Below are 42,453 nucleotides of genomic sequence, written 5' to 3' on the forward strand. Positions count from 1 at the left end.
GTCCGCGGTCACCGCCGACGCGGTCGGCGCCGCCGTGGTCATCGCCGCCGTGGTCGCCGTCGTCCCGGTCGCCGTCGTCGCGGCGGCGGCGACTCACGGCTGGAACTCGGCTCGTTGCGCGTCGACGCTCCGGTGGATGGCGGCCACCAGGTCGGCCGGATCCGGCGTCTTCTGGACCAGCTCCACACCGAGCCTCGCGACGCGGTCGCGGGACGCCGCCGCCGCGACGGCGGTGTACGCGACCGCTCCGACGCCCGGGTGCTGCTCGCGCAGCAGCGCCAAGGTCGCGTACCCATCGACACCCGGCATGATGAGGTCGACCACGACGACGTCGGGCGCGTGGTCGGCCACGGCCTGCAGCGCCTCGGTGCCGTCACCGGCGGTCGCGACGACCTCGATCCCGGGACGCAGGTTGAGGCGCGTGCGCATGATCAGACGGAAGTCGGGATCGTCGTCGACGAGGACCACCCGGAGGGGGGTGGAGTCGACAGCCCCCGGGGTGTCGTCGATCGTCGGATGCACGCGGACCTCCGGCCGGACGGACCGGGGTCGAGCGTAGCGGCGCGGGCACGCTGACCCGGATCCGGTCGACCGTCAGGACCTCCCGCGCGCCGCCAGGAACCGGTCCCGTGCCTCAGCGTGGTCGACCACCGGCGGGGGGTAGTCAGCCGAGCTGAACAGCTGGTCATCGCCCTCCCACGGGGCGTGGACGAGCCGGTCGTCGAGGCCCGCGAGCTCGGGCACGTAGCGCCGGATGTACCGACCGGTCGGGTCGTGGCGCCGCGACTGGGTCACGGGGTTGAGGACCCGGTTGGGGCGTGAGTCGGTCCCGGTCCCGGCGACCCACTGCCACTGCGCGAAGTTGTTGGCCAGGTCCCCGTCGACGAGGTGGTCCATGAAGTGCCACGCACCGGCGCGCCAGTCGATGTGGAGGTGCTTGGTGAGGAACGAGGCCGTCAGCATCCTGGCGCGGTTGTGCATCCAGCCCTCTCGCTGGAGCTGTCGCATGCCGGCGTCCACGACGGGGTAGCCGGTGCGGCCCTCACGCCACGCGTCGAGGTCGTCCTCATCATCGCGCCACCGGTCCCCCTGGCTGCGCAGGTCCTCGTCCGGCAGGTCGGGGTTGGCGGCGAGGAGCTGGAGGTTGAAGTCACGCCAACACAGCTGCCGGAGGAAGGCCTCGCGTCCCGACCGGTGCTCATCGCTCCGCGCGGCGACCTCGTTCGGTGACAGGCACCCGAGGTGCAGGTGCGGTGAGAGCTTCGAGGTGCGGTCGTGCCCGAGCTCGTCGCGACCCTCCTCGTAACCCTGGACCGGGTCCTCGAACCACCACGCCGCCCGCTCACGTGCGACCGATCCACCGGTCCGCAGCCGGTCCGGTGCCTCCTGGCCGTCCACGAGGTCGGTCCAGGACGGGATCGTGCCGGTCGGGATGGAGGTCGGCGTGGGGACCCGCTCCGGCGCGGGGACCAGAGCGCGGCGGGGGTGGACCGACCACCGCCGCCAGTACGGCGAGAACACCCGGAAGTGGTCGCCACCGGACGGCTCGATCGCGCCCGGCTCGACCACGGCCACCCCGGGGTGAGCGGTGACGCGGACGCCGAGCTCCGCACCGAGGGCTTCGAGGGCACGCTCACGTCGACGGGCGTGCCGGGAGAAGTCCGCGGTCAGGTGCAGGTCGTCCGCCGCGACCTCGGTCGCCACCATCCGCACCTGCTCGACGAGGTCGCCACTGCGCACGACCAGGCCACCGCCGCGGGCGATGAGCGACGAGCGCAGGTCGCGGAGCGCCTCGAGCAGCGCGGCCACCCGGTTCGGCGCGGCGTACCGGCTGTCGAGGATCGCGCCGTCGAGGACGAACAGCGGCACCACCCGGTCCGCGTCGCGGCACGCCGCGTGCAGGGCGGGGTGGTCGTGGACGCGCAGGTCACGGGTGAACAGCACGATGGCGGTGCGCACGGGGTCTCCGGCGGGGTGGCGTCCCCGAGCTTCGTCGGACCGGACGCCGTGGATGGTCGTTCCTCCCCGGCTCACGGCCACCGCCCCGTGTCGGGGAGCGCCGGTAGCGTGCCCGCGATGGTCGACCACGCCCGCCCCGTCGAGCCGGACGATGCGCTCGAGCGGTTCAGCCCGCCGGTCCGGGAGTGGTTCCGGACCTCCTTCGCCGCGCCCACCGAGGCGCAGGCGCGCGGGTGGCCCGCGATCGCCGACCGCGACCACACGCTCATCCTCGCCCCGACGGGGTCCGGGAAGACCCTGACCGCGTTCCTCGCCGCGATCGATCGGCTCGTGTCGGACCCGGTGCCGCCGAAGGAACAGCGGCTACGGGTGATCTACCTCTCGCCGCTCCGCGCCCTCGCCGTCGACGTCGACCGCAACCTGCGCGCCCCCCTCGAGGGCATCCGTCTCGCGGCCGAGCGCACGGGACACGCCGTGCACCGACCCGAGGTCGGTGTCCGCACCGGCGACACGCCCGCTCGAGATCGCGAACGGATGAAGCGCAACCCGCCGGACGTGCTCATCACCACCCCGGAGTCCCTCTACCTGCTGCTGACCTCGCAGGCACGCGAGACCCTGCGCCACGTCGAGACCGTCATCGTCGACGAGATCCACGCGATGGCGGCCACCAAACGCGGCAGCCACCTCGTGCTCAGCCTCGAACGGCTCGAGCACGAGGTCCGCTTCGGCGGGCTCGAGGACGGCGACGCGCCTCGCCGAGCGCCACAACGGGTCGCGCTGTCGGCAACCCAGCGCCCGCTCGAGGAGATCGCACGGTTCCTCGGGGGCAGCGAACCCACCGACGACGGCGGCGTCCGACCGCGCCCGGTCACGATCATCGACGCCGGGACCGCCAAGAAGCTCGAGCTCGAGGTCGTGGTGCCGGTCGAGGACCTCGCCGAGCTGGGGGTCGCCTCGGGCTCGGGGCGCGGATCGGATGAGCTGCCAGCGGACGACGGCGGGCTCCGATCCGGCCCCGCGGCGGCGGGACCGTCACGGCGCAGCATCTGGCCGGCGATGCACCCGCGCCTGCTCGATCTGATCCTCGAGCACCGCTCCACGCTGATCTTCGTCAACGCCCGCCGGTTGGCCGAGCGGCTGGCCGCCAAGCTCAACGAACTCCACGCCGCGCGGCTGCGCGAGGAGGCCCTGCGTGCGTCCGGGCTCGAGAGTGACGAGCTCGAGGCCGCGCTCGCCGAACCCGACCCGGCGTGGTCGCGCGGCCCGACCGACGCCTCGGCACCACCCGAGCTGGTGATGAGCCACCACGGGTCGCTGTCGCGTGAGCGGCGGCTCCACATCGAGGATCAGCTGAAGTCCGGGCAGCTGCGCGGGCTGGTCGCGACCTCGTCGCTGGAGCTCGGCATCGACATGGGGGCGGTCGACCTCGTCGTCCAGGTGTCCTCCCCGGGTGCGGTGTCGCGCGGGCTCCAGCGGATCGGTCGGTCGGGGCACCAGGTCGGGGCGCCGTCACGGGGTGCGCTGTTCCCGAAGTTCCGTGGTGACCTGGTCGAGACGGCCGTGGTGGTCCGTCGCATGCACGACGGTCTGATCGAGTCGACCCGGTACCCGCGCAACCCTCTGGACGTGCTCGCCCAGCACGTGGTCGCGATGGCGGCGACCGACGAGTGGGCCGTCGACGACCTGCTGGCGCTCGTCCGTCGGGCGGCACCGTTCACCGAGCTGTCGGAGGACGTCTTCCACGGCGTGCTCGACCTGCTCGACGGGCGCTACCCATCGGAGGAGTTCAGCGAGCTGCGGCCGCGGATCGTGTGGGACCGTGTCGCCGGCACCGTCCGCGGGCGAGCTGGCGCGCAGCGGCTCGCCGTGACCAACCCGGGGACGATCCCCGACCGCGGGCTGTTCGGGGTCTTCCTGCCCGACGGTGCGCGCGTGGGCGAGCTCGACGAGGAGATGGTCCACGAGTCCCGGCCCGGCGAGACCTTCGTGCTGGGCGCCTCGACCTGGCGCATCGAGGACATCACCCACGAGCGGGTGGTGGTCACCCCCGCCCCGGGCCAGCCCGGCAAGCTGCCCTTCTGGCACGGCGACGGACCGGGACGCCCGTTCGAGCTCGGCGCGGCGATCGGGGTGTTCCACCGGGAGGTCCGTGCCGGCGCGGAAGCGGACCGGGACGCCGAGGTCGCCCGCCTGCGCGCCGACCACGACCTCGATGCCTGGGCCGCCGACAACCTCGTCAGCTACCTCGAGGAGCAGATCGAGGCCACGGGGGTGCTGCCCGACGATCGGACCGTGGTGGTCGAACGCTTCCGTGACGAGCTCGGCGACTGGCGCGTGTGCATCCTGTCCCCGTTCGGGGCGCAGGTGCACGCGCCGTGGGCGATGGCCATCGAGCGTCAGCTGACCGACGCCGGGTTCGATCCCGAGATCCTCTGGACCGACGACGGCATCGTCCTGCGCCTGCAGGAGTCGTTCGACGCGGTCTTCGAGGGCGGATCCTCCGACGCCCCCTCGGTGATGGACCAGCTGCTGATCGACCCCGACGAGGTCGAGCGCCTGGTCGTCGATCAGCTCGCCGGCACGGCGCTGTTCACCACGACCTTCCGCGAGGCGGCGGGCCGGGCGCTGCTGCTCCCCAAGCGCCGGCCGGGCCAGCGCACCGCCCTGTGGATGCAGCGTCAACGGGCGGCCGACCTGCTCGGCGTCGCCTCGCGCTACCCGACCTTCCCGATCCTGCTCGAGGCGACCCGCGAGGTCCTCCAGGACGTCTTCGACCTGCCGGCCCTCCGCGACCTGCTGGGCCAGCTGCGGTCGCGGCGCATCCGGATCGCCACCGTCGACACCACGTCCGCGTCACCGTTCGCCCAGTCGCTGCTGTTCGGCTGGGTCGGTCAGTACATGTACGAGTACGACTCACCGCTCGCCGAGCGCCGAGCCGCGGCCCTCGCCCTCGACCGCGACCTGCTCCGTGAGCTGCTCGGCGGCGACGAACTGCGTGACCTGCTCGATGTCGACGTCCTCGAGGCGCTCGAGCGTGAGCTGCAACGTCTCGCCCCACCGGCGTCGGTCGCCGAGCTGCTGACCGGCGAGGACGCCGACGACGCCGCGGCACGGCGCGCAGCGGTCGACCGCCGGGCCCGAGACGTCGACGAGCTGCACGACGTCCTCCGGGCCGTCGGCGACCTGACCCGGGGCGAGATCGCCGACCGTGCCACCTCCGATCCCGACCCGTGGATCGACCAGCTGCTCACCGAACGGCGAGCCATCGAGGTCCGGGTCGGCGGCGGCGAACGCATCGCCGCCGCCGAGGACGCCGCGCGGCTGCGCGACGCCATCGGTGTCGCGCTCCCTCCCGGTCTCCCGCAGGTGTTCACCGAGCCCGTCGAGGACCCGCTGGCCGACCTCGTCGGCCGCTACGCCCGGACGCACGGCCCGTTCACCGTCCAGGCCTGCGCGGCTCGCCTGCACGTGCCGGGCGAGCGCGTCGAGGCGACCCTGCGCCACCTCGAACGGATCGACCGGGTCCTGCCGGGCGAGTTCCGTCCCGGCGCGTCCGGGCGGGAGTGGATCGACAGCGAGGTGCTCCGACGCCTGAAGCGCCGTTCGCTCGCGGCCCTACGACGCGAGGTCGAACCGGTCGAACCGGCCGTGCTGGGGCGCTTCCTGCCGGCGTGGCACGGCGTCCGAGGCGCTGAGGGCGCGGGGCGTCGACGAGGCGTCGATGCGCTCGTCGACGTGGTCGCCCAGCTCCAGGGCGCTCCGATCCCGGCCTCCGTGCTCGAGAACGACGTGCTCCCGGCCCGCCTCGACGGCTACCGGCCCGGCGACCTCGACGAGCTGATCGCCGCCGGCGAGGTGGTCTGGCTCGGTGTCGAACCGGTGGGCACGCGCGACGGGCGGGTGGTCCTGTGCTTCCGCGACCAGTTCCCCCTGCTGGTGCCGCTGCTCGGCGGCGGCGACACCGTGGCCGGTGGCCGACCCCCGGGCGACCGGACCGTGCACGATCGGTTGGTCGACCACCTCGGGACCCGTGGCGCGTCGTTCTGGCCCGACCTGCTCACGGCGGTGGCTCGGGGCGCCGGTGACTCCGGTGCTCCGGACGCGCAGGAGGTCCTCGACGCGCTATGGGACCTGGTCTGGGAGGGGCAGGTCACCAACGACACCTACCAACCGGTCCGCGACCTCGTCGGTGGCGGCCGGACGCGCCGCGCGGGCGGGGCCCGCACCGCACGACCGAGACCGGGCCGACCCACGCGTGGTGGCGGTCCTCCCGCCGCCCGCGGACGTTGGTCGCTGACCCGCGACCTGCACGGTCCGCCGCCGAGCGCGGGGGACGTCACGACGACCAGCACCGAACAGCTCCACGGGCTCGCCGAGCAGCTGCTCGAACGACACGGTGTGCTGACCCGCGAGGCCATGCGCGCCGAGTCCGTCCGCGGCGGCTTCTCGACCGTCTACCCCGTCCTGAAGGTGCTCGAGGAGTCGGGCCGCATCCGGCGTGGCTACGTCGTGGCTGGTCTCGGCGCGGCGCAGTTCGCCGCACCCGGCGCGATCGACCGGCTCCGTGCCCTCCGGGTTCCCGCCGGCGGTCGGGACCCCTCGGACGACCCGCCCGAGGTCGTCGTGCTCGCCGCGACCGACCCGGCTCAACCCTACGGCGCAGCGTTGGCGTGGCCGCCGACGGCGGGCCGACCGGCACGTGCGGCCGGTGCGTTCGTGGTGCTGGTGGCCGGCGCCCCGGCCGCGGTGCTCGAGCGCGGCGGGCGGAGCCTGACCACCTTCGAGGACGGCCCGCCACCCGCCACGTGGGTGGCAGCGCTCCGGAACCTGGTCGACGTCCGCCGGCTCCGCAAGCTCGAGATCACCCGCGTCGACGGGGTCCCCGTGCACGACTCACCGTGGTCCACGGTGCTGGCCGAGGAGGGCTTCACGGTCGGCTACCGGGGCCTCACCTACCGCGGTTCGACCCCGGATCCGCGCGCACGCTGATGCGCGCACAACGCGCAGTTCCGGGGGCTGGACGGGGTGAGGTCCTCGCTCTCGCCCCCTCCGGCCCCGTAGGTTGGTCTTCCCGCACCAACCCCGACACAACGGAGGCGGACCGATGGCTGACTCGCTCGTCGTCAACAGCAAGCTCAAGGAGGCCGTCAAGGGCCTCGACCTGCGCATGGACTCCTCGCTCGGCGAGGCCGTGAACGCGAAGATCAACGCGATGCTCAAGGACGCCGCTGAGCGTGCCAAGAGCAACAACCGGGGCACCCTGCGCCCGTACGACCTCTGATCCAGCGCCCCTCCGGGGGCACGCACGCACCCGAGGGGGCCGCTCCGGCGGCCCCCTCGGGCGTTCCCGCCCCTCGTGACGGCCGCGACGACGGTGCCGGGGTGCAGGTGGCGGGCCGGTCCCGCCGCCTGCCTACCCTCGGCCGATGCCCGAGGGAGACACCATCCACCGCGCCGCCGCCGTTCTGCGGTCGGCGCTGGTCGGGCGCCCGCTGACCCGGGTGGACCTGCCACGGCTGCCACGTCCGTGGCCAGCGGTCGGCGCCGAGATCACCGGCGTCGAGGCGCGCGGCAAGCACCTGCTCATCGCGACCTCCGACGGGCTGATCGTCCACACCCACCAGATGATGACGGGGTCCTGGCACCTGTACGCGCCGGGTGAGCGGTGGCGGAAGTCGCCGCGTGCGGCCCGTGTCGTCCTGGCGGTCCACGGCACCGTCGCGGTCTGCTTCGCCAGCCCCGTCGTGGAGGTGCTTGACGCCAGCGGGCTCGCGCGCCACCGCGCGCTCCGGCAGCTCGGTCCGGACCTGTGCGACCCCGGCGCCGATATCGACGAGGCCGTCGCACGCCTCGAACGCCTCTCCACCACCGACCGGACCATCGGCGAGACGCTGCTCGACCAGCGCATCGCCTGCGGGGTGGGCAACGTCTACCGCTGCGACGTGCTGTTCCTCCACGGCATCCACCCCGCGACGCCCGTCGGGGACGTCCCGGCCGGCGAGCGACGCGCGCTGCTGAGCACGGCCGCCGACCTGCTCCGCCGGAACCTCGGACCCGCGAGCTCGCGGACCACGGTCGCCGGCGGCCCCGACGGGAGCCTGTGGGTCTACGGCCGTGGCGGGCACCCCTGCCGGCGGTGCCGCACACCCGTCAGCTCGGGGCACCTCGGCGAGCAGGCCCGGCTCGTCTACTGGTGCCCGACCTGCCAGCCGGCCGCTGCCCCAGGGACGGCGCCGGTCGCAGCCGCCGACCCCGATACGGGCATCGACGCGAGGGGTGGCTGACTACCCTGCCACCCGTGAAGACCTCGCCCCCACCGCCTCCGGCTCGCGACGACGAGCCCATCGTCCCCGCTCCGCAGATGGCGGCGTGGCGCGCGTTCCTGACCGCTCACGCCCGGCTCACCGATGAGCTGGCCAGGGAGCTGCGCGACCGGGTCGGGCTACCGCTGACCTGGTACGACGTGCTCGTGCAGCTGTCCGAGGCCGATGAGCACCGGCTGCGGATGCAGGACCTCGCGGGACGGGTCCTGCTGTCGAAGTCCGGGCTGACGCGTCTCATCGACCGGATGGAGCGCGACGGCCTGGTCGCCCGATCCCCCTGCCAGGACGACCGCCGAGGGACGTGGGCGCAGATGACCGACCGGGGCTACGACGTCATCCGCAGCTCGGCGCCGACCCATCTCGCCGGCGTCCGCGAACACTTCGCCGACCTGCTCGGTGACCACGAGGCCGCGGTGGTCGCCGAAGCGCTCGGACGCGTCGTCGAGCGGCTCGAGGCCTGACCCGCCCGGGGGGGCACCGATCCCCCCGGCCACGGGCGGACGCCCCCGGCCGAGGCCCGCCACGCCCGCTAGGTTCGCTGCCGCGATCGACGCACGTCGACCACCGTCGACCGTGCACCGTCCCCGACCGCCGGGGAGGGGCGACCCCGCTCCCCCGCTGCAGGCCACGACGAGGAGTCCCCCCGAGATGGGTGATCAGAAGGACACGCTCACCGTCACCGACAACCGGACCGGGCAGACCTACGAGCTGCCGATCGAGGACGGCGCGATCCGCTCGATGGACCTGCGCCAGATCAAGGTGAGCGACGACGACTTCGGCCTGCTGGCCTACGACCCCGCGTTCAAGAACACCGCGAACGTCCGCTCCGAGATCACCTACATCGACGGTGACGCCGGGATCCTGCGCTACCGCGGCTACCCGATCGAGCAGCTGGCGGGATCCTCGACCTTCCTCGAGGTGGCCTACCTGCTCATCCACGGCGAGCTGCCGACCCAGGAGGACTACGACCGCTGGGTGTTCGACATCACCCACCACACCTTCATCCACGAGAACATCAAGAAGTTCATCGACGGGTTCCACCACGACGCCCACCCGATGGGCATCCTGGTCTCGTCGGTCGGCGCGCTGTCCACCTTCTACCCCGAAGCCAAGGGCATCGACGATCCCGACACCCGCCAGCAGCAGATCATCCGGCTGATCGCCAAGTTCCCGACGCTCGCCGCCTTCGCCTACCGGCACTCGATCGGGATGAAGTACGCCTACCCCGACAACGACCTGTCGTTCGCGGGCAACTTCCTCAACATGATGTGGAAGACCACCGAGCTCAAGTACGAGCCCGACCCGGTGCTCGAGCGGGCCATGGACGTGCTGCTGATCCTGCACGCCGACCACGAACAGAACTGCTCGACCACCACGATGCGCACCATCGGGTCCTCGGACGCCGACCCCTACTCGGCCGCGGCCGGCGCCACGGCGGCGCTGTACGGGCCCAAGCACGGCGGCGCGAACGAAGCGGTCCTGCGCATGCTCGAGGAGATCGGGACCGCCGACCAGGTGCCTGAGTACGTCGAGAAGGCCAAGAACGGCGAGTTCCGCCTGATGGGCTTCGGGCACCGCGTCTACAAGAACTACGACCCACGCGCGACCATCGTCCGCGACCTCGCCCACGAGGTGTTCGAGGTGACCGGCAAGAACGCGCTGCTCGACATCGCCGTCGAGCTCGAGAACATCGCGCTCGAGGACGAGTACTTCGCCGAGCGCAAGCTCTACCCGAACGTCGACTTCTACTCGGGGATCATCTACCAGGCGATGGGCTTCCCGACCTCGATGTTCCCGGTGCTGTTCGCGATGGGACGCATCCCCGGGTGGCTCGCCCACTGGCAGGAGAACCTGCTCGACGAGGAGCAGGCCATCGTCCGCCCGCGCCAGCTGTTCGTCGGCGCCGGCGAGCGCGACTACGCGCCGGTCGAGGACCGCGGCTGAGGTCCGACCGGCCGCACGACGACGCCCCCGCCGGAAGCGGGGGCGTCGTTCGTGCGTGGGGTGGTCTCAGGCGGTCGTGATCGGCTGGTCGCCGAACTCGCGCCGGGCGAGGGTCCAGACGGCGCCGGCACCGAGGACGAGCGCGCCCGCCAGGAGCTGCAGCGACAGGGGAACCTCGTCGAGGTCCGGTGCTGCCGGGCCGCCGGCGAAGATCGCCTGCTCAGCGGACGGAGCGACGTCGGGGGTGACGGTCGAGTCGATACCCGGGACGATCGAACCCTCGGCGACGAGCGGGTCGGCCGGTTCGTCGATCTGCAGGCTGCTGATGCCGCCGAACGGCACGACCGGGCCGCTGCGGGTGTCGAGGTTGGTCCCGGCGGAGAGGTCGGAACGGAGGGCGCGGATGCTGGCCAGCTGACGCTGGCGCTCGCGCTGGTCGGCCGCGGTCGGCGCGCGGTCGGCGGTACCGGCGGGCTGGACCTCGGAGCCACCACGACTCCCGCGGTCGGTGCTGCCGGAATCGGAGCCACCGCTGGGCGCGGTCCCGCCGTCACCACCGGGTGCGGACGGTGGGGTCGGCGTGGCGCCGTCCCCCTGGGAACCGCTGATCATCTCGTTGACGCGGTCGGTCACGGCGCGGGTCGCGTCGCGGACCGGGTCGGTGACCTGGTCGAGCGGGGTCCCGGTGCTGCCAGCCTCGGGCTCGTCGGCGGCGCCATCATCGGAGGCGCAGAGCTTCGCGTCCAGCTCGAGGTCGCCGAGCGACACGTCCGCCCCGGCGCAGTCCTCGGAGACGTCGACCGAGCCGACACCGGGCAGCTGCAGCTGGGCGGAGGCCGTGCCCGCGGGCACACCGACGGCTAGGACGACCGTCGTCAGGATCGTGAGGAGTCGCTTGCGTCCCATCGGTGCTCCCGTTCGTCCGGTCGGCAGTGAGCCTGCCGCAGTCGTGTCCCTGCTGGGCTCGTGTCGCTCCCAACGAACGGACGTGGTGTAGGTGACGCTCCACCTGCTCGCACAGCCCCTGGAGGGCGAACGCGCGCCATCCCGAGCGCGCGACGCTCACCGACGTCCAGGTGGCGGAGGTCGCTCCCCGCCACGACCGGCGGTCAGGCCCGAGCGGACGCCTCGGCATCCTCGAGGGCGAGGGAGGCCCGTTCCCACCGCTTCATCAGGTCCGCCGCCTCATCCTTCGCGGCACCGTGGCGGGCGACCAGACCCTTGACCCGCTCCTGGTCGTCGTAGACGGCCGGATCCGCGAGCTCACGCGTGAGCTCGGCGACGGTGGCTTCCGCCCGGTTGAGGTCACGTTCGATGCGCGTGACCTCCTTCTTGAGGTCCTTGGTCGCCGCGTGACGCGCCTGGCGACGCTCGGCCTCGCTGCGCTTGTCACGCGTGTCGGCGCGCGGCCCGGCGCTCGGCCCACGTTCCCCCCGCGCGCCGTCGGCGCGGGTCGGCGCTGCCGGCCGCGCAGCCGGGGCGGATCGACGCGCGAGCAGCTCCTCGTAGGTCCCGTCGAACCACCGGGCTCGGCCACCGTCGACCTCGATGATCGCGTCCGCGACCCCACGGATGACGTGACGGTCGTGGGTGATCAACAACACGGTGCCGGGGTAGGCCTGGAGGGCGTCCTCGAGCACGTCGCGCGACGCGAGGTCGAGGTGGTTGGTGGGCTCGTCGAGCAGGAGCAGGTTCACCGGAGAGGCCATGACCTTGGCCAGGCCGAGCCGGGTGCGCTCCCCTCCCGACATCATCCCGACCACCCGCTCAGCGAGGTCGCCCGGGAACCCGAAGGCACCGAGCATCGAGCGGTGGTTGAGGCCCCGGTGCTCGTCACCGAGGGCCGTCCGGAACTCCTCGAGCACGGTCCGGTCGAGGTCCTGCACCTCGGCCTGGTGCTGGTCGACGACCGCGATGTCGACGTTGTGACCGAGCTCGTAGGTCCCGGAGGTCGGCTCGAGCTGCCCGGCGAGGACCCGCAGCAGGGTGGTCTTGCCGGCACCGTTGGGTCCGAGCACGGCCACCTTGCGGCCACGCTCGATCGCCAGGTCCACCCCGTCGAGCACGACGTGATCGTCGAACGCGACACGCAGGCCCTTCGTCTCGACGACGGTGCGTCCGGACCGGGGCGGCTCGGGGAAGGAGAACTTGGCCACCAGTTGCTTGCGGTCGGCGATCTCGATGCGATCGACCTTGTCGAGCGCCTTGACCCGGGACTGGACCTGCTTGGCCTTGGAGGCCTTGTAGCGGAAGCGTTCGACGAACCGTTCGACGTCGGCGAGCTGGCGGTCCTGCTGGGCCCGCGCCGCGCGCAGCGACGCCAGCCGTTCCTCCCGCTGGTGCACGAAGGCGGCGAACCCCCCCTCCTCGGCCACGATCGTCCCCGATCGCACGTCGTAGGTGGTGGCCGTCCCCGCAGCGACCTCGACGATCGTGTCGGCGACCGCATCGATGAAGTCCCGGTCGTGGCTGACGAACAGCAGCGCACCGGGCAGCGAGGTGAGCGTGTCCTCGAGCCACCCGATGGTCTCGACGTCGAGGTGGTTGGTCGGCTCGTCGAGGACGAGCAGATCGGGCTTGGCGAGCAGGAGCTGCGCGAGCGCGACCCGCACCCGCCACCCACCGGACAGCTCGGCGGTGGGACGCCCGTGCGCATCGGGTGGGAAACCGAGCCCCGACAGCACGCGGTGCGCCTCGGCCTCGAGCTCGTAGCCCCCGAGCTGCTCGAAGCTGTCGGTGGTCCGGCCGTAGTCGTCGAGGAGCCGCTCCTGCTCGGCACCGGTCGCGGTCTCGATCCGCTGCTCGAGGGCGCGCAGACGCGCTTCGAGGTCGGTGATGTGCGCGGCGCCGCGCAGGACGTGGTCGAGGACGGTGCCGCCGGCGTCCTCACCGCTCATGGTGTCGACGATGTCCTGGGGCAGGAACCCGAGCCGCAGGCCCTTCGGGCGGGCGACCGTGCCCTCGTCGGCGTCGCGCTCGCCCACGATGGTGCGCAGCAGGGTGGTCTTGCCGGCCCCGTTCCCGCCGACGAGCGCCGTCCGCGACCCCGTGGGGAAGCGCAGGTCGACGTTCTGCAGCAGCGGGCGACCACCCACGCGCAGGACGACGTCGGACAGGCTGAGCACGGGACCTCACAGGAGGTTGGGAGCGAACGCGAGCCAGAGCCCACAGGGGGGCGGCGTCAGCGGGTGCGGTCAGGCTACCCCCGACGGCGGCCTACCCTGCTCGCCATGCACCTCATCTCGGTGGACCGCGTCGGCGCGTCCGTGGAGGGTCGGACCCTCTTCTCGGACGTGTCCTTCGGCCTGTCCTCCGAGCACCGGGTGGGACTGGTCGGTCCGAACGGGTCGGGCAAGACCACGCTGCTGCGGATCCTCGCCGGCGAACGCGCACCGGACGAGGGCCAGGTCGTGGCTCGGGGCGGCATGCGCACCGGGATGCTCGCTCAGGACCCGCTGCTGCCGGACGTCCCCGCGCTCGACGCCGTGCTCGAGGCCGATCCCACGGCGCGCCCCGACGAGGGCGAGCGGCTGCTGGCCGCCCTCCGGGTCGACCCCGCGCAGCTGACCTCGCAGATGTCCGGCGGGCAGCGCCGACGGGTCGACCTCGCCCGGACCCTGCTCCCCCCGTCGGATCTGCTGATCCTGGACGAACCCACCAACCACCTCGACGTCGACACCATCGACTGGCTCGAGGACGAGCTGCGCCGACGGACCGGCGCCGTCGTCCTCGTGACCCACGATCGCTACGTGCTCGAGCGCGTGACCGACCGGATGCTCGACCTCGTGCCGCCCTCGGCGCACCGCGAGGGCACCGTCGTCTGGCACGAGGGCTCCTACTCCTCGTTGCTCCAGGCTCGGGTCGAGCGGGCCGCCACCGAACAGCGGGCCACGGCCCGGGCGAACAACCTGCTGCGCAAGGAGGTCGCGTGGCTCCAGCGCGGCCCGAAGGCACGCAGCAGCAAACCGAAGTTCCGCACCGAGCAGGTCGAGGTACTCCGCGCGGCCGCCAGCGGTGACGAGGACGCGCGGCCGCTCGAGCTCGGGACGGGACGCCGGCGGCTCGGCAACGACGTCTTCGAGCTCCGCGGGGTGAGCCTGCGACGTGGCGACGTGCAGGTCCTCGACGGGGTCGATCTCGGCATCGGTCCCGGCGAACGTGTGGGCATCGTCGGGCCGAACGGCGCGGGCAAGTCCACCCTCCTCCACGTCCTGGCAGGGCGGCTCCCGGTCGACGGCGGCGAGGTGAAGGTCGGCACCACCGTCCAGCTCGGGTTGTACGAGCAGTCCGCGGGGGCCGGGCTCGACGGGTCGCGGACCGTCCTCGACAGCGTGCTCGACGTCGCGACCCACGTGCCGCTCGCCAACGGTGAGACCCTGCCCGCGCACCGGTTGGCCGAGCGGTTCGGGTTCGACGGCCAGCTCCAGCGGACCCCGATCGGACTGCTGTCGGGTGGCGAGCGACGTCGGGTCGCGTTGCTGCACCTGCTGGTGGCGGCCCCGAACGTCCTGCTGCTCGACGAGCCGACCAACGACCTCGACCTCGACACGCTGGCGGTGCTCGAGGACCACCTCGACGGGTTCGCCGGCACCCTCGTCGTCGCCTCGCACGACCGGTTCACCCTCGACCGGCTCACCGACCGCACCATCGCGGTGGCGCGCGGCCGGTTGACCGAACACCTCGACTGGGACGGGCACCGAGCGGCGGCGAACACCACCGCGTCCGGGTCGGGGCCCGCGCGCGGCGGACCGAACCGCGACAACCGCGAACGGCAGGCGGCACGCAAGCGCGTCCGCCAGCTCGAGACCCGGGTCGCGACCCTCACGGGACGACGCGACGAGCTGCACGACGCGATGATCACGGCGGCCACGGACCCCGACCGACTCCGAGCGCTCCAGGCCGAACTCGACCAGGTCACCACCGAACTCGCCAGCGCCGAGGAGGCCTGGCTCGAGCTCGCCGTGGACCTCGACGGCTGACGGCGACCGAGCTTGCCCGCCGGTGTACGAGCCCGCCCACTAGCCTGTGGAGCAGCCGGGAGGCGAGGGAGCCGTCGGCCGGACCGTGCGGACCGTGCGGACCGTGCGGAGCGATCCGGTGCACGTCGGCCCCCGGGGAGTGACGTGGCAGCCCAGGATGTCGCTGACGACGAGGCCCGTACGGTCGCGCCTCGCGTGGATCGTGATCGTGCTGGGCTCGGGGACCTGCTCGCCCAGGTCGAGAGCCGCGGGTACGTCCTGCTGTCGGAGATCCACGACCTCCACGATCCGCTCGAGGACGCCTCGGACTGGCCGGACCGGTTCGCCGCCACGGTCCGCGACCGCGGTCTCGAGGTCGTCGACGATCTGACCGATGACGGCACGGGGACGACCCCCGCACCGACCACGCCATCGACCACGGACGGCGTCCGCTACTACCTCAACGCCATCGGGCGCGTCCCGCTGCTGACGGCCGAGGAGGAGGTCGACCTCGCCAAGCGGCTCCAGGGTGGGCTCGAGGCGGCCGCGCGGCTGGCCGACGGGACGGCGCGCACGGTCGCGGCCCGAGCGCAGCTGCGGCGCCTCGTTCGCGACGGGGAACGAGCCCAGGAGCGGCTCGTGACCGCCAACCTCCGGCTGGTGGTCTCGGTCGCTCGCCGCTACCTCGGTCGGGGCCTGTCCCTGCTGGAGCTGGTGCAGGAGGGAAACCTCGGTCTGATGCGCGGTGTCGAGAAGTTCGACCACACCAAGGGCTACAAGTTCTCGACCTACGCGACGTGGTGGATCCGGCAGGCGCTCACCCGCGGGACGGCGAACAAGGCCCGCGCGGTCCGGTTGCCCGTCCACGTACACGAGCTGGTGGCCAAGATCCGGCGCACCGAGTTCGAGCTGCTGCAGGTCGTCGGCCGCGATCCGACCGACGCCGAGGTGGCCGAGGCGCTCGGCCTCACCGTCGAACGGCTGGCGGAACTGCGGCTCGCGGGCCGGGAGGTGACCTCGCTCGACCGCACGGTCGGCGAGGACGGCGGCAGCACACTCGGGGACCTGGTCCCCGACGACGACGCGCTCGACCCGTCGGTCCAGGCCACCGCCGGGGTCGCGCGGCACGAGGTCGCGTTCGCGCTCGCGCAGCTGCACGACCGCGAACGCGGCGTCATCGAGCTGCGCTACGGGCTCGACGGTGCCGACCCGCGGACGCTCGAGGAGATCGGCGAGGTCTACGGAGTGACGCGCGAGCGCATCCGGCAGATCGAGAAGAAGTCCCTCGCCAAGCTGCGCCACCCGTCCCACGCCCGCGGCCTCCGGGACCTCACCGGGGACTAGGGCTGAAGTCGCGGCACCGAGGTGCCGATGGAGCGAGGGGTGCCGTCCGGCAGCCCATCACGTGTGTGAGGTCGTCCGTGCGGTCGAGGTCGCGTCGAGGTCCGCTGGCAGCGTTCCTCGCCGCCTGCGTGATCGTCGTCGTGTCCGCGGGTGGCGCGTCGGGCTCACCGGCACCGACGCTGGACGACGCCCGCGACCAGCTGACGACCGCGAGCCGGGAGCTCGACGAGGTCGCCGCCGCCGTGCGACGTGTCAACGATGAGGTCGCGGCATCCGACGTCCGGCTCCGCGAGGCCGCGACCTCGCTGTCGCAGGTCCGAGCCCAGCTGGCCGACGCATCGACGGCTGCGGACGCGTCGGCCGCCGAGGAACGGGAAGCCGCAGCCACCCTCCAAGCCGCGACCAGCGAGCTCACCGCGATCGCGGAGCGCCACCGGACCGGGCGTGACCGGCTCGCCGAGCAAGCGGTGACGGCCTACAAGCGAGGTGGGAGCGCGGCGCCCGGTCTGCTGTTCGGCGGCGTGGTCCGCGCGGGTGACCTCCACGAGGTCGCCGTGACGCGCGACGTGTTGCACCAGCTGCTGACCGACCAGCGCGCCGACGTCGACGCCGACGCTGCCCTCACCCGCGCCACGGCCACCGCCAACGCCTCGGTCGGCGACGCCCGGCGACGCGCCGTGGACACCGCTCGGACCGCCGCAGCCGAGCGTCGCCGCGTCGCCGATCTCGTCGCCACGCAGGAGCAGCTGGTCACCACCGTCACCCGGGAGACCGAGACCCGCCGGGCCGCGTTGGCGACGCTCGAGGCGGATGCGGCCGCTCGGGCGGTGCTCGTGCGTGAGCTCGAGGCGCGGGTCGCTGCGCTCGAGCTGTCCGCGGTGAGCGTCCGTGTCCCGGTCCGCGTCATCGAGGCCCTCGACGGCCCGCCACCCAGCTGGGCCGCGGGTCTCCCAGGGCACGGACGGGCGTGGGCGGCCACCATCGATGCCATCGCCGCAGGTCAGGGCATCGACGGGCGGCTGCTGGCGGCGATCGTCTGGACCGAGTCGAACTTCCGTCCCGACGCGGTGTCGCACGCGGGCGCGCTCGGGATGTCGCAGCTGATGCCAGGTACGGCGCGTGGGCTCGGGGTGGACCCGCGTGATCCGGTGCAGAACATCACCGGCGGCGCCCGCTACCTGTCGACCCAGCTCGATGCCTTCGGACGGGTCGACCTGGCGCTCGCCGCCTACAACGCGGGGCCCGGACGCGTGCGGGGTGCCGGCAACGCCGTCCCCGACATCGTCGAGACCCAGCTCTACGTGGTCCGCGTCCTCGACCGCTTCCACGCCCTCAGCACCCTCTGAGTCCGTCAACGGGTGTCGATGGGTCGGCCGACTCGCCCGCCCGTGACCGTACGGCGCAGGCCGGGAGACGACACGGCGACGCATCGAGCACCTACGGCGGTTCCCGCCTGGTCGGCCCCTCGGACACCCGGACACCCGGAGCCCATCCGATCGGTGCGCTCGACCCACCGGGGTGCTCGTGTGGCGCCAGCGCCACGTCAGGACCCCGCGAGCCCGACCGATGGGTGCGCGCCGGCCTACCGGGGCGCTGGTGTGGCGCCAGCGCCACGTAGGGACCCCGCAAGCCGAGGACGGGGCGGGCCGAGCCAGTAGGCAACGCCCGTGATGGCTACCCGCGCGGCGGCGGACTGCTCGGTCCGAGACTCCCATCGAGCCCTCCAGTTCGGGGCGACCATGAGGCCAGACCGGACACAGGTGCTTATCCGGTTGAAGCGGCCGAGACGCCGGTCCACCTTCGGTTCGAGGTAGCGCTCCCCCGGCTCGAACTCGAGCGCCAACCGTGCGAGCACGACGAGTCGCTTGGAACGCTTCACGGGGAGGACCGGCAGATGCTCGCCGACGAAGAAAGCGCGCGAGGAGCCACCGTTCGTCCTCGGTCATCCCGAGCCCGATGCGGGTGTCGAGGCCCACACCTCCTCCGTCCTCCGCGTGGTCGGCGTCAGTGGTACCGGACCGGTCCCGGCATCGACTCCCGTTAGCCTCGCCGCCCCCGCTGGAGGTGCCGCGTGTCCGTTGTTCGCCAACCATCGCGGTTCGCCGTCGGCGGGGCGTTGCTGCTCGGCGTGCTGGCGGTCTCCTCCTCGGCCATCCTGTCGCGGTACGCCATGGGCGACGACCCCCAGGTGGCGCGGGCCGCCGCGGGCGCGGCGCCGGCGCTGGCGGTGGCCTTCTGGCGGTGCGCGCTCGGGTCGGTGGCCCTGGCCCCGCTCGCCTGGCGGGCTCACCGACGCAGCCCGGTCGCGCTCACCGCGACCCGCCGCCGCCAACTGCTCGGCTCCGGCGCGTCCCTCGGGCTGCACTTCGGGCTGTTCCAGGCGTCGCTCGCCCTCACCACCGTGGCCTCCGCGACCACGCTGGCGACCATGTCGCCGCTGTTCGTCGTCCTCGGCGCGTGGTGGTTCCTGCGCGAACCGACCGACCGGCGCACGGGGATCGGTGTGGCGGTCACGATCGTCGGGGCGCTGGTGATCGGTGCCGGCGACCTGACCGCGGTGGACCTCGGGCCGCGCGCCCTGCTCGGTGACGGGCTCGCGTTCGCCAGCGCGATCGCCGTCAGCGGCTACCTCCTGGCAGGCCGCGCCGCCCGCCGCGACGTCCCGGCCACGGTGTACTCCTGCCTGGTCTACGCGGTCGCCGCGCTCGTGCTGCTGCCGGCCTGCCTGGCGGTCGGCGTGCCGCTGGCGGGGTTCGATGCCGGGACGTGGGCGGCTATCGCCGGCATCGTCATCGGCCCCCAGCTGCTCGGCCACAGCGTCTTCAACGCCCTGCTCGCCCACGTCCCCGCCACGGTCATCTCGACGGTGGTGCTGTCCGAGCCGATCGGTGCCGGCATCCTGGCGTGGCTGCTGCTCGGCGAGCTCCCGGCTGCCGCCTTCGCCCTCGGCGCGCCACTCGTCCTCGTCGGCGTCGCCGTGGCCGCCGGCACGCGCGGGCCGGTGGCGGCACCCGACGCCCCGGTCGCCACCGTCGGCCCCGACGGAACCTGAATCCACCGAACAGGGGCTGCTGGCCAGACCCCGCACCCACCACGACGTCCTCACCAACCGTGCCACCCGTCAGCAGGTCCAGGTCCGCGGACCGCACATCTCGCCGAGCCAGCGACGACCCGGTAGGGTGTCCGACCGGCCTTGCCCGTGATCGAGCCACCCCCGACCATCGGGTCAGGTCATCTCGAGAGAGGAGCCGGTGTGGGCGTCATCGTGGTGGGGGTCGACGGTTCCGAGGAGTCACGAGCGGCGTTGGGCTGGGCAGCGAACGAGGCTCGCCTGCGCACCGCTGCGTTACGTGCCGTGTACGTCTACGAACACACCCCGGCGTGGCAGATGTACGGCTACGGCGACATGACCGCGCCGATAGGCATCCCCGAGCGGTCCATCGAGGACACCGCGGTGGAAGCCGCCCGGCACGCACGGCAGCTCGTCGAGCGCATGGTCGCGCAGCTCGACGACCACGATCTGCCGGTCGAGGTCGTGGTTCACGAGGACCGCCGGCCCGCGAGGGCACTCGTCGAACTGGCCAACAGCGCCGAGCTGCTGGTCGTCGGCTCACGTGGACGCGGCGGGTTCTCGGGGCTGCTTCTGGGTTCCGTGAGCCAGCAGTGCGTCCAGCACGCGCACTGCCCGGTGGTCGTGCTCCCGCCCCAGGAGTAGACCGGATCGGACAGCACGACGTCGTTGCCGCGCGGCCTCTTCAGAGGAACAGCGGCAGCGTCGGCCGCTCCTCGAGCAACCCGACGATCGCGCCGAGCACGCGCCCGTCGCCGGCTGCCGCATCGAGGCGGGCGACCAACGTGGCGACGTCGAGCTCCGCATCGACCTCGACGTCGCGGCCGAGCACCGTCATCGTCCCCCGCAACCGGAGCGCCGCATCGAGCCACGTCGCGTCGAGTCCCTCGCGGGGCGCACGCAGGAGCGTGGCGTCCTGCTCGTCGACGAGCCGAAGCGCGGTCCGGTCCACGACGAAGCCGAGCCGTGCACCTCGCGGCAGCTCGACACCGGTCACACCGGGCAGCACCACGAGGCCACGGTCGGCGACGTGATCGAGCAGGACCCCACCGGCACCTCCCGACGGGACCGCGGCGACCAGCAACGGCAGACCGCCGAGGGTCACGGTCCGGACGCCGACCCCGACCAGCGCGTCGTTCACGCCGAGAACCGCTGGTGCTCCGCGCCGAGGCCGGCGGACGCGCCGGTGACGAGCGCACGCTCGATGCGGGTGGTCACGGACGGCTCCTGAGGGCTCGGGGCGGGACGGTCCGAGGCTACCCACCCGGTACGGTCGGTCCGGTCCGCGTCCGCCTCGTCGCACCACGGAGCGTCCCGTTGCCCACCGTGCTCGCCGTCGATGGCAACTCGCTCGGACACCGGGCCTTCCACGCCAAGCACCGCGACGAACCGACCGGGCCGTTCGTGACCGCGACGGTCCTCGGGATGCTCGCGACCGCCTGGTCCTACGGCCCGTACGACGCGGTGGTCGTGGGCTTCGACCACCCGGTCAACCGTCGCAAGCTCGAGCACCCGGAGTACAAGGCGCACCGGCCCGCCAACCACCCCGATCTCGCCGGCCACCTGCAGGCCCTCCGCCGCGACCTCGAGGCCTGCGGCTTCCGCGTCGTCGAACAGGAGGGGGTCGAAGCCGACGACCTGCTCGCCGCGACGGCGGACGCGTGCGGAGCGGTGGGCTGGTCCTGCGACCTGCTGACCTCGGACCGTGACCTGACCGCCGTGGTGGGCCCGACGACACGTCTGCTGCGGCCGCGCGCGTCGATGTCCGACCTGCTCGTCGAGGACGAGGCCGCGGTACGGGCCACCTACGGCATCGAGCCCTGGCAGTACGTCGATCTCGCCGCGCTGCGCGGTGACCCCTCCGACGGGCTGAAAGGTGCGGACGGCGTCGGGCCGAAGATCGCCGCACGGTTGCTCCGCGACCACGGCAGCGTGCTCGGGATCTACGCCGCACTGCACGACCTGCACCCGAAGCTCGAGGCCGGGCTGCGTGCCTCACGGGCTGACGTCGAACGCAACCTCGTCCTGATGGCTCCGATCCCCCACCTCGAGGTGGACGTGGTCGGAGCGGTCGATGGAGGCTGCGATCCGGAACGTGTGGTCGCAGCCTGCGCCGATCTCGGCATCCCGTGGGCCGGTGCCAGGTTCCGCAACGCGGTGACGGCACCGCCACCACCGCCGATGCCGCCACCACCGTCGGACCCCGACGACAGCTACGACGCGGTGATCCGCGACGTCACCTCCCGGGTGCGACCGGTCGTCGCGACCGCCACCGATGGCGAACAGGTCGCACTGTTCTGATGCCTCCCGCCGGATCGTCCGTCCGGACGTGCCGGCGGGGTGGTCCGAACCCTCACGGCTAGGGTCCCGCAGATGGACGGACCGAGCACCTCAGGCGCGACCGACGACACCGGCGACCACGTCGATCACCTGCTCGCTCAGTGGTCCCGTGAACGTCCGGAGCTCGACACCTCGGTGCTGCGCCTCGTCGCTCGTCTGGTCCGGCTGACGCGTTACATGGACCGGGATCTGGTCGACCACCTCGCGCCGTGGGGCCTGAAGGACGGTGAGCAGAACGTGCTGGCCGCGCTGCGGCGTGCGGGCCCGCCCTACGAGCTCACGCCGACCGAGCTGTACCGGTCGCTGCTCGTCTCGTCGGGGGCGATGACCAACCGGCTCGATCGTCTCGAGGCGGCCGGCTTGATCGTCCGGACGCCGGACGCCCACGACCGACGCCGCACCCGGGTCGGCCTGACCGATCGCGGACGGGAGACCATCGACGCGGCCCTCGACGCCCACGTCGAGGCGCTGAGTGCGACCTTCGCCGGCCTGGACGTCGCCGAGGCGGACGCCCTCGAGGACGCCCTGCGAGGCATCCTGCGGCGGCTCGAGGCTCGCGACGACGAGGCCTGACCGTCACCCCGTGCGGCCGTTCGCACCGTTCACACGGTCGGACCCTGACCGGCCGTGGGGGTGGGCCGTACCGTCGGGGTACCACGTCGCGCCCCCCGCGCGCGCCCCGATCGAGAGGTTCCCGCACGATGTCGATCCGCCTCGGAGACACCGCTCCCGACTTCACCGCCGCCACCACCGAGGGCGAGCTCAGCTTCCTCGACTGGAAGGGTGACAGCTGGGCGGTCCTGTTCAGCCACCCCAAGGACTTCACCCCGGTCTGCACCACCGAGCTCGGGGCCGTCGCCAAGCTCAAGGACGAGTTCGACGCCCGCGGAACAAAGGTCATCGGTCTGTCGGTGAGCCCGCTCGAGGACCACGAGGTCTGGAAGAAGGACATCGAGGAGACCCAGGGTGTCGACGAGCTCAACTTCCCGATCATCGCCGACCCGGAACGGAAGGTCGCCGACCTCTACGACATGATCCACCCGGAGGTCAGCGAGACCACCACGGTGCGATCGGTCTTCATCATCGGACCGGACGACAAGGTCAAGCTCACGCTCACCTACCCCGCATCGACGGGGCGCAACTTCGACGAGCTGCTGCGCGTCATCGACTCGCTGCAGCTGACCTCGAAGGAGCAGCTCGCGACGCCGGCGAACTGGACCAAGGGCGACAAGGTCATCGTCACGCCCGCCGTGTCCGACGAGGACGCCCGACAACGCTTCGGTGAGATCGACGCGCCGCGTCCGTACCTGCGGTACGTGGCGGACCCGACGGCCTGAGCCGCGCCGCGCAGACCGGGACCCACGCCTCGGCGTGGGTCCCGTCGTACCGACGGCCGGTAGCGTCCCACCGATGCGGTCCTTCAGCGTTCCCCTCGCGGTCGACCTGCGGCGATCGCTGTCGCCGCTGGTCTCGAGCGCGCAGGACCCCACCATCCGGCTGCGACCGGACGAGGTCGTTCGCGCCAGCGTGACGCCGGCCGGCGCCGCGACGATCCACCTGGTCCGGACCAGCGAGCGACGCTTCGACGCGCGGGCGTACGGCCCGGGTGCGGACTGGGCCCTGGACCACGCACCCGCCCTGGTCGGCGCCGAGGATGACCTCGACGGCTTCACGCCGGAGCGCCACCCGTTCGTCACCCGCGCCCACCGCCAACGGCACGGCCTGCGGATCGTGCGGACCGGCACGGCGTGGGACCTGCTCGTGCCGACCATCCTGGCCCAGCGCGTCACGGGCGGCGAGGCGGCGCGGGCGTGGACCCGGCTGGTGCGTCAGCACGGGTCGCCCGCACCGGGCGCGTTCGGGTTGTCGCTGGCGCCGTCGCCGGAGGTCTGCGCCGCCCTCCCCGACCACGTGTGGCACCGATCGGGGGTGGAACGGTCCCGGGCCGCAGCCGTGCGGAGCGCCGCCAAGCACGCGACGAAGCTCGAGCGGGCGCTCGAGCTGGCACGAGACGCTCGCTTGCGCACCTTCTGCCTGGTCCCGGGTATCGGACCGTGGACCGCCGAGCTCACGCTCCGGAGCGCCGCCGGAGATCCGGACGCGGTCGAGGTGGGCGACTTCCACGTCAAGAACCAGGTGGCGTGGAACCTCGCCGGTCGACCGCGGGGCACCGACGACGAGATGCTGGAGCTGTTGGCGCCCTTCGCCGGTCACCGCGGACGGGTGGTCCGGCTGGTCACCAGCGCGGGCCAGCGACCGCCAGCCTTCGGTCCGCGCCTGCGGGTCGTCCCCGTCGACCGGCTCTGAGCGAACTCAGCCGGAGCTGTGGCCGGGGAAGACGCGGGCGCTCGGGTCGATGTAGACCGCCGCGTTGTTCACCGCGGTCGCCGCCTCGCCGAAACCGACGGCGATCAGACGCACCTTGCCGTCGTAGTCGGTGATGTCACCAGCGGCGAAGACCCCCGGCAGGTTGGTCTCCATGCGCGTGTCGACCAGGACGTGCCGGCCATCGATCTCGATGTGCCAGCTCTTGAGCGGACCGAGGTCGGACTTGAACCCGAGGGCGGCCACGACGGCCTGCACCTTCAGGGTCTCGCGCTCGTCGGTCTTGTTGTGGAACACCTCGACCGACTCGATGCCGTCCTCGCCGCGGATGTTGGCGACCTCGGTGAAGGTCAAGACCCGGACGCTCGACTCGTAGAGCTTGTTGACCGAGTCCTCGTGGGCACGGAAGCGGTCGCGGCGGTGGATGAGGGTGATGGAACGGGCGATGCCCTCGAGGTTCAGCGCCCAGTCGCACGCCGAGTCACCGCCACCGACGATCAGGACGTCCTTGTCGCGCATGACCTCGAGCTCGCGGACGAAGTACACCAGGCCCTTGCCCTCGTAGTCGTCGCCGTCGGGCAGCGGACGGGGCGTGAACGTGCCGATACCGCCGGTGATGACCACGGCCTTGGTGGCGACCTCGGCGCCCTTGTGGGTGCCGATGACGAAGGACCCGTCGTCCTGCTTGGTCAGCGTCTCGGCGCGGTGGCCGAGCAGGTAGGTCGGGTCGAAGGGAGCGGCCTGCTCGACGCACCGCTCGATCAGGTCCTGCCCCTTGACGGCCGGGAAGCCCGCGACGTCGAAGATCATCTTCTCGGGGTACAGGGCCGCGACCTGCCCGCCGGGTTCGGGTAGCGAGTCGAGCACCGCGACCTTGAGCCCCCGGAAACCGGCGTAGTAGGCGCCGTAGAGGCCCGCGGGCCCGGCACCGATGATGGTCAGATCGGCCTCGTGTCGTCCCACGACAGCTCTCCTCGGAGGTTCTGGTCGCCACCGCAGCGCCGACCCGGCCCGCGCACCGTACGCGGCAGGTCCCGCCACCCCCGAACCGAGCGCATCCGGCCATCCCGACCGAGGCCGGTCTCGGGGGACGCAGCCGAGCGGTCCACGAGGTGGGGCGGATACACCGGTGCCCCGCGCGATCCGCGCAGGGCACCGAGGGGTTCCGTCCGTCCCTTCGGGTCAGCTCAGCCGCGACGTCGCAGCGTCGCTGCGGCTCCGAGCGCGGCCAGCCCGAGCAGCGCCGCACCGCCGCCGGTGGCGGGCAGACCCGGCCGGGCCGGGCTCCCGTCAGGTGAGGTCGGACCACCAGGCTGGGAGGGGCTCGCCGGGGACGGGCCGTCCGGACCGGAGGGCACGACCGGGACGCCCGGACCGCCCGGCGTCGTCCCATCCAGCGGTCCGACACCGACGGCCGCGGTTGCCGGGGCGGCGTCGAGGTCGATGAGCGGGTCACCGATGGCCGATAGGACCTGGACCGACGCCGTCCCGGAGGTCGCCAGCGTCCCGGCGAGCCCCTCGAGCTCGGTGTCCTCCACGCTCCGCGGCAGCAGGGTGACCGACACGAGGTCGACCAGCGGCGTGGCCCGGAGCTCACTCAGCAGGGCGGTATCGAGCCGGCGGGAGACGTCGTTCAGCCCGTCGTCGAGCCCGGCGAGGACCGGCAGCGCGAAGAGCGAGCCGTCGAGCGTCACGACCGCGTTCGTGGCCGTCCCCGAGGTCTCCTCGGTCCCGAGGTCACCGGTCGCGGTGGCCGACCCCGGTGCGACGCCCACCGCCAGCAGCGGACCGTCGACGAGCTCACCGATGGTGCCCTCGGTCAACAGCGAAGAGACGAGGTCGCCCACGACGGGGATGTCGCTGGTCACGTCGTTCAGCGGTGCCAGCAGGGTCTGGAGCTCGCTCAGCACGGGTGCGATGGCACCGACGAGCACGGGCTCGAGGAGGTCGTCGAGCAGCGGGATGTCGAGGGCGATCCGGACCGCCCCGCCATCGGCCGGACCGGCCGCGGCGTGGACGGTGTCCCCGTCGCGGGCGACGGCGCTCTCGGTCGCGAGCAGGGTGACCGTCAGGGCGCCTTCGGCACCGGCGAGGGCACCGAGCAGCTCACCGCTCGTCAGGTCGATGAGGAGGTCGCCGCCGGTCAGCGCGTCGGTCAGGTCGCCGAGCACGTCGCAGGCCACCGGCAGGGTGCCCGTGATGCTGTCGAGCACGTCGGTGAGCTGGCCCAGCAGGTCGGTCAGCGGGTCCGCAGCCGACGCCGTGGAGAGGAGGCCGACGACCGGGTCGAGCAGTCCACCAGCGTCGCCGTCGCCACCGCCGTCACCACCGCCACCGAGCAGACCACCGAGGCCGAGGCCATCGAGGACACCTTCGAGCTCCCCGATCACACCGTCGAGGTCGCCGGGCAGCGAGCCGCCCTCGCCGCCACCGTCGAGGTTCAGGACGCCGAGTGCGCTCACGCACGCGTCACCGACCTGGTCGAGGAGGCCGGCGAGCTCGCCGTCGAGCTCCGCTTGGACGGGGTCGAGGATCGCATCGAGCGGCAGCGTGGCCAGCAGGTCGGTCAGATCACCGAGCTGGGCGCTGTCGACGTTCAGGACCGACAGCTCGGCGACGCCACCGGTGGCCGAGGCCTCCAGGACGTCGCCTTCGGCGCTCGCGTCGCCGCAGGACAGGCCCGCCCCGATGATGCTGCTGAGCGGCGCCGGGATCACACCCTCACAACGGTCACTGCCGGCGGCTGGGTCGGTGACCCGCGGGCCGTCCGACTGCGCGTCCCGGTCTCCGACCGGGGTGCCACCGAGCGCGAGAGGCGCGACGATGGCGCGCGCTTCACCCGGCACGATCGCCGCGCGGGTGGCGCCGAGGTCGAGCAGGTCGGTCCCCGCCAGATCGAGCGTGAGACCAGCGCTCGCCGCACGCGCGGCGAAGGTGGTCTCGGCGGCACCGGCCGGCACCGCCGTGGCGACCAGTGCCGCGACAGCGACACCGATGGTGAGGGTTCTGATGCGGGCCACGAGCCGGCTCCTGATCGTCAGGTGGGCGGACGCCGAGAGGCACGGATCCGCGACGGCCGGACCGTACGTCTGACCACGGCGTCACCGCCCGGCAGAACGCGGGAATGGTGACAAGATGGTCCCGTCGGACTAGCCCGACGTGCATCGGACGGCGACCGGTGGCTGACCGAGCGGCCCATCCTCACCCGCCCGAGCGAGCGAGCACCCGTCGAGGTCCGCGGTCAGGGCCAACGTCACCTCGTCCATGACGGCGCGGACGACAGCGCGGTTCGCACCGTCGACCCCGTTGCCGAGCACCGTCAGGTGGTAGCGGCGCTCACCGACGGTGCTGGCCGCCAGCGGATCGGTCGTCGCGGAGATGATCTGGCCCGTCAGGCTCGTCACGTCCCGCAACGTCCCGGTCTTGCCGAGCAGCCGGCCCTCGGCGACGGTGCCGACGTAGCGGTCCCGCAGCGTGCCGGAGCCACCGGCGACCGACAGCAGGGAGCGCCAGGTCGCCCCGAACCGCGGGTTGTCGGTCATGCGGCGATCGAGGTCGGTCAGCGTCCGCGCCGTGAGACGGTCGGCCCGGGAGAGCCCGGAGCCGTCCGCGACGACGAGGCCCTCGGCCGGCACGTCGAACCGTTCGAGCACCTGGGTGAAGGCCCGCGGAACGGCCGCCCAGCTGCCATCCCGCGTCCGCGTCCGTGCGACCACCAGGGCGAGCGCGTCGGCGAGGTGGTTGTCGCTGCGCTGGACGGTGAAGCGCAGCACGTCGGCCAGTGACGGTGAGACCGCGGTGACGAGCCGTCCGGTGCTCGGGAGCTCAGCAGGTTCCGAGGTCGCCGATCCGATCACCTCCACGCCACGTTCGCGCAACAGCCGGGTCAGCTCAGCCGCCGCGTGTTGGACCGGGTCGATGGCGAGCGAGGTGCGGACGGTGGGGGGCTGGTCGCTGTCGAGCGCGGCCAGCTGCTCGAGCACGTTGATCGGTGTCGGCGGGTCGTCCGGTGCGGCCCTCGTGTCGCCGTCGGGCGGAGCGTCCGGCGGGTCAGCAGCGGGCCCGTCGGAGCCCTCCCCCTCCGGTCCATCGTCGACCTCGGGGAGCTCGATGCGTGTGACCAGGCCGCCATCGACGGTGAGGCCCGCGGGGTAGCGGCCGTCGAGGCTGTCGAGGTACCGGTCGGGCCAGCCCTCCGGCAGCGTCGGCTCGGCGAACCCCGGTGCGGCGCCCCGGACCTGCCCGGTGACACGCCGGAGGCCGAGCTCCACGAGCCGGTCCGCGACCGCATCCAGCGACGTCCGGGGACGCGCGGGGTAGACCATCCGCGCGTACTCCTCGGTGACCAGGGTCGGGTCACCCGATCCGAGCAGCAGCAGGTCGCCGTCGAGGGTCCCGTCGCCGGTGATGCCAGCCGTCGCCTCGACGGTGGTCGGCAGCCGCGCCCCGGGCCCGAGCGTCGTGAGCGCCGCGGCCGCGGTGACCTGCTTGAGCGTGGACGCCGGGATCAGCGGGGTGTCGGGCGCCAGCGCGACCACCTCACGCCCGGCTTCGTCGACCACGAGGACGCCGAGCGTCAGACCTGGCGCCGCCCGACCGGCCGCGTCGAGGACCTGTTCGAGCCAGCGGGTCAGCTCGGCGCGCGATGCCGGAACGGCGGTGGCAGGTGCGGCTGGCGGCGCCTCGACGACGGGCGGCGCAGCGACGGCAGGTGGAGCGGCTGGTGGCGGGGTGGCAGCTGGGTCGTCCGCGACACCCTCGGTCGTGTCGCTGGCCGCCGGCTCACCGGACGACGAACACGCCGCGACCACGAGCGCGACGACGGCCAGACCGGCCGTCGACGCGCGTCGGAGCCTCAGCAGCTTCAGCTCGGTGCGTCGACGCTGTCGAGCAGGCCGCGCAGCTGGAAGCCGCGCGACGGGTGGCGGAGCTTGGTGAGGGTCTTCTTCTCGATCTGCCGTATGCGCTCGCGCGTCAGCCCGAACTGGGCACCGATGTCCTCGAGGGTGTGCTCCTCGCCGTCCATCAGCCCGTACCGCAGCATCAGCACGGTGCGTTCGCGGTCGGTGAGCGCGGCGAGAGCACGCTCGACCTCGCGCTTGGCGAGCACGGCCGTCGCGGACGATTCCGGGTCGATCGCGTCCTCGTCGGCGACGAGCTCACCCATGGTGGCGTCGCCGTCCTCACCGATCGGCTTGTCGAGCGAGGCGACGTCCTGGGCGGCGAGCTTGACCTCGCGCAGACGCTCGACCGGCAGACCGAGCTCGGCGGCGATCTCGTGTTCGGTGGGTTCGCGGCCGAGCTGCTGCAGCAGCGCGAACTCGGCGTACCGGACCTTGCCCATCAGCTCGTGGACGTGCACGGGGAGGCGGACGGTCCGCCCGGTGTTGGCCAGACCACGCTGGAGCGCCTGACGGATCCACCAGGTCGCGTAGGTCGAGAACTTGTAGCCCTTGGTGTGGTCGAACTTCTCCACGCCGCGGATGAGGCCGAGGTTGCCCTCCTGGATGAGCGAGAGCAGGTCGACGCCACGACCGCGGAACTTGCGCGCCACCGACACCACGAGCCGGAGGTTGGCGCGGATCATGTGGTCCTTGGCGCGCTCGCCGCCACGTCCGACCATGCGCAGCTGCACCTTGCGGCGCGGGGTGAGCTTGGTCCCCGACGCGATGATCGCGTCGGCGGCGAGCCCGGCCTGGTACCGCTTGGCGAGGTCGACCTCCTGCTCGGGGGTGAGCAGGTCGGTACGCCCGATCTCGTTGAGGTACTGCCGCACGGAGTCCGACGAGGCCGACAGCGGCTGCGCTTCGGGGCGATCGGCGTCCTCGACGAGGTCGTCGAGGACCTGCATCCCGAGGTCGCGCGCGGACTGCGCGGTGTCCTCGACCCAGTTCTCGGGGTGGGTCAGCGGGTCGAACAGGTCCTGGAGCTCGCTCAGCAGGACGTAGCCCCGCGAGGCGCCACGCTCGAACAGCTCGGAGGTGGGGGTGACGTCGGTCAAGGGGCTTCCGTCTCGTCCCTGTGGGGCTCGTCCTGGGTCCGACGCGCGCGGGCGGCCGCGGGGGGGTGACTGCCGCGTTCAGCGACGTCCGGTCCCCCGGCGGAGTCCCGCGGCCGGACCGCCACGAGCGGGCCGTGGTGGTGCTCGGGAGGTGGTGTTCTGTCCCGGGAGCGCTGCGCTCCGGCGCGGGACCTGCAGAGGATACGGGGCAACCGCGGGAGTGTCAGCGGACGGGGCCGTCGGGACACCCCGGGTGCGGTCAGGTGTGCGTGGGAACCGGTGGTGCGACGTCGTCGTGGCGGCGCCCGATCAGCACGAGCACCCCCGCGGACACGTACATGAGCAGGCCGTAGACCGCCGAGGGGACGGCCCAGGTCAGGTCGCCGAGGAGGCCTCCGAGGAGGATGCCGAGGGTGGAGTTCTTGACCCCGAGCTCGATGGCCAGCGTCAGGCGGTCGGTCCAGTTCAGTCCGGCGAACCGGCCGAGGACGGCGCCGATCACGATGCCACCGATGTTGAGCAGCAGCACGGCGGGGCCGGCCTGGCGGATCAGCCCGACCACGTCGTCGACCGCGAGCGCGATACCGATGATGAGCGCGACGAGCAGGACCGCACCGAAGATCGCGACCGCCTTCTCCGCCGAGGCCGCCCGGTGGGGGGCGCGGGCGCGGACAGCCATCCCGACCAGGACCGGGACGAGCACGACGGCCACGAGCGTGAGGACGGTGCGCAGGACCGGGACCTCGAGGCTCGTGCCGTCGGCCTGCACGCTGGCCTGCAGGTCGATGGCGAGGTCGGTGAACAGCGGCAGCGACACGATGGTCACGATCGACGCGACCACCGTCAGGACGATGGACAGCGCCACGTTGGCACGGCCGAGGAAGCTGATGAGGTTGGAGGTGGTCCCCCCGGGGCACGCGGCGACGATGATCAGCCCGACCGCGATGGCCGGGTCGAGGTCGAGCACCGAGATGATCACGAACCCGAGCGCGGGCAGCAGCAACAGCTGACCGATCGAGCCGACCACCACCCCCTTCGGGGTCTTCAGCTCGCGACGGAAGTCGCCGACCGTCAGCGTGAGACCGATCCCGACCATGATGATCGCCAGGGCGATCGGTAGACCGATCTCGGTCAGCGGTGACGACTCCACGGGCGGTCCCTCCCTCGGCCGCCTCGCGGCCTCGCGGCACTCGTTCGACGCCGAGGCCCGGCATCCCTCCCGGACCCTGACCAGCGCGCCGGGACCTTAGCCACGGTCGCGGGGCGGACGATCCGAGAGCGGGGCGTCGGGGTCGGCCGCGTCCGGGGCATCCCCGTCGTCATCCGAGCCGACGCCGTGCTCCTGCAGGTAGCGCGCCCACGCGCGGGCGGCGCGCTCCTCGTCGTCGACCGGCTCGGTCTCTCCACCGGCGTACGGCGCAGGAGCCGAGCCAGGGCCGGCGGCGCGGCCGTGCCCGTGGTCGGCGACCGCCAGTGCCGGGGCCCCGTCGGGGCGACGGACCGCGACGAGCGCCGCGAGCGCGGTCGTCAGCGGGACCGCGGCGATCAGCCCGAGCGAGCCCACCACGGTCTTGACGATCTCGACCGCCAGCACCTCGGAGTTGACGATCTCTGCGGTGGCGAGCCCGCCGGTCGAGAAGATGACCAGCAGCGCCAGCGACGCACCGGCGTAGGCGAGGAACAGCGTGTTCACGACCGAGGCGATGTGGTCGCGACCCACCTTCATCGCGCGGGCGAAGAGCGTCACGAAGGGGAGGGTCCGGTCGGTCTCGTGCAGCGCGAACACCGTCGAGGCCTGCGAGACCGTGACGTCGTCGAGCACACCGAGGGCGGCGATGATGAGGCCGGCGAGCACGAGGCCCTGGAGGTCGAGACCGTCCACCTGCTGGCGGGCGAAGACCGCGTCCTCGGACGCGAACCCGGTGATGGCCGCCTGGTCGATGAAGACCAGCGCGAGCAGGACGGTCAGCACCAGCGCCCCAGCGGTGCCGACGATGGCGGCGGTGGTCATCTCGTTCACACCGTGCGCGAGGTAGAGGGTCACGACCATCACCGCGAGCGCGCCGACGAGCGCCACGAGCGGGGGGTTCTGGCCGGCCAGGATGGCGGGCACGACGAAGCGCACGATGAGCAGCAACGAGATCGCCAGTCCGAGCAACGATCGCAACCCGTGCCACCGCCCGACCACGAGCACCGCCGCGATGAACAGCCCGACGAGCAACGCCAGCGTCGGCAGCCGCCGGAAGTCGGTGACGAAGTAGTCGACGTCGCCGTCCGGACCGACCGTCCGTGCCAGCTCCACGCGGGCGCCCGGCTCGATGGCCGGCAGGCCGTCGAGGTCGACCCGCAGGGTGACGTCCCGGCCCACCTCGTCACCCTCGAGGAGGCGGACCTGCACGTCCGCGACGGCGCCTCCCCCGACGGCGGGGTCGGCGGCTTCGCCGGTCAGCTCGACGGCGGTGACCTCGGCGGTGACGAGCGGCTCGGGCGCCTCGTCGACGGCGGGGAGGGCGTCAGCGCTCGGCCAGAGCGTGACCAGCCCGGCCCCGGTGACGAGGACGATGACGGCGACGACCCCGAGCAACCAGCGGTGGGTGCTGGTGGTGACGTCCACGCGGAAGCTCCCCGATCGGGTGGACCGGGGAGCCTACGCAGGGCGGGTCGGATCAGGCGGCGCGGTCGAGCACGTCGAGCAGCCCGCTGAGGTTGTGCGCCCGGGAGGGGTGACGGAGCTTGGCCAGGGCGCGGTTCTGCATCTGGCGGATGCGCTCGCGGGTCAGCCCGAAGTGGGCGCCGATCTCCTCGAGCGTCTGCGGCTCCTCACCACCGAGACCGAAGCGCAGGACCAGGATCACCCGCTCGCGTGCGTCGAGCGCGTCGAGCGCGGCGCTGATCTGCGACATGGCGTCGCCCTCGAGCGCGGTCTCGGCCGGGTCGACGCCTCCCGCGTCGGCGATCAGGTCACCCATGGTGGCGTCACCGTCCTCACCGATCGGGCGGTCGAGGCTGACGAGCTCCTGCATCGCTTCGCGGACCTCGCGGACGCGGACCGCCGTGAGACCGACCTCCTCGGCGATCTCCTCCTCGGTGGGGTCGCCCCCCTTCTGCTGGCGCAGCCGCAGCTCGGCCGAGCGGAGCTTGCCGTACAGCTCCCAGACGTGGGCGGGGACGCGGATGGTGCGACCCTTCGAGGCCACACCGCGCTGCAGCGCCTGCCGGATCCACCACACCGCGTAGGTCGAGAACTTGTAGCCCTTGGTGTGGTCGAACTTCTCGACGGCACGCAGGAGGCCGAGGTTGCCCTCCTGGATGAGCTCGATGAAGTCGAGATCACGCCCGGAGAACTTGCGGGCCTGCGGCACCACGAGGCGGAGGTTGGCCTGGACCATGCGCTCCTTGGCCTTGGCGCCGTCGCGGCTGATGGTGCGCAGCCGAGCCTTGCGGGCACGGGTCGGCGGGTCGTCCTTGGACGCCATCATCACGTCGGCGGCGAGCCCGGCCTGGTACCGCTTGGCGAGGTCAGCCTCGTCCTCCTTGGTCAGGAGGGCGTGACGGCCGGCGTCGTTGAGGTACTGGCGGACCAGGTCGGTGGTGAGCGCGGCGGTCGGGTCGGCGAGCGCCTCGGGGGCGTCATCGGCGACGTCGTCGATCACCTGCACGCCCGCGTCGGCGGCGCTGGTGGCAGCGTCGTCCATCCACGTGGTGCCGTGCAGCTCGGGGACGTAGAGCTCCTGCAGCTCGGAGAGCAGGACGTAGCCGCGCTCAGCGGAGCGCTCGAGCAGTTCGTCGACCGACGTGTCAGCGGTCGGCAGCTCGACGGGGTTCAACGGGGCCTCCTCGGCGGGGCGGAGTGCGGAGCCACCCTCGCACGGGATGTTCGGAGCGGGAGGGGGTCTGGTGGCCACGGTCGGACGGGGTCCGGGTGGATCGGTGCTCGTGGCGGTGGCCGTCGGGACGGGGCGACCGGCACGATGGGCTCACAAGGGGTACAACGCCGCCCACCGGCCGCGGCGTCCCCACCCCCACCGGATGTGCGCTCACCGCGCGCGATGCGCCCTGGGGGGTGCGCTAGCCGGCCACCAGCTCGACCTTCAGGCCGTCCGGGTCCTCGCAGAAGGCGGCGTAGTGGTCGTGGCCGCCGGCGTAGGGGTGGCGGTCGGGGTAGAGCAGCGTGCCCCCCTGCTCCACGAGGGCCGCGGTCAACCGGTCGACGTCGCTGCGGGACCCGGCGTGGAAGGCGACGTGGTTGACGCCGGCATCGCGCCGGTCGAGCTCGCGCGCCCCCTCGGGCGCCTGCACGAACGCGAGGTAGGTGCTGCCCCGGTGGTAGGAGCAGCCCTCGTCCCACTCCTGGTGCGGCTCGTAGCCGAGCTCGGCGAGCAACCAACCCCAGAACCGGTGCGCCCGCTCGAGGTCACGGACGTAGAGCTCGAGGTGGTGCAGGCTGCCGCGGTCCACGTGGTGTCCCCTACCGTCCGAGGCCTTCGTTGTACCAGCGACCGACCGACGACGCGGTCGGTGCCGAACTTTCCACGCTGGCCTCCGCGCCGCTCCCATCGCCCCCGACCCCCCCGACCCCGAGGCGGATCACCCGTGCCCACCCTCGGCGCGGAGTTCGCGGAGCTCGGGGCCTCCCGCGTCGGGATCAGCCGGGACGACGTCACCACCCAGGCACGCTTCGCCGAGGAGCACCGCTTCGACTACCCGCTCATCGCCGACCCCGACGGTGCGGTCGCCAGGCTCCTCGGGGCGAAGCGTCCCGGACCGCTCTGGAGCAAGCGGCAGACCTACGTGCTCGACCGCGACCTGACGGTGCTCGCCGCGATCAGCAGCGAGACCGACATGGAGAAGCACGCCGACGAGGCGCTGCAGGTGCTGCGCGACGCTCAAGGCTGACCCCTGACGCGACCGCGGACGCGGTCGACGCGGACCCCCTCGGCCTCCAGCAGGTCGGCCTGCCGCTCGGTCTTGCCCGGCGCCAAACGCCCGCCGGCAGCGACCACGCGCCACCACGGCAGGTCCGTGCCGCAGGTGGCCAGGACGCGGCCGACGGCACGGGCGGCACGCGGACGTCCGACCTCGGCGGCGACCTCGCCGTAGGTGACGACCTCCCCCGCTACCGTCGCCGCCACCACCGCGACGACGCGCGCCGCGAAGCCGTCGCGGGGCTGCGAGGAGACCATCGTGATCACCGCCTTCGTGCTGCTCGACGTCGACGTGGCCCGCGTCGGTGAGGTCGCCGAGACGCTCACCGAGGTCGCCGGGGTCCGCGAGGTGTACTCGGTGACCGGACGTTACGACCTGATCGTCAAAGTGGTGGTCGCCCACAACGAGGATCTCGCCGACGTCGTCACCGGCCGCATCGGGGCGATCCCCGGCATCGAGACCTCGGAGACGGTCATCGCGTTCCGGAGCTACTCGCCGAGGTTGCTCGCCGAGGGCTTCGCGCTCGGCGAGTAGCGGCGCTCCGCGTCCAGGGTGTCCGGTCTACGCGGGCTGCTGCGGCTTGTCCGGGTAGGCGATCCGAGGGTGGTAGATCCCCACCAGCGACTCGACGATCGTGCTCCGCGCCTGGGACAGCTCGCGGAACGTCAGATCGCTCTCGTCGAACTGCCCATCGTCGACACGTTCGGCGAGCAGACGCTCGACGGTCGACTCGATCTCCTCCCGCGGCAGGGTGCCCTTCGACATGGCCATGGCACGCGTGGTGGCCTCGCAGCAGTCGGCGAGCAGGAGGATGGCCGCCTCCTTGGACCGTGGCTTGCCGCCGTGGTAGCGGAAGTGGCCCTCGTCGACGTCGTCCGGGTCGCCTCCGTTCGCGACGGCGGCCTTGACCGCGCGGTCGTAGAAGTAGCCCACCAGCATCGTGCCGTGGTGCGAGCCGATGCAGGCGACGACCTCCGGGGGGAGGCGGTACTCGGTCGCCATCTCGACCCCGTCCTTGACGTGGTTCTGGATGATGACCGCGCTGACCTCGGGTTCGAGCTCGTCGTGGGGGTTGGCGATGCCCTGCTGGTTCTCGATGAAGAAGTGCGGCTGCCGGACCTTGCCGATGTCGTGGTAGAGCGCCGCCACGGTGCCGAGCAGCGGGTCGGCGCCGACCTCGCGGCACGCGCGCTCGGTCAGGGAGGCGACCATGACCGAGTGGTTGTAGGACCCGAGCGCCTTGGTCTCGAGCTCGCGCAGCAACGGGTGGTTGCGATCGGACAGGTCGAGCAGGGCCGTGACGGTGGGCAGTCGGAACAGGTTCTCGAGGAACGGCAGCGCCCCCTGCACGACCAGGGCGGTGATCAGCCCCCCGAGCGCGCCAGCGCCGAGCGCGACCAGGAGCTCGTCGTTCGGCCCGAAGACGGCGACCGTGCCGACCGCCAGCAAGGGGTAGGCGACCGCGGCCCGCAAGGTCGCCGACCGCAGGTCGGACCGTGCCGCGATGCGCGTGGTCAGGGGCACGCTCACCAGCACGGTGGCGGCCGCGAACAGCGCGAGCGGCCCCCGGGAGGGGGCGGCGAGCAGCACCAGGACCGCCGCGGGCAGCATCGTCGCGATACCGACGACGGGGTGGATCAGCACCGCCACGAGCATCGCGTACGCCCCAGCGGGTACGAGGTAGGCCATGCCCGACGTGGTCACCTCGGTGAGGATGCTGGTGCCGACCACGAGCGCCGCGAACATCGCCGTCAGCGCGCCGAGCAGGATGAGCTTCTGCCCGCTCACCCACACCTTCGGCTGCATGCGTTGCAGGTAGATCGCGGCCACCGCGACGATCAGCAGCGAGGCGATGGTGCTGCGGGCGAGCGCACGCAACGGCGAGCTTCCCTCGAGCCCGAGCCGCTCGATGGCACGCATCTGCAGCGGTTCGACGACCTGCCCCTCACGCACCACCGCGTCGCCGACGTTCCAGACGTTGGCGACCTCGGTGACCTCGTCGGCGGCCCGCTGCCGGGCCGCGCGGGTCGCCTCGGCGTCGGTGACCACCGTCGGCCGCATGACGGCGCGCGCCAGCGGTGCGGCGACGGTCTCGGCGGTGTCCCCGGGGAAGGAACGGACCGCGGTCTCCTCCTCGAGGGTGCTGTCGACCACGCCGTCGAGGTCCTCGGCGTTCACCTGCTGCCTCGCGAGGAACTGCACCACCGCGAGCGTCTCGCGCTCGACGTCGGCGAGATCATCGTCTGAGAGGTCGACCAACGCCCGCGCGAGGTCGGGCCCGAGCGCGGGGACCGCGTCGAGGACCTGCTCGGCCTGCGCGGACGCGGACGCGGACGACGCCGGCTGGTCGACGTCACCGTCGGTGCCGCCGGGCTGCTCGTCGGGCTCCTCCGGCTGCCGGGCGTCCCGCGCCGCGCTGAAGGCGGTTCGGGCGTCCTGGACGATCGACGTCTGAGCGGTCCGGTCGGGGGCGATGACCGGCGACACGGATTCGGAGGCCTGAGCCCGGGCGGCCTCGGTCGCCTCGCGGTCCACCTCGCGGACCTGCTCGTCGGCGATGACCGTGCGCGGCGAGGGTTCACCCTCGTTGATCGGCTGCTCGTCGGCGACGGAGCCGATGCCGACCAGCAACGGGACCAGCACCGCCACGAGCGCGGCAGCGACCAGTCGCTGCACCAGCAGCCGCCTCGCACCGGTCCCGGACACCTCGCACCTCTCGTCACCTGCGGCGCGCAGTGTCGCGCATCCCGCCGCATCCCGCCGCGGCGCGCGCGCCGCTGCCCCGCAGCTTCCGACCCACGGGGCGGCGCTAGCCTCCAGCCGCCCCCGCTCCCACCCTCGGAGCTCCTCGTGCCGCACCACCGCACCCCCTCCCCCTGGGTGACCCTGCCCCGGGAAGCGTGGGCAACGCTGCGTTCGGCTACACCGCTCACCCTCACCGAGGCCGACGTCGAGGCGCTGCGCGGCACGGCCGAGCAGCTCTCGCTGGAGGAGGTGGCCGAGGTCTACCTGCCGATGTCCCGGCTGCTCAACCTCTACGTGGCGGCCCGACAGGACCTGCACCGGGTCACCGACACCTTCCTCGGGTCGCTCGCCGCCAAGGTCCCGTTCGTGATCGGCGTGGCGGGATCGGTCGCGGTCGGCAAGTCCACGACCTCGCGCATCCTGCAGGCGCTGCTCGCCCGGTGGCCGGACCACCCCGAGGTGGCGCTGGTGACCACCGACGGGTTCCTGCTCCCGAACGCCGAGCTCGACCGTCGTGGGCTGATGGACCGCAAGGGCTTCCCCGAGAGCTACGACGTCGCCGCGCTCGTGCGTTTCGTCGCGGCCGTCAAGTCGGGTGAACCGGAGGTCCGCGCGCCGGTCTACAGCCATCTGACCTACGACGTGGTCCCCGAGGAGAAGGTCGTCATCCGGCAGCCAGACGTGCTCATCATCGAGGGCCTGAACGTGCTGCAGTCCGGCACCGGAGCCGACGACCGCGTGTTCGTGTCCGACTTCTTCGACTTCTCGGTCTACGTCGACGCCGAGGAGGACGACATCGAACGCTGGTACCGGGAACGCTTCCGGACGCTCCGGGAGACCGCCTTCCGCGACCCCCGGTCCTACTTCGCCCGGTACGCCGACCTCGACGACGCCGAGGCCGACGCGACGGCCGCCGACATCTGGCGACGGATCAACGGTCGCAACCTGCGCGAGAACGTCCTGCCCACCCGCACGCGGGCGGACCTGATCCTGCAGAAGGGGCCCGACCACCGCGTCGAACAGGTCCTGCTCAGGAAGCTGTGAGTCCGCAGCGACCGCCGTCGTCCGAGGTCGGTCCGCTCAGGCGCCCGTCAGGCAGAGCGCACGAGGCCGACGCCGAGGGCGACGAGCCCGGCCGCCAGCAGACACCTCCGACGTAGACCATGACGATGAACCGGTTCGGTTCCTGGCGCCCCTCCCCCAGGCTGGACAGGAAGAAGCCGGCAGACATCAGGAGCGCAGCGACCGGCACCCCCGACCGTGCGATCGTTCCAAGGGGACCGTTCAGCCCGACCGCATCGGCGTACAGCAGACCGACGAGCGAGAGGATGAGGAGCACGCCCGCGTGCGCGTGGCCGGCCCGCGCGAACGACAGCTGGAACGGCGTGCTGACGGCGTCGCCGCGGACCACCCGGAGCAGGTAGAGCCCGCCCGTCTCAACGGTCACGAGCGCGAACAACAGGATCGCAGCCATCAGTCGAGTCGATGCCGAGAGGTCAACCATCCCCGTCGCTCCGTCGCCGACGCTCCGGATGATGATGGCACAACGGCGGGGCGAGACCGAGCGTCACGTGCCGCTCGCGGGCCGCCGGCTCATCGCGCCCTTGGTCGCGCGGCCGCCTCTCGGTGCCTCGTCTGCTCGGATGGCGGGGAACCGATCAGGGTCGGCGGGCGTCTGTGAGGGGAGGGGGCCGACGTGCGCGACGAGGACGGGTTCACGGCGTTCTACGAACATCACCGTTCGTCGTTGCTGCGTGCGTTGACCGCGACGTTGAGCGACCCGCAGTTGGCGGCGGACGCGACCGACGAAGCGTTGGTGCGGGCGGCTGAGAGATGGGAGCTGGTGTCGACGATGGCTCGTCCCGACGGGTGGGTCTACCGAGTCGGGGTGAACTGGGCGACGTCGTGGCGACGGAAGTGGTCGCGGCGTCCGACGCTGCCCACGTCCGTGCTCGATGGTGTCCACCGCGATGATCTGGCGAGCGTGTCGATGCTCGAGGAGCTGGTCACGCTGCCGCTACAGCAACGGCAGATGCTGGTGCTGCGCTTCGTGCTGGGCTACTCGACCGCGGAGACCGCCGTGGCTCTCGGGGTCGCGGAGGGCACGGTCAAGAGCAGCGTGTCCCGAGCCCGTGGGCGCCTGCGTGGGGACCGCGACAGCCAGGAGGTCCTCGATGGACGTGCGTGAGCTCCAAGAGGCCGTCGCCGCGTTGCCGGTGGCCCCGGCGGGCGATGCCCGCGAGGTGTTCGCTCGTGGCCGCAATCGCCGTCGTCGCCGTCGTCGCCGGCAGGTGGTGGCGGGGTCCGGGGCCGTGGTGGCGGTCGTTGCGGTCATCATCGTCGGTGGAGGCATGGCTGGCGATGGCAACCGTCCCATCGGCGTGGAGATCGTGGGTGGCCCGTCCGAGCTCACGCCGGTCGGACCCGGGTGGCCGCAGGTCCGCGGTGAGACCTACGTGTTCCCGCTCGACGAGATCGAGCGAGGGACGACCTCGGGCGTGATCGAGGACCGGCAGGTCTTCTTCGTGCGCACCGGCGATGAGGTCGACGTGTTCATCGCCGCCGCACAGCATCTGCCCGACGAGGGGCTATGGTGGTGTCCCGACGAGCGAGTGTTCGCATCCCCGTTCCATGGCGAGCTGTTCGATCTCGATGGGCGAGCACGGATGGGACCCGCAGCGCGCGACCTCGACAGGTTCGCCATCGAGATCCGCGATGGCCAGCTGCACGTCGATGCGGGACAGGTGATCCACGGTGCGCCCGCTCGGGCGCTCGAGCCGCACGACCAGCCCTGGAGCGAGGGGTTCTGCACCGGTCGTCAACCCGCCACGGAACGGCCGCGCGTCCTCGCCCCCGGCATCGCTGCGGCCCCGGCGCCAGACAGTGCTCGATCAGCCGACGTCTCACAGGTTCCCGAGCGACTCCGTGAGCTCTTCCCGGTCGGTGACACCACGGTGGTCACCATCCCTGTCCCAGATGCCGACGACCGCGGGGTGTTCGCCACGCCCGACACCGAGCCACCGATGATGTTCGCGACCGCCTGCGACCTCCTCTCAGCCACACCCCTACCCGCAGGATGGCTCGGCTACTGCCTCGAGCTCACCGATCAGGGGCGACGTCTCTCCGGCCTCTACCCCTACGGGGCGACCTCGACCGGCGAACTCGGCACGCTCGGTGTCCCCGAGGCTGGAAGCGCGTCGGCGGCGTACCTCGACGATGGCACCCCGGTGTTCGTGACCCGTACGGAGGACGCCACGCTCCACGTCGTCGATGCGCTCGACCCGCACCTGGACGGCAAGCTGCTCGTGCACTGCCCGACCATCGGCCGTCTCCTCGAACCCCGGGCCGGATCCACCTACCTGCTCGACGGGACCCACGCTGGCGGTCCGAGTCCGAGCGACCTGACCAGCTACGCGACCGAGATCACCGACGATGGCGCGTTCGTCACCGTCTCCGGGCCCGCCCGCCCCAGCGACGGTCGCAGCGCCGAACAGACCGACTTCGAAGGTCATCGGTGCACCGACGCCGAGGCTCACCTGCCCGACACCTCCCGACGGGACCTCGACCTGCGCACCGCGACCCCCGACGACGGCCGCTGGCACTGGGCCTACGTCCGCCTCGAACAGGACGACGGCCAGCCGGTCCTCTGCCACGCCCTGCGTGGTTGCGACGGCGACGGCGACCAGCTACCTGGCCCTGCCACGCTGCTCTATCCCGACAGCTCACCGTTGTGGGCGCTGCTACGCCGCGACGTCGATGCGAACGGAGGTGTCGAGGTGCGCCTGGCCACCCACCCCATCCACATCCCCGACGGACCGCACGAGAACGACACCGAGGCGGCGATCTGGAACATCAGCGGGCACCCCCGACACCTCGACGACGTCGCCAGCAGCGATCTCGAATGGCTCGGAACCGACGACCGGTTGCTGCTGCGGTTCGACCCCGACGGCTGGTTCAGCGCCGACACGCCCTGTGCCAGCCGCTTCGGTCGCTACCGATTCGAGGACGCCACCACCATCACCTTCAGCGACGTCGCCACGAGCGCAACGTCATGCCCGGACCGGCCGCTCGAGGACGCGCTGGCGGACATGTTCGACCGAGGCAGGGGCAGGACGCTCACCCTCGACGGCAACGATCTCCGCATCGACACCGGGACCGGAACCAGCCTGCTCTACACCTGGGACTCGTGACCGCCCCGGGATCGATCCGTGGGCCAAGATGGGCGTGCGACCGATCGGTCAACGCGACCCTGCTCTTCGACGGCCGCCGGCGTGCGTCGGCGTGGGGAACGGGCGTGGCCGCGTGTTCCGTGCAGCGTTGTCGTGACGGCAGCCGAGGCATGGCACGGAGCCGGCGCCCCCGCGTGTTGCGTGCAGCGTCGTCGTGACGGCAGCCTGGGCGCTGCACGGAACCGGCGCAGCCGCGTGTTCCGTGCGGTTCAGGAGGCTGTGACCGGGCGCGGACCCGTGCCGACCGGCGACCACGTCGCGAGGATGGCGCGGAGGGCGGTGACGGTCG

36 protein-coding genes are annotated in these 42,453 nt (G+C 72.5%); 19 read left to right on the forward strand and 17 right to left on the reverse strand.

Annotated features, from left to right (window positions below; translation table 11 throughout):
• Positions 1 to 93: 93 nt before the first annotated feature.
• Positions 94 to 522, reverse strand: coding sequence for a response regulator transcription factor (locus tag WEB03_RS01475; RefSeq protein ID WP_368069196.1), 429 nt, complete (start codon positions 520 to 522; stop codon positions 94 to 96).
• Between the two features lie 72 nt (positions 523 to 594).
• Positions 595 to 1,959: a deoxyribodipyrimidine photo-lyase gene (locus tag WEB03_RS01480; RefSeq protein ID WP_368069197.1), complete on the reverse strand. Its 1,365-nt coding sequence runs from the start codon at positions 1,957 to 1,959 to the stop codon at positions 595 to 597.
• A gap of 117 nt (positions 1,960 to 2,076) precedes the next feature.
• On the opposite strand from WEB03_RS01480, the gene WEB03_RS01485 reads away from it, so the two are divergent.
• The 5 genes from WEB03_RS01485 (at position 2,077) to WEB03_RS01505 (ending at position 10,226) form a co-directional block, all read left to right on the forward strand.
• Positions 2,077 to 6,948, forward strand: coding sequence for a DEAD/DEAH box helicase (locus WEB03_RS01485; RefSeq protein WP_368069228.1), 4,872 nt, complete (start codon positions 2,077 to 2,079; stop codon positions 6,946 to 6,948).
• Between the two features lie 115 nt (positions 6,949 to 7,063).
• Positions 7,064 to 7,240 carry a hypothetical protein gene (locus WEB03_RS01490; protein ID WP_368069198.1) on the forward strand — a complete coding sequence of 59 codons (177 nt, stop codon included), beginning with the start codon at positions 7,064 to 7,066 and terminating at the stop codon, positions 7,238 to 7,240.
• Between the two features lie 145 nt (positions 7,241 to 7,385).
• Positions 7,386 to 8,243: an Fpg/Nei family DNA glycosylase gene (locus WEB03_RS01495; RefSeq protein ID WP_368069199.1), complete on the forward strand. Its 858-nt coding sequence runs from the start codon at positions 7,386 to 7,388 to the stop codon at positions 8,241 to 8,243.
• A gap of 14 nt (positions 8,244 to 8,257) precedes the next feature.
• Entirely contained in the window at positions 8,258 to 8,743 is a 486-nt protein-coding gene (locus WEB03_RS01500) for a MarR family winged helix-turn-helix transcriptional regulator (RefSeq protein ID WP_368069200.1), read from the forward strand.
• Between the two features lie 187 nt (positions 8,744 to 8,930).
• Complete coding sequence (locus WEB03_RS01505) at positions 8,931 to 10,226, forward strand: citrate synthase (protein ID WP_368069201.1); 1,296 nt, start codon at positions 8,931 to 8,933, stop codon at positions 10,224 to 10,226.
• A gap of 66 nt (positions 10,227 to 10,292) precedes the next feature.
• Here WEB03_RS01505 and WEB03_RS01510 read toward each other — a convergent pair whose 3' ends face one another.
• Together WEB03_RS01510 and WEB03_RS01515 are read right to left on the reverse strand one after the other, a co-directional pair.
• Positions 10,293 to 11,132: a hypothetical protein gene (locus WEB03_RS01510; protein ID WP_368069202.1), complete on the reverse strand. Its 840-nt coding sequence runs from the start codon at positions 11,130 to 11,132 to the stop codon at positions 10,293 to 10,295.
• Between the two features lie 203 nt (positions 11,133 to 11,335).
• Positions 11,336 to 13,351 (reverse strand): ABC-F family ATP-binding cassette domain-containing protein, encoded by a 2,016-nt coding sequence (locus WEB03_RS01515; RefSeq protein WP_368069203.1) that lies wholly within the window; start codon positions 13,349 to 13,351, stop codon positions 11,336 to 11,338.
• A gap of 105 nt (positions 13,352 to 13,456) precedes the next feature.
• On the opposite strand from WEB03_RS01515, the gene WEB03_RS01520 reads away from it, so the two are divergent.
• The 3 genes from WEB03_RS01520 to WEB03_RS01530 all read left to right on the forward strand — a co-directional run bounded on the left by WEB03_RS01520 (position 13,457) and on the right by WEB03_RS01530 (position 17,874).
• On the forward strand, positions 13,457 to 15,205 hold the full coding sequence (locus WEB03_RS01520; protein ID WP_368069204.1) for an ABC-F family ATP-binding cassette domain-containing protein: 1,749 nt from the start codon (positions 13,457 to 13,459) through the stop codon (positions 15,203 to 15,205).
• Between the two features lie 144 nt (positions 15,206 to 15,349).
• Complete coding sequence (locus WEB03_RS01525) at positions 15,350 to 16,528, forward strand: sigma-70 family RNA polymerase sigma factor (protein WP_368069205.1); 1,179 nt, start codon at positions 15,350 to 15,352, stop codon at positions 16,526 to 16,528.
• Between the two features lie 77 nt (positions 16,529 to 16,605).
• Positions 16,606 to 17,874, forward strand: coding sequence for a transglycosylase SLT domain-containing protein (locus WEB03_RS01530; protein WP_368069206.1), 1,269 nt, complete (start codon positions 16,606 to 16,608; stop codon positions 17,872 to 17,874).
• Positions 17,875 to 18,110: 236 nt separating this feature from the next.
• Here the strand turns inward: WEB03_RS01530 and WEB03_RS01535 are convergent, their stop codons facing one another.
• Positions 18,111 to 18,422, reverse strand: coding sequence for a DUF2087 domain-containing protein (locus WEB03_RS01535; RefSeq protein WP_368069229.1), 312 nt, complete (start codon positions 18,420 to 18,422; stop codon positions 18,111 to 18,113).
• A 177-nt stretch (positions 18,423 to 18,599) separates the two neighbouring features.
• Between WEB03_RS01535 and WEB03_RS01540 the strand changes: the two genes are divergently transcribed.
• Both WEB03_RS01540 and WEB03_RS01545 read left to right on the forward strand, forming a co-directional pair.
• On the forward strand, positions 18,600 to 19,580 hold the full coding sequence (locus WEB03_RS01540) for a DMT family transporter (RefSeq protein ID WP_368069207.1): 981 nt from the start codon (positions 18,600 to 18,602) through the stop codon (positions 19,578 to 19,580).
• A 201-nt stretch (positions 19,581 to 19,781) separates the two neighbouring features.
• Positions 19,782 to 20,243: a universal stress protein gene (locus tag WEB03_RS01545; RefSeq protein WP_368069208.1), complete on the forward strand. Its 462-nt coding sequence runs from the start codon at positions 19,782 to 19,784 to the stop codon at positions 20,241 to 20,243.
• Between the two features lie 40 nt (positions 20,244 to 20,283).
• On the opposite strand, the gene WEB03_RS01550 is transcribed toward WEB03_RS01545, so the two are convergent.
• Entirely contained in the window at positions 20,284 to 20,739 is a 456-nt protein-coding gene (locus WEB03_RS01550; protein WP_368069209.1) for a hypothetical protein, read from the reverse strand.
• Positions 20,740 to 20,924: 185 nt separating this feature from the next.
• Between WEB03_RS01550 and WEB03_RS01555 the strand changes: the two genes are divergently transcribed.
• The 4 genes from WEB03_RS01555 (at position 20,925) to WEB03_RS01570 (ending at position 24,245) form a co-directional block, all read left to right on the forward strand.
• Entirely contained in the window at positions 20,925 to 21,899 is a 975-nt protein-coding gene (locus tag WEB03_RS01555) for a 5'-3' exonuclease H3TH domain-containing protein (RefSeq protein ID WP_368069230.1), read from the forward strand.
• Between the two features lie 72 nt (positions 21,900 to 21,971).
• The gene (locus WEB03_RS01560; RefSeq protein WP_368069210.1) at positions 21,972 to 22,511 is read left to right on the forward strand and encodes a MarR family winged helix-turn-helix transcriptional regulator; all 540 of its coding nucleotides are present in this window, start codon (positions 21,972 to 21,974) and stop codon (positions 22,509 to 22,511) included.
• 128 nt (positions 22,512 to 22,639) lie between these two features.
• Positions 22,640 to 23,275 (forward strand): peroxiredoxin, encoded by a 636-nt coding sequence (locus WEB03_RS01565; RefSeq protein ID WP_368069211.1) that lies wholly within the window; start codon positions 22,640 to 22,642, stop codon positions 23,273 to 23,275.
• A gap of 73 nt (positions 23,276 to 23,348) precedes the next feature.
• Positions 23,349 to 24,245 (forward strand): DNA-3-methyladenine glycosylase, encoded by an 897-nt coding sequence (locus WEB03_RS01570; protein ID WP_368069212.1) that lies wholly within the window; start codon positions 23,349 to 23,351, stop codon positions 24,243 to 24,245.
• 6 nt (positions 24,246 to 24,251) lie between these two features.
• Here the strand turns inward: WEB03_RS01570 and WEB03_RS01575 are convergent, their stop codons facing one another.
• From WEB03_RS01575 to WEB03_RS01610, 8 genes are all read right to left on the reverse strand, one after another.
• Positions 24,252 to 25,226, reverse strand: coding sequence for an NAD(P)/FAD-dependent oxidoreductase (locus tag WEB03_RS01575; protein WP_368069213.1), 975 nt, complete (start codon positions 25,224 to 25,226; stop codon positions 24,252 to 24,254).
• A gap of 224 nt (positions 25,227 to 25,450) precedes the next feature.
• The gene (locus tag WEB03_RS01580; protein WP_368069214.1) at positions 25,451 to 27,283 is read right to left on the reverse strand and encodes a hypothetical protein; all 1,833 of its coding nucleotides are present in this window, start codon (positions 27,281 to 27,283) and stop codon (positions 25,451 to 25,453) included.
• 129 nt (positions 27,284 to 27,412) lie between these two features.
• The gene (gene dacB / locus WEB03_RS01585) at positions 27,413 to 29,074 is read right to left on the reverse strand and encodes a D-alanyl-D-alanine carboxypeptidase/D-alanyl-D-alanine-endopeptidase (protein WP_368069215.1); all 1,662 of its coding nucleotides are present in this window, start codon (positions 29,072 to 29,074) and stop codon (positions 27,413 to 27,415) included.
• Positions 29,075 to 29,127: 53 nt separating this feature from the next.
• The gene (locus WEB03_RS01590) at positions 29,128 to 30,264 is read right to left on the reverse strand and encodes an RNA polymerase sigma factor RpoD/SigA (RefSeq protein ID WP_368069216.1); all 1,137 of its coding nucleotides are present in this window, start codon (positions 30,262 to 30,264) and stop codon (positions 29,128 to 29,130) included.
• A 259-nt stretch (positions 30,265 to 30,523) separates the two neighbouring features.
• A complete protein-coding gene (locus WEB03_RS01595) occupies positions 30,524 to 31,414 on the reverse strand; it encodes a bile acid:sodium symporter family protein (RefSeq protein WP_368069217.1) in 891 nt (296 codons plus the stop codon).
• 96 nt (positions 31,415 to 31,510) lie between these two features.
• A complete protein-coding gene (locus tag WEB03_RS01600) occupies positions 31,511 to 32,878 on the reverse strand; it encodes a YibE/F family protein (RefSeq protein WP_368069218.1) in 1,368 nt (455 codons plus the stop codon).
• 52 nt (positions 32,879 to 32,930) lie between these two features.
• Positions 32,931 to 34,091 (reverse strand): RNA polymerase sigma factor RpoD/SigA, encoded by a 1,161-nt coding sequence (locus WEB03_RS01605; protein ID WP_368069219.1) that lies wholly within the window; start codon positions 34,089 to 34,091, stop codon positions 32,931 to 32,933.
• A gap of 241 nt (positions 34,092 to 34,332) precedes the next feature.
• Complete coding sequence (locus WEB03_RS01610) at positions 34,333 to 34,707, reverse strand: VOC family protein (RefSeq protein ID WP_368069231.1); 375 nt, start codon at positions 34,705 to 34,707, stop codon at positions 34,333 to 34,335.
• A 150-nt stretch (positions 34,708 to 34,857) separates the two neighbouring features.
• On the opposite strand from WEB03_RS01610, the gene WEB03_RS01615 reads away from it, so the two are divergent.
• Positions 34,858 to 35,160, forward strand: coding sequence for a redoxin domain-containing protein (locus tag WEB03_RS01615; protein WP_368069220.1), 303 nt, complete (start codon positions 34,858 to 34,860; stop codon positions 35,158 to 35,160).
• Here WEB03_RS01615 and WEB03_RS01620 read toward each other — a convergent pair.
• Complete coding sequence (locus WEB03_RS01620) at positions 35,151 to 35,447, reverse strand: MGMT family protein (protein WP_368069221.1); 297 nt, start codon at positions 35,445 to 35,447, stop codon at positions 35,151 to 35,153. The genes WEB03_RS01615 and WEB03_RS01620 overlap by 10 nt on opposite strands.
• Position 35,448: 1 nt before the next feature.
• On the opposite strand from WEB03_RS01620, the gene WEB03_RS01625 reads away from it, so the two are divergent.
• Positions 35,449 to 35,724: an Lrp/AsnC family transcriptional regulator gene (locus WEB03_RS01625; protein WP_368069222.1), complete on the forward strand. Its 276-nt coding sequence runs from the start codon at positions 35,449 to 35,451 to the stop codon at positions 35,722 to 35,724.
• A 27-nt stretch (positions 35,725 to 35,751) separates the two neighbouring features.
• Here WEB03_RS01625 and WEB03_RS01630 read toward each other — a convergent pair whose 3' ends face one another.
• A complete protein-coding gene (locus WEB03_RS01630) occupies positions 35,752 to 37,896 on the reverse strand; it encodes an HD family phosphohydrolase (RefSeq protein ID WP_368069223.1) in 2,145 nt (714 codons plus the stop codon).
• Between the two features lie 144 nt (positions 37,897 to 38,040).
• Between WEB03_RS01630 and coaA the strand changes: the two genes are divergently transcribed.
• Complete coding sequence (gene coaA, locus WEB03_RS01635; RefSeq protein ID WP_368069224.1) at positions 38,041 to 38,979, forward strand: type I pantothenate kinase; 939 nt, start codon at positions 38,041 to 38,043, stop codon at positions 38,977 to 38,979.
• Here the strand turns inward: coaA and WEB03_RS01640 are convergent.
• A complete protein-coding gene (locus WEB03_RS01640; RefSeq protein ID WP_368069225.1) occupies positions 38,966 to 39,409 on the reverse strand; it encodes a hypothetical protein in 444 nt (147 codons plus the stop codon). The genes coaA and WEB03_RS01640 overlap by 14 nt on opposite strands.
• 222 nt (positions 39,410 to 39,631) lie before the next feature.
• Between WEB03_RS01640 and WEB03_RS01645 the strand changes: the two genes are divergently transcribed.
• Both WEB03_RS01645 and WEB03_RS01650 read left to right on the forward strand, forming a co-directional pair.
• Positions 39,632 to 40,123 (forward strand): RNA polymerase sigma factor, encoded by a 492-nt coding sequence (locus WEB03_RS01645; RefSeq protein WP_368069226.1) that lies wholly within the window; start codon positions 39,632 to 39,634, stop codon positions 40,121 to 40,123.
• Positions 40,110 to 42,125, forward strand: coding sequence for an META domain-containing protein (locus tag WEB03_RS01650; protein ID WP_368069227.1), 2,016 nt, complete (start codon positions 40,110 to 40,112; stop codon positions 42,123 to 42,125). Before WEB03_RS01645 ends, WEB03_RS01650 begins: the two co-directional genes overlap by 14 nt.
• Positions 42,126 to 42,453: the final 328 nt, after the last annotated feature.

The sequence above is a fragment of the Nitriliruptor sp. genome, from assembly GCF_040882075.1.
In the GTDB taxonomy this organism is placed as follows: Bacteria; Actinomycetota; Nitriliruptoria; order Nitriliruptorales; family Nitriliruptoraceae; genus Nitriliruptor.

Coding starts and splice junctions, on each gene's coding strand:
- WEB03_RS01485 (WP_368069228.1), top strand. CDS start 2,077: ATGGTCGACCACGCCCGCCCCGTCGAGCCGGACGATGCGCTCGAGCGG.
- WEB03_RS01490 (WP_368069198.1), top strand. CDS start 7,064: ATGGCTGACTCGCTCGTCGTCAACAGCAAGCTCAAGGAGGCCGTCAAG.
- WEB03_RS01495 (WP_368069199.1), top strand. CDS start 7,386: ATGCCCGAGGGAGACACCATCCACCGCGCCGCCGCCGTTCTGCGGTCG.
- WEB03_RS01505 (WP_368069201.1), top strand. CDS start 8,931: ATGGGTGATCAGAAGGACACGCTCACCGTCACCGACAACCGGACCGGG.
- WEB03_RS01510 (WP_368069202.1), bottom strand. CDS start 11,132: ATGGGACGCAAGCGACTCCTCACGATCCTGACGACGGTCGTCCTAGCC.
- WEB03_RS01520 (WP_368069204.1), top strand. CDS start 13,457: ATGCACCTCATCTCGGTGGACCGCGTCGGCGCGTCCGTGGAGGGTCGG.
- WEB03_RS01560 (WP_368069210.1), top strand. CDS start 21,972: ATGGACGGACCGAGCACCTCAGGCGCGACCGACGACACCGGCGACCAC.
- WEB03_RS01565 (WP_368069211.1), top strand. CDS start 22,640: ATGTCGATCCGCCTCGGAGACACCGCTCCCGACTTCACCGCCGCCACC.
- WEB03_RS01570 (WP_368069212.1), top strand. CDS start 23,349: ATGCGGTCCTTCAGCGTTCCCCTCGCGGTCGACCTGCGGCGATCGCTG.
- WEB03_RS01620 (WP_368069221.1), bottom strand. CDS start 35,447: ATGGTCTCCTCGCAGCCCCGCGACGGCTTCGCGGCGCGCGTCGTCGCG.
- WEB03_RS01640 (WP_368069225.1), bottom strand. CDS start 39,409: ATGGCTGCGATCCTGTTGTTCGCGCTCGTGACCGTTGAGACGGGCGGG.
- WEB03_RS01650 (WP_368069227.1), top strand. CDS start 40,110: ATGGACGTGCGTGAGCTCCAAGAGGCCGTCGCCGCGTTGCCGGTGGCC.